General features: G+C 71.9%; 48 protein-coding genes, 2 tRNA genes and 5 pseudogenes (1 of these 55 running past the window's edge). 24 read left to right on the top strand and 31 right to left on the bottom strand.

What is annotated here, in order from left to right:
* Positions 1-2,213, bottom strand: partial view of a valine--tRNA ligase gene (locus ORI94_RS18025; RefSeq protein WP_266076626.1) — the 5' portion only. It extends 436 nt beyond the left edge of the window; 2,213 of the gene's 2,649 nt are visible here — the first part of the coding sequence; its start codon is at positions 2,211-2,213; its stop codon lies off the left edge, out of view.
* Positions 2,214-2,352: 139 nt separating this feature from the next.
* Here ORI94_RS18025 and ORI94_RS18020 point away from each other — a divergent pair, with 139 nt between their 5' ends.
* Positions 2,353-3,273 (top strand): hypothetical protein, encoded by a 921-nt coding sequence (locus ORI94_RS18020; RefSeq protein WP_266076623.1) that lies wholly within the window; start codon positions 2,353-2,355, stop codon positions 3,271-3,273.
* A gap of 210 nt (positions 3,274-3,483) precedes the next feature.
* Here ORI94_RS18020 and ORI94_RS18015 read toward each other — a convergent pair whose 3' ends face one another.
* Positions 3,484-3,753 carry a hypothetical protein gene (locus ORI94_RS18015; protein ID WP_266076621.1) on the bottom strand — a complete coding sequence of 90 codons (270 nt, stop codon included), beginning with the start codon at positions 3,751-3,753 and terminating at the stop codon, positions 3,484-3,486.
* Between the two features lie 434 nt (positions 3,754-4,187).
* Here ORI94_RS18015 and ORI94_RS35555 point away from each other — a divergent pair, with 434 nt between their 5' ends.
* From ORI94_RS35555 to ORI94_RS17985, 7 genes and pseudogenes are all read left to right on the top strand, one after another.
* Positions 4,188-4,571 (top strand): helix-turn-helix domain-containing protein, encoded by a 384-nt coding sequence (locus tag ORI94_RS35555; protein WP_266076618.1) that lies wholly within the window; start codon positions 4,188-4,190, stop codon positions 4,569-4,571.
* Positions 4,478-5,305 carry an IS630 family transposase gene (locus ORI94_RS18005; RefSeq protein ID WP_266076977.1) on the top strand — a complete coding sequence of 276 codons (828 nt, stop codon included), beginning with the start codon at positions 4,478-4,480 and terminating at the stop codon, positions 5,303-5,305. Before ORI94_RS35555 ends, ORI94_RS18005 begins: the two co-directional genes overlap by 94 nt.
* Before the next feature lie 44 nt (positions 5,306-5,349).
* Positions 5,350-5,511: pseudogene (locus ORI94_RS35550) on the top strand (DNA-binding protein); the annotation flags it as partial.
* Between the two features lie 253 nt (positions 5,512-5,764).
* Positions 5,765-5,980: a helix-turn-helix domain-containing protein gene (locus ORI94_RS35545; RefSeq protein WP_416237844.1), complete on the top strand. Its 216-nt coding sequence runs from the start codon at positions 5,765-5,767 to the stop codon at positions 5,978-5,980.
* Entirely contained in the window at positions 5,896-6,462 is a 567-nt protein-coding gene (locus tag ORI94_RS17995; RefSeq protein WP_266076975.1) for a transposase, read from the top strand. Before ORI94_RS35545 ends, ORI94_RS17995 begins: the two co-directional genes overlap by 85 nt.
* A gap of 148 nt (positions 6,463-6,610) precedes the next feature.
* On the top strand, positions 6,611-6,862 hold the full coding sequence (locus ORI94_RS17990) for a GntR family transcriptional regulator (protein ID WP_266076615.1): 252 nt from the start codon (positions 6,611-6,613) through the stop codon (positions 6,860-6,862).
* A gap of 52 nt (positions 6,863-6,914) precedes the next feature.
* Positions 6,915-7,121 (top strand): annotated as a pseudogene (locus tag ORI94_RS17985) (transposase); the annotation flags it as partial.
* A 126-nt stretch (positions 7,122-7,247) separates the two neighbouring features.
* Here ORI94_RS17985 and ORI94_RS17980 read toward each other — a convergent pair.
* From ORI94_RS17980 to ORI94_RS17945, 8 genes are all read right to left on the bottom strand, one after another.
* The gene (locus tag ORI94_RS17980) at positions 7,248-7,661 is read right to left on the bottom strand and encodes a transposase (protein ID WP_266076614.1); all 414 of its coding nucleotides are present in this window, start codon (positions 7,659-7,661) and stop codon (positions 7,248-7,250) included.
* A gap of 159 nt (positions 7,662-7,820) precedes the next feature.
* Positions 7,821-9,025, bottom strand: a protein-coding gene (locus ORI94_RS17975; RefSeq protein ID WP_266076612.1) for an IS3 family transposase whose coding sequence is annotated in 2 segments (ribosomal slippage) — positions 7,821-8,734 and positions 8,734-9,025 — 1,206 coding nt in all. Because the reading frame shifts where the segments join, the coding sequence is not laid out codon by codon here.
* Positions 9,026-9,082: 57 nt separating this feature from the next.
* Entirely contained in the window at positions 9,083-9,403 is a 321-nt protein-coding gene (locus ORI94_RS17970) for a transposase (protein WP_266076610.1), read from the bottom strand.
* Between the two features lie 641 nt (positions 9,404-10,044).
* Positions 10,045-11,331 (bottom strand): ATP-dependent Clp protease ATP-binding subunit ClpX, encoded by a 1,287-nt coding sequence (gene clpX / locus ORI94_RS17965; protein WP_266076608.1) that lies wholly within the window; start codon positions 11,329-11,331, stop codon positions 10,045-10,047.
* Positions 11,332-11,520: 189 nt separating this feature from the next.
* Entirely contained in the window at positions 11,521-12,201 is a 681-nt protein-coding gene (locus ORI94_RS17960; protein ID WP_323056068.1) for an ATP-dependent Clp protease proteolytic subunit, read from the bottom strand.
* A gap of 166 nt (positions 12,202-12,367) precedes the next feature.
* Positions 12,368-12,976 carry an ATP-dependent Clp protease proteolytic subunit gene (locus ORI94_RS17955; protein WP_266076971.1) on the bottom strand — a complete coding sequence of 203 codons (609 nt, stop codon included), beginning with the start codon at positions 12,974-12,976 and terminating at the stop codon, positions 12,368-12,370.
* Between the two features lie 498 nt (positions 12,977-13,474).
* Positions 13,475-14,926: a trigger factor gene (tig, locus tag ORI94_RS17950; protein ID WP_266076605.1), complete on the bottom strand. Its 1,452-nt coding sequence runs from the start codon at positions 14,924-14,926 to the stop codon at positions 13,475-13,477.
* Positions 14,927-15,094: 168 nt separating this feature from the next.
* Positions 15,095-15,171, bottom strand: a tRNA-Pro gene (locus ORI94_RS17945).
* A 178-nt stretch (positions 15,172-15,349) separates the two neighbouring features.
* On the opposite strand from ORI94_RS17945, the gene ORI94_RS17940 reads away from it, so the two are divergent.
* Positions 15,350-15,423 (top strand) — tRNA-Gly (locus tag ORI94_RS17940).
* A gap of 90 nt (positions 15,424-15,513) precedes the next feature.
* Here ORI94_RS17940 and ORI94_RS17935 read toward each other — a convergent pair.
* From ORI94_RS17935 to ORI94_RS17910, 6 genes are all read right to left on the bottom strand, one after another.
* Complete coding sequence (locus ORI94_RS17935; protein WP_266076603.1) at positions 15,514-15,708, bottom strand: hypothetical protein; 195 nt, start codon at positions 15,706-15,708, stop codon at positions 15,514-15,516.
* Positions 15,709-16,602: 894 nt separating this feature from the next.
* A complete protein-coding gene (locus tag ORI94_RS17930; RefSeq protein WP_266076600.1) occupies positions 16,603-17,088 on the bottom strand; it encodes an HD domain-containing protein in 486 nt (161 codons plus the stop codon).
* Between the two features lie 90 nt (positions 17,089-17,178).
* Positions 17,179-18,357 (bottom strand): PP2C family protein-serine/threonine phosphatase, encoded by a 1,179-nt coding sequence (locus ORI94_RS17925; RefSeq protein WP_266076597.1) that lies wholly within the window; start codon positions 18,355-18,357, stop codon positions 17,179-17,181.
* A 127-nt stretch (positions 18,358-18,484) separates the two neighbouring features.
* Positions 18,485-19,312 carry an Fpg/Nei family DNA glycosylase gene (locus ORI94_RS17920; RefSeq protein ID WP_266076594.1) on the bottom strand — a complete coding sequence of 276 codons (828 nt, stop codon included), beginning with the start codon at positions 19,310-19,312 and terminating at the stop codon, positions 18,485-18,487.
* A 157-nt stretch (positions 19,313-19,469) separates the two neighbouring features.
* Positions 19,470-19,955, bottom strand: a complete 486-nt coding sequence (locus tag ORI94_RS17915) for a ribose-5-phosphate isomerase (RefSeq protein WP_266076591.1) — start codon at positions 19,953-19,955, stop codon at positions 19,470-19,472.
* 392 nt (positions 19,956-20,347) lie between these two features.
* Entirely contained in the window at positions 20,348-20,953 is a 606-nt protein-coding gene (locus ORI94_RS17910; RefSeq protein ID WP_266076589.1) for a biotin transporter BioY, read from the bottom strand.
* A 473-nt stretch (positions 20,954-21,426) separates the two neighbouring features.
* On the opposite strand from ORI94_RS17910, the gene ORI94_RS17905 reads away from it, so the two are divergent.
* Positions 21,427-22,869, top strand: a complete 1,443-nt coding sequence (locus ORI94_RS17905; RefSeq protein ID WP_416237843.1) for an amino acid permease — start codon at positions 21,427-21,429, stop codon at positions 22,867-22,869.
* A gap of 177 nt (positions 22,870-23,046) precedes the next feature.
* A complete protein-coding gene (locus ORI94_RS17900; protein ID WP_266076584.1) occupies positions 23,047-23,289 on the top strand; it encodes a hypothetical protein in 243 nt (80 codons plus the stop codon).
* Positions 23,290-23,338: 49 nt separating this feature from the next.
* On the opposite strand, the gene ORI94_RS17895 is transcribed toward ORI94_RS17900, so the two are convergent.
* Complete coding sequence (locus ORI94_RS17895) at positions 23,339-23,992, bottom strand: DsbA family protein (protein WP_266076582.1); 654 nt, start codon at positions 23,990-23,992, stop codon at positions 23,339-23,341.
* 177 nt (positions 23,993-24,169) lie between these two features.
* Between ORI94_RS17895 and pepN (ORI94_RS17890) the strand changes: the two genes are divergently transcribed.
* Together pepN (ORI94_RS17890) and ORI94_RS17885 are read left to right on the top strand one after the other, a co-directional pair.
* A complete protein-coding gene (gene pepN, locus ORI94_RS17890) occupies positions 24,170-26,782 on the top strand; it encodes an aminopeptidase N (RefSeq protein ID WP_266076579.1) in 2,613 nt (870 codons plus the stop codon).
* Positions 26,783-27,008: 226 nt separating this feature from the next.
* Positions 27,009-28,061 (top strand): hypothetical protein, encoded by a 1,053-nt coding sequence (locus ORI94_RS17885; RefSeq protein WP_266076577.1) that lies wholly within the window; start codon positions 27,009-27,011, stop codon positions 28,059-28,061.
* 61 nt (positions 28,062-28,122) lie between these two features.
* Here ORI94_RS17885 and ORI94_RS17880 read toward each other — a convergent pair whose 3' ends face one another.
* Entirely contained in the window at positions 28,123-29,889 is a 1,767-nt protein-coding gene (locus tag ORI94_RS17880; protein ID WP_266076575.1) for a TIGR03767 family metallophosphoesterase, read from the bottom strand.
* A gap of 336 nt (positions 29,890-30,225) precedes the next feature.
* Complete coding sequence (locus ORI94_RS17875; protein WP_266076573.1) at positions 30,226-30,687, bottom strand: NUDIX hydrolase; 462 nt, start codon at positions 30,685-30,687, stop codon at positions 30,226-30,228.
* 251 nt (positions 30,688-30,938) lie between these two features.
* On the opposite strand from ORI94_RS17875, the gene ORI94_RS17870 reads away from it, so the two are divergent.
* Positions 30,939-34,253, top strand: a complete 3,315-nt coding sequence (locus ORI94_RS17870) for a S8 family serine peptidase (RefSeq protein ID WP_266076571.1) — start codon at positions 30,939-30,941, stop codon at positions 34,251-34,253.
* A 114-nt stretch (positions 34,254-34,367) separates the two neighbouring features.
* On the opposite strand, the gene ORI94_RS17865 is transcribed toward ORI94_RS17870, so the two are convergent.
* Together ORI94_RS17865 and ORI94_RS17860 are read right to left on the bottom strand one after the other, a co-directional pair.
* On the bottom strand, positions 34,368-35,291 hold the full coding sequence (locus ORI94_RS17865) for a hypothetical protein (protein WP_266076569.1): 924 nt from the start codon (positions 35,289-35,291) through the stop codon (positions 34,368-34,370).
* 1 nt (position 35,292) lies between these two features.
* A complete protein-coding gene (locus tag ORI94_RS17860) occupies positions 35,293-35,829 on the bottom strand; it encodes an RNA polymerase sigma factor (protein WP_266076968.1) in 537 nt (178 codons plus the stop codon).
* 388 nt (positions 35,830-36,217) lie between these two features.
* Here ORI94_RS17860 and ORI94_RS17855 point away from each other — a divergent pair, with 388 nt between their 5' ends.
* Positions 36,218-37,234 (top strand): aspartate-semialdehyde dehydrogenase, encoded by a 1,017-nt coding sequence (locus tag ORI94_RS17855; RefSeq protein WP_266076567.1) that lies wholly within the window; start codon positions 36,218-36,220, stop codon positions 37,232-37,234.
* 62 nt (positions 37,235-37,296) lie between these two features.
* On the opposite strand, the pseudogene ORI94_RS17850 reads toward ORI94_RS17855, so the two are convergent.
* Positions 37,297-37,593, bottom strand: a pseudogene (locus ORI94_RS17850) (type II toxin-antitoxin system PemK/MazF family toxin); the annotation flags it as partial.
* Between ORI94_RS17850 and ORI94_RS17845 the strand changes: the two are divergent.
* Positions 37,475-38,092 (top strand): TetR family transcriptional regulator C-terminal domain-containing protein, encoded by a 618-nt coding sequence (locus ORI94_RS17845; RefSeq protein WP_416237838.1) that lies wholly within the window; start codon positions 37,475-37,477, stop codon positions 38,090-38,092. The pseudogene ORI94_RS17850 and the gene ORI94_RS17845 sit on opposite strands and share 119 nt — an antisense overlap.
* 115 nt (positions 38,093-38,207) lie before the next feature.
* Here the strand turns inward: ORI94_RS17845 and ORI94_RS17840 are convergent.
* Positions 38,208-38,444, bottom strand: a pseudogene (locus ORI94_RS17840) (UTRA domain-containing protein); the annotation flags it as partial.
* 16 nt (positions 38,445-38,460) lie between these two features.
* On the opposite strand from ORI94_RS17840, the gene ORI94_RS17835 reads away from it, so the two are divergent.
* On the top strand, positions 38,461-38,688 hold the full coding sequence (locus ORI94_RS17835; protein WP_266076965.1) for an ATP-binding protein: 228 nt from the start codon (positions 38,461-38,463) through the stop codon (positions 38,686-38,688).
* A gap of 401 nt (positions 38,689-39,089) precedes the next feature.
* Here ORI94_RS17835 and ORI94_RS17830 read toward each other — a convergent pair.
* A pseudogene (locus ORI94_RS17830) lies at positions 39,090-39,563 on the bottom strand (DUF1203 domain-containing protein); the annotation flags it as partial.
* Positions 39,564-39,675: 112 nt separating this feature from the next.
* On the opposite strand from ORI94_RS17830, the gene pepN (ORI94_RS17825) reads away from it, so the two are divergent.
* Entirely contained in the window at positions 39,676-42,264 is a 2,589-nt protein-coding gene (gene pepN, locus ORI94_RS17825; protein ID WP_266076562.1) for an aminopeptidase N, read from the top strand.
* A gap of 685 nt (positions 42,265-42,949) precedes the next feature.
* Here pepN (ORI94_RS17825) and ORI94_RS17820 read toward each other — a convergent pair.
* Together ORI94_RS17820 and ORI94_RS17815 are read right to left on the bottom strand one after the other, a co-directional pair.
* A complete protein-coding gene (locus ORI94_RS17820) occupies positions 42,950-44,512 on the bottom strand; it encodes a PQQ-dependent sugar dehydrogenase (protein ID WP_266076559.1) in 1,563 nt (520 codons plus the stop codon).
* Between the two features lie 249 nt (positions 44,513-44,761).
* Positions 44,762-45,721 (bottom strand): EamA family transporter, encoded by a 960-nt coding sequence (locus ORI94_RS17815; RefSeq protein ID WP_266076556.1) that lies wholly within the window; start codon positions 45,719-45,721, stop codon positions 44,762-44,764.
* A 110-nt stretch (positions 45,722-45,831) separates the two neighbouring features.
* On the opposite strand from ORI94_RS17815, the gene ORI94_RS17810 reads away from it, so the two are divergent.
* The gene (locus ORI94_RS17810; RefSeq protein ID WP_266076553.1) at positions 45,832-46,395 is read left to right on the top strand and encodes a MarR family winged helix-turn-helix transcriptional regulator; all 564 of its coding nucleotides are present in this window, start codon (positions 45,832-45,834) and stop codon (positions 46,393-46,395) included.
* Positions 46,396-46,497: 102 nt separating this feature from the next.
* On the opposite strand, the gene ORI94_RS17805 is transcribed toward ORI94_RS17810, so the two are convergent.
* The 3 genes from ORI94_RS17805 to ORI94_RS17795 all read right to left on the bottom strand — a co-directional run bounded on the left by ORI94_RS17805 (position 46,498) and on the right by ORI94_RS17795 (position 49,530).
* Positions 46,498-46,773, bottom strand: a complete 276-nt coding sequence (locus ORI94_RS17805) for a hypothetical protein (RefSeq protein ID WP_266076550.1) — start codon at positions 46,771-46,773, stop codon at positions 46,498-46,500.
* Positions 46,774-46,939: 166 nt separating this feature from the next.
* On the bottom strand, positions 46,940-49,087 hold the full coding sequence (gene malQ / locus ORI94_RS17800) for a 4-alpha-glucanotransferase (protein WP_266076963.1): 2,148 nt from the start codon (positions 49,085-49,087) through the stop codon (positions 46,940-46,942).
* A 179-nt stretch (positions 49,088-49,266) separates the two neighbouring features.
* The gene (locus ORI94_RS17795) at positions 49,267-49,530 is read right to left on the bottom strand and encodes a hypothetical protein (protein ID WP_266076960.1); all 264 of its coding nucleotides are present in this window, start codon (positions 49,528-49,530) and stop codon (positions 49,267-49,269) included.
* A gap of 295 nt (positions 49,531-49,825) precedes the next feature.
* On the opposite strand from ORI94_RS17795, the gene ORI94_RS17790 reads away from it, so the two are divergent.
* From ORI94_RS17790 to ORI94_RS17775, 4 genes are all read left to right on the top strand, one after another.
* Positions 49,826-52,726: a beta-N-acetylglucosaminidase domain-containing protein gene (locus ORI94_RS17790; protein WP_266076547.1), complete on the top strand. Its 2,901-nt coding sequence runs from the start codon at positions 49,826-49,828 to the stop codon at positions 52,724-52,726.
* Positions 52,727-52,852: 126 nt separating this feature from the next.
* Positions 52,853-53,386 (top strand): PadR family transcriptional regulator, encoded by a 534-nt coding sequence (locus ORI94_RS17785; RefSeq protein WP_266076544.1) that lies wholly within the window; start codon positions 52,853-52,855, stop codon positions 53,384-53,386.
* The gene (locus ORI94_RS17780) at positions 53,383-54,114 is read left to right on the top strand and encodes an ABC transporter ATP-binding protein (protein WP_266076541.1); all 732 of its coding nucleotides are present in this window, start codon (positions 53,383-53,385) and stop codon (positions 54,112-54,114) included. The genes ORI94_RS17785 and ORI94_RS17780 overlap by 4 nt, the downstream gene beginning before the upstream one ends.
* A complete protein-coding gene (locus tag ORI94_RS17775) occupies positions 54,111-55,508 on the top strand; it encodes an FtsX-like permease family protein (RefSeq protein ID WP_266076538.1) in 1,398 nt (465 codons plus the stop codon). Before ORI94_RS17780 ends, ORI94_RS17775 begins: the two co-directional genes overlap by 4 nt.
* 286 nt (positions 55,509-55,794) lie before the next feature.
* Here the strand turns inward: ORI94_RS17775 and ORI94_RS17770 are convergent, their stop codons facing one another.
* A complete protein-coding gene (locus ORI94_RS17770; protein ID WP_266076534.1) occupies positions 55,795-56,019 on the bottom strand; it encodes a type II toxin-antitoxin system HicA family toxin in 225 nt (74 codons plus the stop codon).
* Entirely contained in the window at positions 56,016-56,234 is a 219-nt protein-coding gene (locus tag ORI94_RS17765; RefSeq protein WP_155071610.1) for a type II toxin-antitoxin system HicB family antitoxin, read from the bottom strand. Before ORI94_RS17765 ends, ORI94_RS17770 begins: the two co-directional genes overlap by 4 nt.
* A 294-nt stretch (positions 56,235-56,528) precedes the next feature.
* On the opposite strand from ORI94_RS17765, the gene ORI94_RS17760 reads away from it, so the two are divergent.
* The gene (locus ORI94_RS17760) at positions 56,529-57,095 is read left to right on the top strand and encodes a hypothetical protein (RefSeq protein WP_323056067.1); all 567 of its coding nucleotides are present in this window, start codon (positions 56,529-56,531) and stop codon (positions 57,093-57,095) included.
* Positions 57,096-57,155: the final 60 nt, after the last annotated feature.

Raw genomic sequence — 57,155 nt, 5'->3', positions numbered from 1 at the left:
GCGATCTCCCGCTCGGCGCCGGCGTCCCGGAAACCGCCCGGTGCGTCGGCACCGGGAACGGACACGGCCTGCGGCCAGTCGGCGACGACGACCGACTCGCCGCCGGTCAGCGTCGTCCACAGCGTCTCGGTGACGAACGGGACCACGGGGTGCAGCAGCCGCAGCGTGACGTCGAGGACCTCACCGAGGACGCGCTTGCCGACCTCGGCCGGCTCGCCGCCCGCCTGGAACGTCGTCTTGGACAGCTCGACGTACCAGTCGAAGACCTCGTCCCACGCGAAGTGGAACAGCGCGTCGGACAGCTTGGCGAACTGGAAGTCGTCGTAGAACGCGTCGACCTCGGCGACCACCGCGTTGAGCCGGGAGAGGATCCAGCGGTCGGTCGGCGACAGCTTCGACGCGTCCGGCAGCGGGCCGTCGACCGTGGCGCCGTTCATCAGCGCGAAGCGGGTCGCGTTCCAGATCTTGTTGGCGAAGTTGCGGGAGCCCTGGACCCAGTCCTCGCCGATCGGCACGTCGGTGCCCGGGTTGGCGCCGCGCGCGAGGGTGAAGCGGAGGGCGTCGGAGCCGTACTTGTCCATCCAGTCCAGCGGGTTGACCGTGTTGCCGAAGGACTTCGACATCTTCTTGCCGAACTGGTCGCGGACCATGCCGTGCAGGGCGATGGTGCGGAACGGCGGGGTGCCGTCCATCGCGTACAGGCCGAACATCATCATCCGGGCGACCCAGAAGAAGAGGATGTCGTAGCCGGTGACCAGGACGGAGTTCGGGTAGAACTTCGCGAGCGATTCGGTCTGTTCGGGCCAGCCCAGCGTCGAGAAGGGCCACAGGCCGGAGGAGAACCAGGTGTCGAGGACGTCGGTGTCCTGGTGCCAGCCCTCGCCGCTCGGTGCCTCGTCGTCGGGGCCGACGCAGACGACCTCGCCGTCGGGCCCGTACCAGACGGGGATCCGGTGGCCCCACCACAGCTGGCGCGAGATGCACCAGTCGTGGAGGTTGTCGACCCAGTCGAAGTACCGCTTCTCCATCTCCTGCGGGTGGATGGCGACCCGGCCGTCGCGGACGGCGTCGCCCGCCGCCTTGGCCAGCGGGCCGACCTTGACCCACCACTGCATGGACAGGCGCGGCTCGACGGTGGTCCTGCAGCGCGAGCAGTGGCCGACGCTGTGGACGTACGGCCGCTTCTCGGCGACGATCCGGCCCTCGGCGCGCAGCGCGGCGACGATGGCGGAGCGGGCCTCGAGCCGGTCCAGGCCCTGGAAGGGGCCGTGGACGGTGATGACGGCGTGCTCGTCCATCACGGTGAGGGACGGCAGGTCGTGGCGGCGGCCGATCTCGAAGTCGTTCGGGTCGTGCGCCGGGGTCACCTTGACGGCGCCGGTGCCGAACTCGGGGTCGACGTGCTCGTCGGCGACGACCGGGATGGAGCGGTCGGTCAGCGGCAGCCTGATGAGCTTGCCGATCAGGTGCCTGTACCGCTCGTCCTCGGGGTGGACGGCGACGGCCGTGTCGCCGAGCATCGTCTCGGCGCGGGTGGTGGCGACGACGATGGTGTCGTCCCCGTCGCCGTACGTCATGGAGACGAGTTCGCCGTCGTCGTCCTGGTACCCGACCTCGATGTCGGAGATCGCGGTCAGACAGCGCGGGCACCAGTTGATGATGCGCTCGGCGCGGTAGATCAGCTCGTCGTCGTAGAGCCGCTTGAAGATGGTCTGGACGGCCTGGGACAGCCCCTCGTCCATGGTGAAGCGCTCGCGCGACCAGGCGACGCCGTCGCCGAGGCGGCGCATCTGCCCGGAGATCTGGCCGCCGGACTCGCCCTTCCACTGCCAGACCCGCTCGACGAAGGCCTCCCGGCCGAGGTCGTGCCGGGACTTGCCCTCCTTGCCGAGTTCCCGCTCGACGACGTTCTGCGTGGCGATGCCGGCGTGGTCCATGCCGGGCTGCCACAGCGTCTCGAAGCCCTGCATGCGCTTGCGTCGGGTCAGGGCGTCGATGAGGGTGTGCTCGAAGGCGTGCCCGAGGTGCAGGCTGCCCGTGACGTTCGGCGGGGGGATGACGACGGTGTACGGGGGCTTGTCGCTCTTCGCGTCCGCCTCGAAGTAGCCCCGCTCCACCCAGCGCTCGTACAGCGGCCCCTCTACGTCGGCCGGCGCGTACTGGGTCGGCAGTTCGGAGGTGGGCGGCTGCGGCTGCTGAGAGTTCTCGGTCACGAGCCTCAGTTTAGAGGTGTCACGGGCCAGTCCCGAAACGCGTTTCCTTTGTAACGGTGCACCCCCCCGGCGGCCTGATCGCGCCGCAGCTGAGACAGGATGTCAGCGACACATAAGCATCTGGAGGGGAACCCAGAACATGAGCTACAACCAGCCGGGCCCGTACGGCGGGCAGCCCCAGCAGCCCGGACCGTACGGCCAGCCGGGTCCCTACGGCCAGCAGCCGCAGGCTCCGCAGCCCGGCTACGGCTACCCCCAGCAGGCTCCCTCGCCCGGCCGGCCCGGCTACGGCTACCCGCCCCAGCCCGGCCAGGGCGTCCCGCCGCAGCAGCCCCCGTACGGCCAGGCTCCGTACGGAGCGCCCCAGCCCCCGGCCCCGGGCGGCGGCGCCAAGAAGGCCGGCTGGATCATCGGCGCGGTGGCGGTCGTGGTGGCGATCGGTGTCGGCGCGTACTTCGTGATCGGCGGGGGCGGCGGCGCGGGCGGCCTGGAGGACGACGGCCCGCACAAGCTCTCCGCGCCGTCAACCCTTCTGTCGGACAAGTACGACCGCATGGGCGACTCAGAGGAAGAAGAAGCCAGTTCCAGCGACGCGGACGATCTCGCCAAGGCCGGAGTGAGCGATGCGACCTCGGTCGGCGCCATCTACTCCACTGTCGACCTCACAGCCCTTGACCCCAGCGACTCCTCCGATCTGTCGAAGGTGCAGACCGCTGAGAACGTCACCTTTTTCGGTGTCTACGGCAAGGTCGAAGACCCGGAGAAGACTCTCGATGCCACCTTCACCCAGATGCACAAGGACACAGACGAGAAGATCAAGCTGGTTGGTGACCCTCAGTCGGTTTCGCCCAATGGCTTGGACGGTGCCGTGATGAAATGCCAGCAGGCCGAGACAACGAATCAGGTCACTGAAAAGGTCCAGAAGACGTACCTGTGCATCTGGGCGGACTACAGCACGATGGGGGTTGTCGAGCCGACTGCAGGCGCCAAGACGTACTCATTGGACGAGTCCGCCGGCATCGCCTCCGACGTACGAAGCGAGGTGCGAGTCAAGAAGTAGCCGAGCCGAACCATGAGGTACCCGGAAAATCTCGCCGGGTACCTCATGCTGAACGTGGCCCCGCGCGGGCGACGCGGGTTCTTCAGCCCCTGCGCGAACCAGTGTCGCCTCTCTCGTTCTTCCAGTACTCACCGACGCACACGACCCCGCCCAGAAGAATGGAAGAGGCCGTTTCAATCGCGTCCTCCCTCTTTCCCTCAGTGAGTGCCCCTATTGCTGCGCCTCGCGCGGTTCATCACCCAAGGCAGGCTCAACGAAGGCGGGTTCGCGGGCGTTGAGCCTGTCAAGGGTGCGGGCGGCCACCTGCGTGACCTCTGCGAGGGAGGCATGCAACACGGTTACGAACGCGGCCAGTTCCTGCCTGTTGGCTTGGCCGGCTTCCAGGATGGAACCGATGACGGCGCAGAGCGCATCGGCCGTCTCAACCGCGAACACATCGGCGGCCTGCTCGAGAGCACCACCGGGCTCGGCCACAACCATGATGCGCTTGCCTCTGCCCGCCCCACCGCCGATCTCCCGAGGCTGCGTCGGGGCACTCCACTCGCCGTGCCAGGTCCTGGCGCAGTCGTTCTCGTGCGCCCCAGCGTGGTCCGCGGGCAGGGAGCAGGGCTGACGGTTGACCCCCACGCCAGGGCCAAACTCGGGGTGATGCGCGCAGCAACGCTCACTCACGTGCCAACACCTCCCCGCCTGACACATGGGCGAACCAAACGGGTGTCCCAGTCGGGGATCGGGGTGGAGTACAGCGGGGCCACGGGACGCATAGCGGGCGCCGAGGCAATTAATGCCCTGCGTTTGCCGCTGGGAGGCAGCAGCCACACAAGCAGCGCATCGATAAGGTTCCGCACAGGTCGACTCCTAATCAGTCGGCTTATTGATCCGAAACGCTTTGAGTTCAGGCTCGTTGATGGTGTGTGAGTGATCTGGTGGGGGACGCGCGGACGTGGTCGCCGAACGCGCAGGAAGCTGTGCGGTTGCTGGCGGTTTCCACGTTGATGGAGGGCCGGGACCGGGTGGAGGTCGCCGCCCTGTTCAAGGTGTCGGTCAAGGCCGTGGACAACTGGTGGGTGAGGTGGCGGGCCGACGGCCGGGACGCACTGCTGTCGCGCCCGCGAGGCCGCCGCGTGGGCGAGCACCAGGTCCTGTCCGAGGCCGAGCAGGCCGCTGTGCGGCAGGCTATCCTCGATCACATCCCCTCGATCACATCCCCTCGATCACATCCCCTCGATCACATCCCCTCGATCACATCCCCTCTGACCTGGGGCTTTCGGGTCAGCTGTGGACGCGGGGGCAAATAGGCGAGCTGATCTTCAAGCTGTACGGGGTCCGGTTCACCGAGCCCGGGGTGGGCAAGTACCTCAGGCGTTGGGGGCTGACCTTCCGGCGTCCGGACAAGCGAGCAGTCGAGCAGGATCCGGAAGCGGTCCGCGTCTGGCGCGAGGAGACCTGGCCGGCGATCCGGGCCAAGGCGAAGGCGGAGAACGCCGAGGTTCTCTTCGGTGACCAGGGCGGGACCCGCTCGGACCAGGTCACCGGCCGCACCTGGGGCGCCAAAGGCTCCACCTCCATCGTCCGCCGGACCGGGAACCGGTTCTCCGTGAACGCGATGTCCGCGATCAGCACCCGCGGCCGGACGCACTTCATGGTCTTCACCGAGTCGTTCGACGCGAAGGTGATGTGCCGCTTCCTCTCCCGGCTCGTCGGGCACTTCGACCACAAGGTCCACTTGATCGTCGACCGGCACTCGGCCCACCGCTCGAAGACCGTCCGGGCCTGGCTCGCCGACCACCAGGACCAGATCGAGCTGCACTTCCTGCCCTCGTACTCACCCGAACTGAACCCCGGCGAGCTGGTCAACGCCGACCTGAAACGCAGCCTGTCCCACACCCACCGGGCCAGGAACCAGGCCGAACTCGTCGCCGAAACCCGCAGGTTCTTCCACCGCCGACAACGTCAGCCACACATCGTCCGCGGCTACTTCGGCGGCCCGCACGTCCGCTACGTCCTGGACGAGAACCCCATGAGTTTCTGATCACTGACTTCAGCTCGTCGGGGTGAATCTTTGCGAAGCCCGTGATGGGTGTGGGTGGGCGGCTGTATCCGTGTGGTGTGAGATATGCGGATGGGGGCGGGCTGACTCCTGCGGGACGTCGGCGCCGGGAGTCGGTGCGGATGCAGGCGGCCGAGTTGTACGAGCAGGAGATCAAGCCGTCGGAGGTCGCACGGCGGTTGTGGGTGAGCGTGAAGTCGGCTTACCACTGGCACCAGTTGTGGCGGGACGGCGGTCGTGAGGCGCTGGCCTCCCGCGGCCCGAGCGGATCGCGATGCCAGCTGTCCCCGCGCTGTCTGGAGAAACTGGCCGGGTATCTCGAGGAGGGGCCGGCCGAGCATGGCTGGGTGGAGGATCAGGTGTGGACCGCGGCGAGGGTGGCCACGCTGATCGGCAGGAAGTTTCCACGTCTCCTACAGCGTCTCGGGTGCCACCAGGCTGATGCACCGGCTCGGCTTCAGCCCCCAGGTCCCCGCGCGGCGGGTCGCCGAGCGCGACGAGCAGGCTGTGACCGCCTGGAGGGAGGCGACCTGGGCGGAGGTGAAAGAGCCCAGGCGGCCTGCGGAGGTTACATCTGCTTCGAGGATGAAGCCGGGTTCACCCGCCGACCGCCCAAAGGACGTACCTGGGGCCGGCGCGGCCACACCCCGGTCGTGACCGTCAGCGGACGACGCTCAGGACGCCTGTCGGTGGCCGGACTGATCGCGATGCGGCCGGGCTCCCGCACGCGGCTGTGCCACCGCCTGCGTACCCACCCCGCTGGCAAAGGCGCACGCCGCAGCATGGGCGAGCGCGACTTCATCGCGCTGATCGACGGCACCCACCACCTCGTCCAGGCGCCGATCGTGCTGGTCTGGGACCGCCTGAACACCCACGTCTCCCACGCCATGCGTGAGTTGATCGCCCAGCGCGAATGGCTGACGGTGTTCCTGCTCCCCGCCTACTCACCCGATCTCAACCCCGTGGAATGGGTATGGGCACACGTCAAACGCAGCCTGGCCAACCTCGCAGTGGTCGCCCTCGACCGGCTCGAAACGCTGGTCCGCAACCGGCTCAAGCGCCTCCAGTACCGGTCCCACACCCTCGACGGCTTCATAGCCGGTACCGGCCTGACCCTCGTCGATCCAGCGTCACCTTGACGAGCCGAAGCCAGCAATAGCCCCAGGTAATGGCCCTGCATGGTTACCCTGGGGCGCTTTGTTCATCTTCCGTCTTACGGATTACGCGGTTACGCGGTTACGCGTAAGCGCGGTAGCGAATCTATGCAGTAACGCGCACGCTGACCGTATGCCTGATCTTGACCGCTCACGGAACCTCTGGCCGCAGATCCTCACCGACCTGCGCCGACGGTTGCATGCCGGGGAGTGGGCGCCGGGTGAACGCTTCCCTGGAGCCGTGACACTCGCAGCGGAGTACGGGACGGCTCAGGCTACGACGCAGAAAGCGGTTGTCGCGCTATGTGCGGAAGGTTGGCTGCGCCTGGAAGTCGGGCAGGGAAACTACGCCGCCGACCCACTCCCCGCCACTGGAGACACATGACCCACGGATCATGTCCCCTGTGATGGTGGAGCTGATCATTCGAGGGCGCCGAGCCTGCATACCCATGCTCACCCTGATCGACCAAGCCCGGCTCTGGGAGCCACGTCGCCTCCGATTCCGCCTATGCTCCGTGGCCGCCCAGCTCGTCACCACCGGCCGACGCCGGATCCTCCGTCTCGCCCGTCACTGGCCCTGGACGGTTGAGATCACCACAGCTCTCGAACGTCTCGCTCTCGCTCTTCTGCCAAAACCAGACTGACCAACGGATTCACCGGCCTTTACGAGAAGAGGACCCAGCCCGAAGCAGTGGAGCCCTGCGTCCACCCGAGACGACACTCGACCCCTCGGCCTGCCGGCCTCAACCACCGACAACTAAAAATTTTTCTCACGTGGCGAGTTTCGCGAGCTTCTTGTAGCAGGTCAATACTGCTGCGAGCCCGAGGATGACCAAGAAGTGGCTGCCTTTGCGCTCGTACCGGACGGTGAGGCGGCGGTAGCCGAGGAGCCAGGCAATCGACCGCTCGATCTTCCAGCGGTGCCAGCCGAGACGCTCGCCGGACTCGACGCCGGGCCGGGCGATGCGCGGGACGATGTTCCTTCCCCACAGCCACGTCAGGTGTCTGGCGGAGTAGTACGCCTTATCAGCCCGAAGCTTCGCGGGCCGACGCCGTCGCGGTCCGCATCGTAAACGGATCGCGGGTATGCCCAGGACCAGCGATAGCAGGGCCTGGCTGTCGTGGACGTTCGCGCCAGGCACACCGAGCGCGAGGGATAAGCCCTGGGCTGTCGGACAGGACATGCAGTTTGCTGCCCTTCTTGCTCCGGTCGACCGGATTGCGCCCGGTCAGCGATCCCACTTTTTTCGCGCGGACCGAGGCCGCGTCCACGATGGCCGAGGTCCAGTCCAACTCACCACGGGCACCGAGCTCGGGCCTTGACCCCGAATCCTGAACACGGGTTATGCGGCTTGTGCCAGCGTAGTTGGTGTGCGGTGGAGGGCGTTCTCGTAGGCGATCGGTGATCGTTGTCCGAGGCGGGAGTGTCGGCGTCGGGTGTTGTAGCGGTGGAGCCATCGGAAGGCGTCGAGTCGGGCCTGGCGGTCGTCGGGCCAGCTTTTCCGGCCCTGAAGCGTCTCGCGTTTGAAGGTCGCGTTGAAGGACTCGGCGAGTGCGTTGTCCGCGCTGGACCCGATTGCGCTCATGCTCCGCCGCACCCCTGCTGACCTGCAGGCTTCGGCGAAAATCCTGCTCGTGTACTGAGCTCCGTGGTCGGTGTGCATGATCGATCCGGCGAGGCTGCCGCGGGTGCGGATCGCCGCGGCCAGGGCGTCGGTGACGAGGTCCGCGCGCATGTGGTCGGCGATAGCCCAGCCGGCCAGACGGCGCGAGGCGAGGTCGATGACGGTCGCCAGGTAGCAGAACTTCCCGCCCTCGACGGGCAGGTAGGTGATGTCGCCGACGTACTTCGTGTTCGGCTTGTCCGCGGTGAAGTCGCGGCTGATCAGGTCCGGGGCCTTGGCGGCGGCCGGGTCGGGGACGGTGGTGCGGTGTCGGCGGCGCAACCGGACTCCTTCGATCCCGGACGCCCGCATGAGTCTGGCGACGCGCTTGTGGTTGACCGCGACACCGTTCTCCTCGCGGAGCTCGGCGGTGATCCTCGGGGCTCCGTAGGTGCCGTCCGATTCCTGGTGCACCGCCCGTATCCGGGTGGCGAGCTTCGCGTCGGCCGCCTGCCGGGCGGCCCGGTCGGCAGCCGTCCGGCGCCAGTAGTAGAAGCTCGAGCGGCTGACGCCGAGGATGCTGCAGAGCCGCTTCACGCCGTAACGGCGCTGGAGGTCGGCGACACACTGGAAGCGGTTCACCAGCGCGTCTCCCCGGCGAAATACTTCGCCGCTTTGCGCAGGATCTCCCGTTCCTCCTCCAGCTCACGGACCTTCTTCCGCAGAGCCGCATTCTCCGCCTCCAGCGGGGCCGGCGGCAGGGCTGGTTCCTGCGTCCGCCGTCCTCGGGGACGGCTCACCCCGGCTGCCCGAACCCAGTTCCGCAGCGTCTCCGGGTTGATCCCCAGATCGGCTGCGACCGACCTGATCGTCGCTTCCGGCCGCGATTCGTACAGCGCGACCGCATCCGCCTTGAACTGCGGCGGATAATTCTTCATGACCACGAGATGTCCGTTCTCAGATCCTCAGGATCCAGTGTCTCGTGTGTCCAACATCCGGGGTCAAGGCCCCTCGTCCAGCACGGCCCGGTGCAGGCGCCGCCACAACCCGTCCTTCGTACACGCGGAGAACCGGCGGTGCGCGGTGGCCGACGAGAGGCCGAACGTCTCCGGTAGATGCCGCCACGCACACTCGCTGGTCAGCACGTACACCACAGCGGTGAGCACCGCCCGCTCATCCACCAACGCAGTCCCTCCACCCTGCGGGCACGAGGTGAACGAAGGAAACAACGGCGCGACGAGCGACCAGAGTTCGTCAGGAACCAGCCGGTGCGAAAGATCGAGACTAGACGGGCTTGGCTTGATCAGATCGCAGATCAGCAAGAATCAATCGGCTAATGCCACCTCCATAGAGAGGGCACGGAGAGGATCACCCAGTTCCCCCTGAGTGCACCATTTACACAAGGCCACTATTAAGCCAACGGCCAGCAGTAAAAACCGCGGTCTTTGCGGCGAGGAATCGACCCCACTCAACACTCTCTCTCGAAAATGCGATAGAACAGACCTGTCATGATCATGACTTTCAGACCGTAGCCAGACAAGGGGATTTCACATGCTCAAGAGAGCGTTCACCATAGCCGGGCTTGTGGTTGCGGGGACGATCGTCCCGCTGGCCACAGCGGCGCCCGCATCCGCCACAGTTGCCCAATGCACGGGCGTCTTGCAAAATCTCGGGTACACGGTAGGAGCCAGGGCAACCACGGCTTGCACCTTCCCTGCCACGAAACAGCTCGGCCAGACCGTGCCTCACTGGAATTGCATAATTCAACTCCAGGCCATCCGTGTGAGCAACAGCGACGCGAACACAGCTTGTTCGTGGGCGTAAGTAAGCATCGCTCACACCTGTAGATAAGGAGGCTGCCCGTGGAACATTGCCCGGGCAGCCTCCTTCTTTATGTGCCGTAAGGTGGTGGGACGCTCCGCGAGCGTGCAGAACGCACCACCGAACCATTCAACTACTTGACCTACGCCGTCTTCTGCTCCCCCGACCCACGCCCCCGCGAATCCCGCGGGATCAGGGTCGGGTTGACGTTGGAGAGGACCACGTCCGCGGTGATCACCACGCGGGCGACGTCCTTGCGGGACGGGACCTCGTACATGACGCCCTGGAGGACTTCCTCCATGATGGCGCGCAGGCCGCGGGCACCGGTCTGACGGAGGATCGCCTGGTCGGCGATGGCCTCGAGGGCCTCGCGCTCGAAGTCCAGCTCCACGCCGTCGAGTTCGAAGAGGCGCTGGTACTGCTTGACGAGCGCGTTGCGCGGCTCGACGAGGATCTGGAGCAGGGCCTCGCGGTCGAGGTTGTGGACCGAGGTGATGACCGGGAGCCGGCCGATGAACTCGGGGATCATGCCGAACTTGACCAGGTCCTCCGGCATGACCTGCTCGAACCGGTCCTTGTCCTCCAGCTCCCGCTTGGAGCGGATGGTGGCGCCGAAGCCGATGCCCTTGGCCCCCGCACGGCCCTCGATGATCTTCTCCAGCCCGGAGAAGGCACCGCCCACGATGAACAGCACGTTCGTCGTGTCGATCTGGATGAACTCCTGGTGCGGGTGCTTGCGGCCGCCCTGCGGCGGGACGGACGCCGTGGTGCCCTCGAGGATCTTCAGCAGGGCCTGCTGGACGCCCTCGCCGCTCACGTCACGCGTGATCGACGGGTTCTCGCTCTTGCGCGCGACCTTGTCGATCTCGTCGATGTAGATGATGCCGGTCTCGGCCTTCTTGACGTCGTAGTCGGCGGCCTGGATCAGCTTCAGCAGGATGTTCTCGACGTCCTCGCCGACGTACCCGGCCTCGGTGAGGGCGGTGGCGTCCGCGATCGCGAACGGGACGTTCAGCATGCGGGCCAGGGTCTGGGCGAGGAGGGTCTTGCCGGAGCCGGTGGGGCCCAGCAGCAGGATGTTGGACTTCGCCAGCTCGATGGCGTCCTCGCGGCCCTGCGCGCCGCCGTTCTCCCCCGCCTGGACCCGCTTGTAGTGGTTGTAGACGGCGACGGAGAGGGCCTTCTTGGCCGATTCCTGGCCGACCACGTATCCCTCGAGGAACTCGTAGATCTCGCGGGGCTTGGGCAGTTCCTCCCAGCGGACCTCACTGGTCTCGGCGAGCTCTTCCTCGATGATCTCGTTGCAGAGGTCGATGCACTCGTCGCAGATGTACACACCGGGCCCTGCGATGAGCTTCTTGACCTGCTTCTGGCTCTTGCCGCAGAACGAGCACTTGAGCAGATCGCCGCCGTCACCGATGCGTGCCACGGTGTGCTTCCCCTTCGCCTGGGAGCCGCCTGGACGTCAACGCCCAACGACTCCTGGTGCTGCCTTATGTCCGACGGTACCTTGCCGGGCCCCCCGTTCGGGCCCCCCTCGGCACGGTTCGCTTCGACGCGGACCGTCATGAACCATGCCAAGGGGCGGCAGACAATACAGCCTCCCGGGCCCCACGCGTCAGCGCAGGCTGGAGTTGTCCATTTTCCGGGTGGTGATGATCTGGTCGATCAGACCGTAGTTCAGCGCGTCCTCGGCCGTGAGGATCTTGTCGCGCTCGATGTCCTCGCGGATCTTCTCGACCGGCGTGGTGGAGTGCTTGGCCAGCATGTCCTCGAGCTGCGAACGCATCCGGAGGATCTCGTTGGCGGCGATCTCCAGGTCGGAGACCTGGCCGCGGCCGGTCTCGCTGTACGGCTGGTGGATCAGCACGCGGGCGTTCGGAAGCGCCATGCGCTTGCCGGGCGTACCGGCGGCGAGCAGGACCGCGGCGGCGGAGGCCGCCTGGCCCATGCAGACCGTCTGCACGTCGGGCTTCACGTACTGCATGGTGTCGTAGATCGCCGTGAGGGCGGTGAAGGAGCCGCCGGGGCTGTTGATGTAGACGGAGATGTCCCGGTCGGGGTCCATCGACTCCAGGCACAGCAGCTGCGCCATGACGTCGTTGGCGGAGGCGTCGTCGATCTGCACGCCGAGGAAGATCACGCGCTCCTCGAAGAGCTTCGCGTACGGGTCGTACTCGCGGATGCCCTGGGAGGTGCGCTCGACGAAGCGCGGGATGACGTAGCGGGACTCGGCCGCGGGGCCGGTGTACTCGGCACGGGTGCGGTCGTACAGGCCGCTGCCGGGGAAGTCGTTCACAGTGTCTCCTGGAAAGGGGCTGAGGCGGTGGGCCGGGGCTGCTGGGGCTGCCACCGGGCCCTCGGAGCCGGTCCGGGCCGGTCCGGGCGGGTCTGCTCGGAGCCGGTCCCGTCCGGGTCGGGGTCCGGTGGGGGTCCTACGGGGCCGTGTGGCTCCCGTGGGCCGCTCAGGCCGCCCCGGTGCCGCCGCCGCCCGGCATGCCCGCGGCCGTGGGAATGACGTCGTCGATGAGGCCGTACTCCTTGGCCTCGAAGGCGTCGAACCAGCGGTCGCGGTCCGAGTCGCGGGTGATCTGCTCGATCGTCTGGCCCGTGTGCTGCGAGGTGAGCTCGGCCATGCGCTTCTTGGTGTGCAGCAGCCGCTCGGCGTGGATCTTGATGTCCGAGGCCGAGCCGGCCAGGCCGGCCGACGGCTGGTGGATCAGGATCTCCGCGTTCGGCAGCGCGAAGCGCTTGCCGGGCGTGCCCGCGCTGAGCAGGAACTGCCCCATCGAGGCCGCGAGGCCCATGGCGATGGTCACCACGTCGTTCTTGATGAACTGCATGGTGTCGTAGATCGCCATGCCGGCGGTGATCGAGCCGCCGGGGCTGTTGATGTAGAGGAAGATGTCCTTGTCCGGGTCGGCGGCAAGGAGCAGCAGCTGTGCGGTGATCTTGTTGGCGATGTCGTCGTCGACCGGCTGGCCGAGGAAGATGATCCGCTCGCCGAGCAGCCGGTTGTAGACCTGGTCGCCGAGGCCACCACCGATGGAAGGCTCGCCGGCGGCTGAAGGCATCAGATTCGTCACGTATCCACCTGCTCGTCTTACGACGGCGCCGGGCCGTCTCACGTGTTCTGCCGGGGCGTGGGGCCGTCCGGCCGTGCTCGCGGACTCCCCTGCCCTCGTACTCATGGACCCTAACGCGCGGGCTCCTTCGGGGAATCCCGGAGCGGGGGGTGTTCGCTGTGAGCGCAGGGTGCTCCGCCGGGTGCGCCGGGTCCCCGCATCGTGGGCGTATCCACCGGTGGAGATCCGGCAGGGCGCTTCCGACGGATCTCCGGGGAGGTAGGAGCGGCGTGTTCGGCGGGCCGGGAGCGCGTCGCCGGGCGTCGCGACGCCACGGGGGCCCGGCAGGGAGCGCCTCGGGCCGGGGCGGCCGGTGGCGCCCACGCGGCGGATCCGCACACCGGTACGGCCCCCGCGCCCCTGGGGCGGCTGCCCTGCCGTACGGCAGACGGGCCCCGGCATGAATGCCCGGGGCCCGTCGTGTGTCCGTCAGAGGCGACGCGAGGGTCAGCCCTCGGTCTTCTCCTCGGCCTTGTCGGCCTTGGCGTCGGCGTCGTCGGCCTTGGCGTCGGCCTTGTCGGCCTTGGCGTCGGCGGGGGCCTCGTCGGCGTCCGCGGCGGGGGCCTCGGTGCCCTCGCCCTCTTCCTCCTCGTCGTCGAGGTCGACGATCTCGCCGTTGGTGTCCTTGACCACGGCCTTCTCGACCACGGAGGCCAGGGCCTTGCCGCGGGCGACCTCACCGACCAGGAGCGGAACCTGGCCGCCCTCGACGACCGCCTGGGCGAACTGGTCGGGGGACATGCCGGAGGAGGCCGCACGCCGCATGAGGTGCTCGGTGAGCTCCTCCTGGTTGACGTTGTGCTTCTCCTGGTTGACCAGCTGGTCGAGGACGAACTGGGTCTTGATGCCCTTGACCGCGGCCTCGCGGGTCTCGGCGTCGAACTCCTCGGCGGTCTTGCCCTGGATCTCGAGGTACTTCTCGAGGTCGAGGCCCATCTGGCCGAGCTGGTGGTGCTCGAGGTTGTGCTTACGGGTGTTGACCTCGTCCTCGAGCAGCTTCTCGGGGACGGGGACCTCGACCAGCTCGAGCAGCTTGTCCAGGACGCGCTCCTGGGCCTGCGTGGCCTGGTCGTACTGCTTCATGTTCTCCAGGCGCTTGCGGCTGTCCGCGCGCAGTTCCTCGAGGGTGTCGAACTCGGAGGCCAGCTGCGCGAACTCGTCGTCCAGCTCGGGCAGTTCGCGCTTGGCGACCTGGGTGACCTTCACGGTGACCTCGGCCTCCTTGCCCGCCGCGGAGCCGCCCTTGAGCTCGGAGGTGAAGGTGGCCTCCTGGTCGGCCGACAGGCCCGTCACCGCGGCGTCGACGCCGTCCAGCAGCTCGCCGGAGCCGATGGTGTAGGAGACGCCGCTGGCGATGCCGTCCTCGAGGACCTCGCCGTCGACCTTGGCCTCGAGGTCGATCGTGACGACGTCGCCGTCCTCGGCGGCGCGCTCGACCGGGGCGGTGGAGGCGAAGCGCTCACGCAGCTCCTCGACGGCCTTGTCGACGTCCTCCTCGCTGACCTCGACGGCGTCGACCTCGACCTCGATGCCGGAGTAGTCCGGGATCTCGATGGTCGGGCGGATGTCGACCTCGGCGGTGAAGTTCAGCGTCTCGCCGTCCTTCAGCTCCGTGATGTCGACCTCGGGCTGGCCCAGCGGGTTCAGCTCGGCCTCGTTGACCGCGTCGGTGTAGAACTTCGGGAGCGCGTCGTTGACCGCCTCCTCCAGCACCGCACCGCGGCCGAACCGCTGGTCGATGACCCGGGCCGGGACCTTGCCCTTGCGGAAGCCCTTCACCGTGACCTGCTGGTTGATCTTCTTGTACGCCGCGTCGAGGCTGTCCTTGAGCTCCTCGAAGGGCACCTCGACAGTGAGCCGAACCCGAGTCGGGTTCAGGGTCTCCACGGCGCTCTTCACGGTTCGGTCTCCTTGGTGGCTGACTTCTGGATTTCTGCCGGGACCAGAACGGTCCGGCCGATTCGCAGCCCGGAGACTTCAGACGCTGAGCACACGGGCGTGCAGCTTGCATAGTAACGGCAGCGACTACAGCGACCCAAAGCCGATCACTGGCGGTGATCAGGTGACTGGTCGGGGTGGCGGGATTTGAACCCACGGCCTTCCGCTCCCAAAGCGGACGCGCTACCAAGCTGCGCCACACCCCGTCTGGTGCGACACGTAGGGTACATGCCGGCGCCCGGTCGGGGCGCCGCATTCACCGGGCGTGGCGCACGGCCCGGCGCGGCGCCGGGACCGGGACGGGCACCGGGTGTGCGACGAGGGCGCACCACCCGCTACGATGCCTGTCAGTACCGCGGCCCCAGGGCCCGCGGTGCGTGATGTGCGGGCGTAGCTCAATGGTAGAGCCCTAGTCTTCCAAACTAGCTACGCGGGTTCGATTCCCGTCGCCCGCTCCACACGGCACAGGGCCGGCCGGGGGTTCACTCCTCCGGCCGGCCCTGTGCGCGTTCTCGGACAGCGGCAGGGCCGGGCACCGGCGGAGGGCCTCAGAAGCTGATCGAGTTGACCATGTCCGCCAGCGAGTTCATGAAGCGGTTGATGGACGGCGCCATGCCGGTGGAGGCGAGGAAGAAACCGAAGAGGATCGCGACGATCGCAGGGCCGGCCTTGATGGAGCCGCCTCTGATCAGCACCACGAGGATGACCGCCAACAGCACCACCACAGACAGTGAAATGGCCACAACTGATCACACCCCTGGTCGGTCCGCTCGTCCGGTCCGGGTGACGCATCCCCGCGCGCCCCGCCAGAACCATCGTGCCACCAACAGGGCCGGGCTATGCGGCCAGTGACGCATCATCCGCCTCACATCGGCCGCGCCGCGCGTGCGCGCGCCGGCCCGGGAGGGAAACGGACCGGGCGCGACCGGGCACCGGGCGCGCCCCGTACGAAGCCAACGGCAGGATCTCGCACGGCAATTCGACTCACCACCCGCAGGCGGAATTCGACCGGGCCCGTGCCGTATCCACGCAACGCGTCCGCGGCTCTTCCCTTTTGCCGCCTCCGCACCCCGGCATATCACCGGGCAGGCCGCGGAGAGGAAGGGAGCCGACATCCCGCGGGCTCGCACGATGAGGCATATGCACCGTTCACCCTGGGGCCGATCGACGCATAACAGGCACACCGGATGCTCTGGAACCCTGCTCGTGCAGTGCGTTGGGCGTGCGCCGGCCGTCACGGCGACAGGGCCGTCGATATCCGCCGATCGCGGGTATCCGGAAGGGAGAACCGGAACCACGTGGGATTTTCACGCCTTTCACGGCGAACTCCAGAATGCCTCACATGTTCCGCGCCGCCCCGTCCCCCAGAAGCGCGGCGAGTGCGCCGGTCTCCTCCCGAGCTCCCGGCGGGTGGCCCGTGACCGACTCGCCTCGACCGGACGGCGGCCGCGGAGCGTCCGGAGCGCCGGGCTCCGGCGAGCGGCGGGACGCGTTCTCCGGCAGCGCCGAGGACCCGGCGGTCGTGCTGGTGGCCACAGGCCACTCCCGGGAGCCCGTCACGGGTGGCAGCCGGCCCCCGGAGGCCGCGTACACGGTCGTGTACGCGTGGCACGTGCCGGCCGTCGCTCCGCGTCCGGTCAGGCCGGCCGGTCCGGCCGGTCGCCCGCCACGAGGCCGAGGAGAGTGCGCATCCGCGCGTACTTCTCGGTCAGCCGGGTGCGGGTCTGCCCGTCGAGCACCGCCAGCCGCACCGGATCGGCGTTGTGCGCCAGGTCCGCCTCCTTCACGAGGAGCGCGCCGGGCGTCGCGAGGATGCGGGCCGCGTACACCTCGGGCGGCTCCCCGGACCGTTTGGTGACCGCGAGGACGATGTCCTTGGTCCGCCGGGACAGTGCCGCTTCCCGGAGCCACTCCTGCGACAGCTTGCCGTCCTCGACGGCGTCGTGCAGCCAGGCCGCCGCGACCTGCTCCTCGTCGCCGCCGCGCGCCGCGACGCCCTCGGCGACGGCCCTCAGGTGCTCGGCGTACGGCACGCCCGCCTTGTCGGTCTGGCCCTCGTGCACGGCGCGAGCGGTGGCCTCGATCTGGGCGGGGGTCAGCAGGTTGCGCGGTGTCCCGTTCACCCTTCCAGTGTCCCTCGCCTGCGACGACGAACAGACCGGAGGACGGCAGAAGAGTGGTGGCGCCGAGCCGTGGGGCCTCCGGTCGGCGGGTCAGCGGGTCGCGGCGGCCGTCGGGCCCTCGCGGCAGATCAGCAGGAGCGCCCGGTCGTCGTTGACGTCCTTGGCGACCGCTTCGATGAGGTGCCAGGCCGCTCCGTGGAAGCCGCCGGCGACATAGCGGTCGGCCTCGCCGGTGAGGCGGTCGATGCCTTCGACGATGTCCCGCTCCGACGTCTCCACCAGGCCGTCGGTGAACAGCATCAGCACGTCGCCGGCGCGCAGTGAGCCCTTCACCGGGTCGAACTGGGCGCCGTCGTAGACACCGAGGAGCGGGCCGTCGGCCGTCTTCTCCTCCCATTTGCCGCTGCCCGCGCTGAGTTGGAGGCCCGGCGGATGTCCGGCGGAGTACAGCTCGTAGTCGCCGGAGTCCAGGTCGAGGACGAGGTGGATGGAGGTGGCGAAGCCCTCCTCCCATTCCTGGCGGAGGAGGTAGCCGTTGGCGGCCGGCAGGAAGGCGTGCGGCGGGAGGCTGCCGAGCAGGCCGCCGAAGGCGCCGGACAGCAGCAGGGCACGCGATCCGGCGTCCATGCCCTTGCCGGACACGTCGGTCAGGACGACTTCCAGCGTGCGCCCGCCGTTGGTGCGGGCGGCGACCACGAAGTCGCCCGAGAAGGACTGGCCGCCCGCGGGGCGCAGGGACATCTCCCGGTGCCATCCGCTGGGCAGGGTCGGCAACTGGCTCTGGACGCGGATGCGTTCACGCAGGTCGAACAGCATGGTGCCGCCCCGCCGCCAGGGCACGCCGACCCGGCTGCGGAACTGGGCGACGACCAGGCCGAAGAAGCCTCCGGCGGCCACCACGAGGACGACGCCGGGGGTGACCCGGGAGGCGCCCTCGGTGTACGGGCCGAGGCGGACGGCCTCCACGATCAGCGCGGTTGCCGCCGCCGCGTACAGGCCGAGCAGGCTCGCCGGGCGCAGCAGCAGCCCGCCGGCGACGATCGGCAGGACCAGGGCGGAGGGCGCGAACCACACGGAGTTGGCGAGGGTCGCCGCCGCGATGAGCGGGATCGTCAGCAGCAGCCCCGCGAGGGCTATCCAGTCGGAGCCGTCCCCACGGAAGTAGTCGACGGCGGCCCGGCGCATGCCGACGCGGGCCCGGTGCCACTGCTTCTTCACCCGGGCCGTCAACGTGTCGGCTTCTGCGCGCCTCTCTCGTCCTGCTGCCATCAGTTCGGGACCCTATCCATCGGACCGGCCACTTGGCACGGGAGGTCCTGGTTGTCCCTCGTTGGGGGACCGACTTCACAGTCAACTTCACCGGGGGCCCTCGCGGGGGGCGTCCGGCGGAAAATCTCTAACGGTGTTGGCAGGCGGGGCACCAGAAGAGGTTACGGGCGGCGAGAGGGGCGGTGCGGATCTCGCCGCCGCAGAGGTGGCAGGGCTGATGGGCCCGGCGGTAGACGTACACCTCGCCGCCGTGGTCGTCGACGCGCGGCGGGCGGCCCATCGCCTCCGGGGTGTGCTGCGGACTGACGGTGTCGATGCGGTTGTTGCGGACGCCCTCGCGCATCAGTCCGACCAGATCGGTCCAGAGCGCGTCCCACTCGGCGGGGGTGATGTCCCGGCCCGCGCGGTAGGGGTCGATGCGGTGCCGGAAGAGGACCTCGGCGCGGTAGACGTTTCCGACGCCGGCGATGACCTTCTGGTCCATGAGGAGCGCGGCGATCGTCGTACGGCTGCGGCTGATCCTGCGGTAGGCGGCGTCCGGTTCGGCGTCCGGGCGCAGAGGGTCGGGGCCCAGGCGGTCGTGTGCCGCCCGCTTCTCGGGGCCGGTGATCAGGGCGCAGGTGGCGGGTCCGCGGAGGTCGGCGTACGCCGTGGGGTGCGCGAGGCGCAGGCGGACGGTGTCCGTGGGCGGGGGCACGGGGGCCGGGCCCAGGGTGACCTTGCCGAAGAGGCCGAGGTGGATGTGGACCCAGGCGGTGTGCTCGGGGTCGGGGTCACGGAAGCCGAGGAAGAGGTGCTTGCCGTGGGCGTCGGCGGTGTGCAGGGGGGTGCGGTCGAGGAGGGCGGCGGCGTCGCTGAACTTGCCCTGGGGGCTGGTGACGCGCAGGGGGCTGCCGTCGGCGAAGGCGGCGGCGTAGTCCTCGGCCAGCCGGTGGATGGTGTGGCCCTCCGGCACGGGTCCGGTCCCTTCCTTCTCTGCTCTCTTCCGCTCTCGTCCGCCGTCGCCGGCCACGGCCTGCCGGGGCCGGCGCGTCCGTCCGCCCCGCCGTGGTGGGAGCTGCTGCTCCCCGGCGGGGCGCGGACGGGCCGGGCGCGGACGGGCCGGGCGCCGGCTACTGCTGGGGGTGGTGGGGCGGGATCGGGGGAAGGTCGCCGGTGGTCTCGTAGTCCGCGAGCATGTCGATGCGGCGGCTGTGGCGCTCGTCGCCCGAGAACGGGGTGCCCAGGAAGATCTCGACGAACTTCGTCGCCTCGTCCGTGGTGTGCATGCGCGCACCCACCGCGACCACGTTGGCGTCGTTGTGCGTGCGGCCCAGCGCCGCGGTCTCCTCGCTCCACGCCAGGGCCGCCCGTACGCCCTTGACCTTGTTCGCGGCGATCTGCTCACCGTTGCCGGAGCCGCCGATCACGATGCCGAGGCTGCCGGGGTCGGCGGCGGTCCGCTCGGCCGCGCGCAGGCAGAAGGGCGGGTAGTCGTCCTGGGCGTCGTAGAGGTGGGGCCCGCAGTCGACGGGCTCGTGCCCCGCCTCCTCGAGCCACGCGGCGAGGTGGTTCTTGAGTTCGTATCCGGCATGGTCGGAACCGAGGTACACGCGCATGCTCCGAGTGTGCCACGGCGGATCGCGCGCGGGAGCGGCGGGGCGGGGGCACGGGCACGGGACGCGAGGGGTGGGAGCGGGGGCACCGTGCGCCGGCCACCGCGGGCGCGGAGCGGCGACGCGCGCCGCCCCGCCCTGCCCCGCCCCGAGCCGGCGCGGAGCGACCGGCACGACGGGGCCGCGTTCCTCGCGGCCGGGACGGCCGGGTCGTGGTGGTCACGGCGGCCACGGCGGCGGGAGGGCCGGCCGGCCCCGCCGGCAGGCCCCGCCGGTGGCACCGCCCCATGAGCCCCGGGAACACGGAAGGAGGCCGGCCGGGCGCTGTACGCGCGCCCGGCCGGCCTCCTTCCTGCTTGTCCGTCCGTGCCGGATCGGCCCGAGGAATCCTGCCGTCAGCGCTTGTTGACGAACCGCCAGGCGGTGGGGAGCACTCCCATGGCCAGGGCCGCCTTCAGGGCGTCGCCGATGAGGAACGGGGTGAGGCCGGCCGCGACCGCGGCGGAGGCGGACATGCCGGTGGCCAGCGCCAGGTAGGGCACGCCGACGGCGTAGATGACCGCCGAGCCGAGCAGCATGGTGCCCGCCGTCCGCCAGGCGGAGCGGTCGGCGCCGCGGCGGGCGAGGGAGCCCACCACGACCGCGGCCAGCAGCATGCCGAGGACGTAGCCGAACGACGGCATCCCGATGCCGGACCCGCCCTCGGCGAACCACGGCACGCCGGCGGCGCCCGCCATCGCGTACAGCGCGAGGGCGAACAGACCGCGCCGGGCACCGAGGGCGGTGCCGACGAGGAGCGCGGCGAAGGTCTGGCCGGTCACCGGGACCGGGGAGCCCGGGACGGGGACGGCGAGCTGGGCGGCGACGCCGGTGAGCGCGGCACCCCCGACGACGAGGGCGACGTCCCGTACGCGGGACGCCGGGACGAGGTCGGCGAGGACCAGGCCGACTCGGATTCCGCCCTGCTGGGGCAGAGCGGATGGGGCGGCTGCGGTGCTCATGGGGACTCCGCGGAGGTGAGGGCGGTTCGGGACACCGCGACGCTATCCCAGCGTCCTCGCGCCGATCACCGTCAGCGCTCGACAAAGGCTCCGGCACGCCCGTGGTGGGCTCCGGACAAAGAACTCCCGCCAACCCGGGTACGGGGTGATGCCGGTCACTGAGGCGACGTGGCCTCTCCTACAGGACCCGGTCGGTCGGCGTCTGTAGGGTCCCGCCAAAGCGGCCGGCTCCGGTTTCCCTCCGCCGGCAGGCAGAGGCGGAGCCGGCCGACGAGCCCGCGGCCGCAGTCGCAGTCGCAGTCGCAGTCGCAGCCACAGCCACAGCCACAGCCACAGCCACAGCCATCAGGTAACCGGAACGCTACCCTCCGCACCGAGCGCGTCCACATGCTGGACACCCCTCTCCGGCGCCCGGGAGGGACACCCAGACTGACCTGGTTTTTGCCGTCTCCCGTATTGGACGAGCCGTGTCCGTGCCCAGCCCCTCCACCGAGACACCCGAGCCACCCGAGGCCCCCCGCACACCCGACACGTCACCGCAGGAAGGCGTCCCGCTCTCCCACGGCCTCAAGCAGCGTCATCTGTCGATGATCGCCCTGGGCGGGGTGATCGGGGCCGGGCTGTTCGTCGGCTCCGGCGCGGGCATCGCCGCCGCGGGACCGTCGATCGTCGTCGCCTACGCCCTCTCCGGCCTGCTGGTGATGCTGGTGATGCGGATGCTCGGCGAGATGTCGGCCGCGTACCCGTCGTCGGGTTCGTTCTCGGCGCACGCCGAGCGGGCGATCGGGCCCTGGGCGGGCTTCGCCTCGGGCTGGGCGTTCTGGGTGCTGCTGTGCACGGCGGTCGGCCTGGAGGGCATCGGCGCCGCGAAGATCGTCACCGGCTGGCTCCCGGGCACGCCCGAGTGGGCGTGGGTGGCGCTGTTCATGGTGATGTTCTGCGCCACGAACCTCGCGGCCGTGGGGAAGTTCGGCGAGTTCGAGTTCTGGTTCGCGGCACTGAAGGTCGGCGCGATCTCGCTGTTCCTGGTGCTCGGCGCACTGGCCGTCGCGGGCGTCCTGCCGGGCACCGACTCCCCGGGCGCCTCGAACCTCACCCCGCTGTTCCCGAACGGCGGCGAGGGGCTGGTGATCGGCCTGCTCGCGTCCGTCTTCGCGTACGGAGGCCTGGAGACGGTCACCATCGCCGCGGCGGAGTCGGAGAACCCGGTCAAGGGTGTCGCGCGCGCGGTCCGTACGGCGATGTGGCGGATCGCGCTGTTCTACGTCGGCTCGATGGCGGTCGTCGTCGCCCTGGTCCCGTGGGACTCGCCGGCGGTCGTCGAGCAGGGCCCGTACGTCGCCGCCCTGGACCGGCTCGGCATCCCGGGCGCCGGGCAGCTGATGAACGTCGTGGTGCTGGTGGCGCTGCTGTCCGCGATGAACGCCAACATCTACGGCGCCTCGCGCATCGGCTACTCCCTGGTGCGGCGCGGTCAGGGGCCGAAGGTGCTGGGCCTGGTGTCGGCCGGGGTGCCGCGGGTCGCCGTGCTGGCCTCGTCGGCCTTCGGGTTCCTGTGCGTGCTGCTCAGCTACTGGCGGCCCGACGACGTCTTCCCCTGGCTGCTGAACATGATCGGCGCGGTGATCCTCGTCGTCTGGATCTTCATCGCCGCCTCCCAGCTGCGGCTGCGCCGCGTCCTGGAACGGGAGGCGCCCCAGAGGCTGGTGGTCCGGATGTGGGCGTTCCCGTGGCTGACGTGGATCGCGCTGGCCGGGATGGGCGCCGTCTTCGTCCTGATGGCCCGGGAGCCGGACACGCGTGTACAGCTGTACTCGACGGGCGGCATGACCCTCCTCCTGGCGGCCGCGGGCTACGTCCGGCAGCGGGCCGGGGCATGCTCCTCCCAGGGCTCGCGCACGGACACGGGGAACTGAACCCCGCGCACACCACTCCTCCTGCTGTTAGCCTGCAGTTGCAAGCATCCTGCAATAAGCATCCTGCCCCGTGATCGTCTTCTCACCGTTCACCCGGCAGGCGGAAAGACGGAAGCCCCCGCGAGGACTCGACTCGCGGGGGCTTCCGGTATGCGGCGTTCCGGGTCAAAGTGCCTCATGACGACACCCAGGACCAAGAAGTATCCCTGCTCGACGTGCGACGCGGAGCAACTGCATCGTCAGCTGGACAGGGCGGAGCAGGAGAAGCTGAAGGAGAGGCTGGGGCGGGCGGGGGTCAGTGAGTTCTGGATCTGTGTGAACGTACTGGACCCGGACTCCGGCAGGCAGTGCCGCAACCTGCGCACGGGGTGGACGATGAAGCCGTTCCCCAAGCCCATCCGCCTGCCCGAACCGGAGTGACGGGCCCGGTGCCGCCTCCGGCCGAGGCGGCCGGCCCCGAAGCGTCCCGTCACAGGTTGCCGAAGTCCGGGCCCTTCGTCCGCGTGCGCTTGATCTCGTAGAAGCCGGGGACGGAGGCCACGGCGAGGGTGCCGTCCCAGAGCCGGGCGGCCTCCTCGCCCTTGGGGGCGGGGGTGACGACCGGGCCGAAGAAGGCGATCTGCTCGCCGTCGGCGCCGGGCACGGCGATGACCGGGGTGCCGACGTCCTGGCCGACCTTGTCGATGCCCTCCTTGTGGGAGGCGCGCAGCTGGGGCTCGTAGGGGGTGTCGTCCCAGTGGTCCATGAGGGAGTCGGGCAGCCCGACCTCCTTCAGGGCGGCGGCCACGGCCTCCTTCTCCGGCCCCTCACCCTGGTTGTGGATACGGGTGCCGAGCGCGGTGTAGAGGTCGCCGAGCACCTCGGCGCCGTGCTCCTCCCGGGCCGCGGCGACGACGCGGACGGGGCCCCACGCCTTGGTCGCGAGCATCTCGGCGTACTCCTCGGGCAGCTCGTCGAGCTTGTCCTCGTTGAGCACGGCGAGACTCATCAGGTGCCAGCGGACCTTGATGTCCCGCACCTTCTCCACCTCCAGCACCCAGCGGGAGGTCATCCAGGCCCAGGGGCACAGCGGGTCGAACCAGAAGTCGACGGGAGTGGGGGTGGACGTGGACGTGTCCGGCATGTCGCTCCTCGAAAGGGAAGTGAAGTACGGGGAACCGCTTCCCACGCGAACACCCGCGCTTCCCCCTCCATTCCCGTCCCTCCGGTTCCCGGCTGCCCCGCGTCAGGGGCGCATGGCAGGATCGGTGCTGTACAGACCTGTCGACGACGCACGAGACGACGCATGAGGAGTCCGCCTGTGCCCGGTGAGAACCTGACCCGCGACGAGGCCCGGGAGCGGGCCGCACTGCTGTCGGTGGACGGGTACGAGGTGTCCCTCGACCTGCGCTCCGCGATCGGCGCGGCCGACGCGGCCGGCACGACCGGTGGGGAGGGTGGGGGCGGCGCGGACGGGCCGCGCACGTTCCGCTCCGTGACGACCGTCCGGTTCCGCTGTGCGGAGCCCGGCGCGAGCAGCTTCGCGGACCTGATCGCGCCGGGCGTGACGGCCGTCTCGCTCAACGGGCGGGACCTCGACCCCGGAGAGGTGTTCGACGGCTCCCGGCTGCTCCTCGACGACCTGGCCGCCGACAACGAGCTGATCGTCGACGCGCGGTGCGCGTACTCCCGTACCGGTGAGGGCCTGCACCGCTTCGTCGACCCCGAGGACGGCGAGGTCTACCTCTACACCCAGTACGAGCCGGCCGACGCCCGCCGGGTGTACGCCACCTTCGAGCAGCCCGACCTCAAGGCGCCCCACCGCTTCGAGGTGCGGGCCCCCGAGGGCTGGACGGTGTGGAGCAACGGGGTCGGTGAACTCACCGACGGCGTGTGGCGGTTCGCGGAGACCAAGCCGATCTCGACGTACATCACCTGCGTGGTCGCCGGGCCGTACCACTACGTCACCGACTCCTACGAGCGTGAGCTGCCCGACGGCACACGGCTGGAGATCCCGCTCGGCGCGATGTGCCGCAAGGGTCTCGCGCCGCACTTCGACGCCGACGACATCTTCCTGGTGACCAAGCAGGGCCTGGACTTCTTCCACGACCACGTCGACTACCCGTACCCCTTCGGGAAGTACGACCAGGCGTTCGTGCCCGAGTACAACCTGGGCGCGATGGAGAACCCGGGTCTGGTGACCTTCCGGGAGGAGTACATCTTCCGCGGCAAGGTCACCCGGGCCTCCTACGAGGGCCGCGCCAACACGATCCTGCACGAGATGGCGCACATGTGGTTCGGCGACCTGGTCACCATGGAGTGGTGGGACGACCTGTGGCTGAAGGAGTCCTTCGCCGACTTCATGGGCGCCTTCTCGCTCGTGGGCGCCACCCGGTTCACCGACGGCTGGGTCACCTTCGCCAACCGTCGCAAGGCCTGGGCGTACCGCGCGGACCAGCTGCCGTCCACGCACCCGGTCACCGCGGACATCCGCGACCTGCAGGACGCCAAGCTGAACTTCGACGGCATCACGTACGCCAAGGGCGCCTCGGTGCTCAAGCAGCTGGTGGCGTACGTCGGCCAGGACGCTTTCCTGGAGGGCGCCCGGCGCTACTTCAAGCGGCACGCGTACGGCAACACCCGGCTCGGTGATCTGCTGTCGGTCCTCGAGGAGACCAGCGGGCGCGACATGACGGCGTGGTCGCGGGCCTGGCTCCAGACGGCCGGGGTCAACTCCCTGACGCCGCAGGTGCTGTTGACCGCGGAGGGCAGGATCGACGAGCTGGCGGTGGTGCAGGAGGCCGCCGAGTCGCTCCCGGAACTGCGCCCGCACCGGGTCGCGGTGGGCCTGTACCGGCGGACGGACGGCGGCGCGCTGGAGCGGTACGCGCGCGCCGAGGCGGACGTCGACGGGGCCCGTACGGTCGTCGCGGAACTCGCCGGGGCCGAGGCGCCCGAGCTGGTGCTGGTCAACGACGACGACCTCACGTACTGCAAGATCCGCTTCGACGAGACCTCGCTGGCCACGCTCCGCGAACACCTGGGCGCGCTGACCGACCCCCTGGCCCGCGCCCTGTGCTGGTCGGCGCTGTGGAACCTCACCCGGGACGCGCTGCTGCCCGCGCGGGAGTTCGTGGACCTGGTCCTGCGGTTCGGCGGGCGCGAGTCCGACATCGGCGTGCTCCAGATGCTGCACGCCTGGGCCGAGTCGGCGATCGTCCACTACGCGGCGCCCGCCTGGCGAAGGACCGGCGGCCGGCTGCTCGCCGAGGGTGCCCGGCGCGAGCTGGAGGCCGCCGCGCCGGGCAGCGAGCAGCAGCTGGCCTGGGCCCGCTTCTTCGCCCGGTCGGCCGGCGCGCCGGGCGACTTCCAGCTGCTCCAGGAGCTGCTGTCGGGCACGGTGACGGTCGAGGGGCTCGACGTCGACCAGGAACTGCGCTGGGTGTTCCTGGAGCCGCTGGCAGCGCACGGGCTCGCCGACGAGAAGGCGCTGGCCGGGGAGCTGGCCCGGGACGACACCGCCTCCGGCAGGCGCCACCAGGTCCGCTGCCTGGCCGCCCGCCCGTCGGCGGAGGTCAAGGCGGCGGACTGGGACCGGGTCGTGGAGTCGCGGGAGCTGTCCAACGCGCTGGTGGAGGCGACCATCGCCGGTTTCGCCCAGCCCTCGCAGCGGGAGCTGCTCGCCCCGTACGCGGAGAAGTACTTCGCGGTGATCGAGCGGGTGTGGGAGGAGCGGTCGATCCAGATCGGCATGCACGTGGTGCGGGGTCTGTTCCCCGAGCTGCTGGACTCGCCCGGGACGCTGGACGCGACGGACGCGTGGCTCGCGGCCCACGAGGACGCGCCCCCGGCGCTGCGCCGCCTGGTGCTGGAGGCCCGGGACGATCTGGCCCGTGCGCTGCGCGGCCAGGCGTGCGACGCGGCGGCGGGGTGACTGCGGGCGCGTCCCGCAGGACAGGCCCGCGGTCACCCCGCCGGGACGCGCGCTCCGCGACCGTTACGGAATTCGGTCGACAACAACCGTGGCCCCTGGTCCCACCCGAGCGGACCAGGGGTTTCCGGCACCCGAACACGCGTCCCCCGGGGCAGGCTTGTACCGGGTTGCCGACGGGCGTGTAACAGGGCTTCGGGAGCGGCCCCGGTGCGGGAGATTGCCGGACATGAACCACGATTTCCCGCTTCCCCCGCTCTCCCCGCGCCCTCTCGGCGCCGGGCCGCGGCGCGTGCTCACGACCGCCCGTCTGCGCTCGCACGGCGTCCCGGCCGCGCAGGCCGACGACCGGTGCCGCCCCGGCGGAGCCTGGCAGCTGCTCCTGCCCGGCGTCGTCCTGCTCCACCCCGGTCCGCCGACCAGCGAGGAGCGGCTGCACGCGGTGCTGCTGTACACGGCGCGGGAGCGGCCCCCCGGCAGGTCCGGGCACGTCCCCGGCCGGCCCGGCCCGGCGGACTCGACGGCCCCCCGCTACGAGGACGCGATGATCACCGGTCTTGCCGCGCTGGCCCTGCACGGCTTCTCCTCCGCTCCCCCGCTGCCCTCCCTGGGCACCATCGACGTACTGGTCCCGCGGCTGCGCCGGCTGCGCTCCACGGGCTGTGCGCGCGTCGTCCGCGCCCCGGTGCTGCCGGCCCCCGAGCGGGTGGCGGGCGTACCGGTGGCACCGGTCCCGCGGGCACTGGCCGACGCGGTGGCGGGCCTGGCCGACGCGGGCACGGTACGCAGGCTGCTCACGGAGGCGGTGACCGGCGGCCACTGCGACGCGGCCGCGCTGGTACGGGAACTGACCGCCGCGGGGCTGCTGGACCGGCCGCAGGTGGAGCACGCGGTGAACTCCCTGGTGGCCGAGGGCCGCGCGCACGCGGAGGACCGCCTGTACCGGATGGTGCGCGAGTACGGTCTGCCCGACCCGCTGTGGAACGTGGACCTGAGCCTGCCGGGCGGCCCCCGCCTCGGCGGCCTGGACGCGTACTGGCCGCAGCAGGCCGTGGCACTCGACCTGGACACCCGCCGGGAGAGCCGCCGGGACGACGGCATCCCGCGGGCCGAGTACTCCCGCAAGCGGGAGCACCTGGAGCGGCTCGGCATCACGGTCGTGCGGATCGCCCCGCGCAGGCTGCGGGACGCGGCGGAGCAGCAGGCGGCGGTGATCCGTACGGCCCTGGTGGCGGCGGCCGACCGCGAGCCCGCGGCCTGCGTCGTGGTGCTGCCGCGTTGAACCGGCCCCGGGGCGAAGCCCCCGGGCCGTTCGTCCCGACGCGCCCCGCCCCGCCCCGGCCCTACGCCTTGAGCAGGAGCTCCGTGTTGCGGTCCTGGGGGGTGCCGCCGAGGTCGGTGCGGGCGCCGGGGGCGTTGTAGGACAGCTCGCGGTAGAGGGCGGCGAGGCCGGTCTGGGTGAGGTCGCTGTAGTCCGTGCGGGCCGGGGCCGCGGACTCGACCAGGGTGGTGAACAGGGAGAGGGTTCCGTCCTTGTTGTCCACCAGCTCGATGACGCGGGCGAGTTGGGGGAAGTCGACGTGGGAGGCGGTGGAGATCTCCCAGAAGGAACCGGCCGAACCGGTGTGCGGGGTGACGGCGTTGCGGTGGATGTGGCCGTTGACCCAGGCCACCACGTTGGGGTGGCTGCCGAGGAGTTCGACGAGTTCCCCGCCGTCGTGGCGCCGCTCGTCGGGGCGGGCCGGGTCGCGGTGCGTGTTCGTCATCGACTTGCTGGTGTGGTGGCTGAAGACGATCGCGCGGGCATTCCTGTTGATGCGCAGTGTCCTTTTCAGCCACAGCAGTTGGGCCGTGCCGAGGGAGCCCGTGTAGTGGCCGCCGGGGTCGGTGGTGTCGAGGCTGATGCCGATGACGTCCTCGGAGATGCGGAACGCGTAGTACTGGGTGCCCGCGTCGAGGTTGGCGGCGGAGTAGCCGTGCCCCACCGGCCCGAGCCCGCGGTACGCGGGGTCCAGGTGGGCCTCGACGTACTCGGCGGGCGTGAAGGGGGCGCGCGCCTCGTCGGGGGTCACCGGCCGCATGGCGCGGGCCTGGGACCTGAGGAACGCGCCGTACTGGACGCCCCGCGGGTCGGTGGCCTTCTTGATGGTCTGCCGGAGCTTCTTCGCCTCGGCCGCCCCGAGCTCCATCAGCTTGCGGCCGCCGACGGCGAGTTCGGTGAGGTACGGGTCGCCGTGGGAGGCGTAGCAGCCGAGGGGCATCGCGTCGTGGTTGCCGACGGTGGAGTACCAGGGGAGGTTGAGGCCGGGGCTGTTCACCTCCCGGACGGCCGCGGCGAGGAAGCCGTCGAGGTGCGGGAAACCGAGTTGCTTGTCGGCGTCGCGGGTGGCGGCGTCCGGCTGCCAGTACTGGCGCAGACCGCTGTTCTGGACGCCCTCGTACTGGCGCGGGTCCCCGCTGTTGGGGGCGATGCGGCCGCCGCTGAGCGCGGTCAGGTACCAGTCCAGTTCGGAGCGGGTGTTGTTGTCGGTGTTGTCGCCGGTGGTCATCGCGAAGTGCAGCGGGGAACCGGTGACGGGGGCGCCGCGCAGGGAGTTGATCCGCTCGACGAGGGAGACCGCGCCGTGCACGGTGAGCGCCTCGTGCGGCCGCCAGGCACGCACCTCGGTGGAGCGCAGGTACTCCAGGCGCAGCGGGTGCTGCGCGTCGATCACATGCAGGTCGGTGAGCTGCACGAAGGCGGCCAGTGTGGTGCGGCGGTCGTCCCGGCCGGGCCGGGCACCGGCCAGCTCCCCGCGCACCACCCGCCCCCAGCCCGGACCCTCGTCGAGGCGCCGGTAGCCGGCATCACCGCCGCCGCGCGGTGCGGACACCCCGGCGACGGTGGTGCCGCGCGTGTACGGGGCGAGCGGGGCGGCCGGCGCCTGCCGGGAGGAGGCCGGTACGGCCTCCTCCGCGACGGCGTCGGCACTGCCGGCGGCCGCGGCCCGGTCGCCGCCGGGCAGCAGGGCGTATCCGGCACCGGCGCAGAGGGCGAGGGCGCCGGTGGCGGTGAGGAGGGAACGGCGGTGGAGTGCGGTGGAGCCGGCTACTGGGCGTGTGCGCGACATAGCGCTTGTCTCCCCGGGTGCGAACGCATCGGCAGTGACCGCGGGGCGTTCGCCGGTGGTTCGCCGGGTGGACGTCCCGCTCTTACTGGATGCTTGGCAGCGGGAATGGCCTGCGTGTGAACGCGGCGGCAACGCGCGACGCCGATCGCCGTACGTGGATCTTGGACCACCCGGGCCGTCGGCCCCCGCTTCCGCGCCGGTCCGGGACCGGTCACGCCGCGTTCACCTCACGGGGGATCCCCGCGACGCCACCACTTCACATGGGGGGCATCATGCCCGTGGGGGGCATCATGCCCGATCGACCGACCGGGCCCAGAAGTTCACGCGCCCCCCGAGTCAGCCGTCCACCCGTTCCGTCCGTCCCGCCGCCGGGCGTTCCCGCCACAGCCGCAGCCCGGTGTCGACCAGGCCGACCCTGACCAGGTCCGTGACGGCGTCCAGGGGCTGCCAGGCGGCCAGTTCGGTGGAGCCGCCGATCTCGTCGCGCAGCTCGCCGCCGACGATCCGCCCCTCGTAGACCAGTCGTACGGCGTGGTGGTCGACGGCGCGCCGGAGCGGGCGACGGGGAAGGGCGCGCCGGACGGAGTCCACGCCGAGCAGTCCGGTGACCTCGACGCGGTACCCGGTCTCCTCCTCGACCTCCCGCCGCACGGTGTCGTACGGATCCTCGCCGTGCTCCATGCCACCGCCCGGCAGCACCCACTCCGGATCACCTCCGGGCACCGGGGACCGGGCCAGCAGGAGCCGTCCGTCGCGCACCACCACGGCGTAGGCCGCCACCCTCAGGGTCTGCCGCATTCCGGGACGTTACCCCGCGAGCGCCCACGGGCCCCACCCCACGGGCGACTTGCCCGCTTCGCCCTCCGACACCCCATAAACGCATCGCGGGTTTTCCCCATACATTCATCTCGATTCAGCCAACCCTCGCCAAACACACACCCCTTGCGTAAGGCTCAACGATCGTCCGGGATCGCATTCCGGACGATCGCGGCCAGGGTCGATCGGCTCCGGTCGCTCCACGATGGTGCCTTTACTTACAAGGGATGCCGATGACCCAGTCCTCCCAGCGCGAACCGCTGTCGGGCGCGAGACGCGCGGCCCGTATCTCCCTGGCCGCCGGCCTCGTCGCCGCGCTCTGTGCGGTCGGGCCGATACCCCTGGCGGCCGCCGCCGACGCGCCGGCCGCCGCACCCGTCGACGGTGACGTCAAGTCCGCTCACGACAAGCTCGGTTCGGGCGACGCGGACCTCCTCGCCGAGGCCAAGGCCGACGGCGAGAAGAACGTCACGATGATGATCGCCACCGCCCCCGGCAGGACCGAGCAGGTCGCCGAGGAGCTGAACGCGGTCAAGGGCGGCTCGGTCGGCCGGACCCACGACAGGCTCGGCTACGTCCGCGCCACCGTCCCCACCGCCAGGGCGGACTCGGCCATCGCCGCCGCCGCCAAGCTCTCCAGCGTGCACGGCATCGACCTGCGCGACGAGATACCGCTCGACGACCCCACCCCGGCCGCGGACACCACCGCCAAGGCCAGGGGCAAGGGCGGCTCCGCCACCTACGCGGGCCCCGACAGGCGGACCCCTGCGAAGAACCCGTACAACCCGTCCTTCGAGACGGGCGCCGTCGACTTCGTGAAGAAGAACCGCACGGCGGACGGCCGCGGCGTCACCATCGGCATCCTCGACTCGGGCGTGGACCTGGCCCACCCGGCGCTGCAGGAGACCACCACCGGCGAGCGCAAGATCGTCGACTGGGTGACGGCGACCGACCCGGTCGTCGACGACGACCGGACCTGGCGCCCGATGACCTCCTCGGTCTCCGGCCCGACCTTCACGTACAACGGCAGGACCTGGCAGGCCCCCGCCGGTTCGTACCGGGTCAGCACCTTCCTGGAGTCGTACACCACCGGCGGCGACGCGGGCGGCGACGCCAACCGCGACGGCGACACCACCGACTCCTGGGGCGTGCTGTACGACGCCGGGGCGGGCACCGTCCGGGTCGACCTGAACGACAACCAGGACTTCTCCGACGACACCCCGATGAAGCCCTACAAGGACGGCTTCCAGATCGGGTACTTCGGCACCGACGACCCGGCCACCGACGTCGCCGAGCGCCAGCCGTTCGTCGTGGAGATCCGCGAGGACGTCCCGATGGACCCGTACGGCGGGGACTGGGTCGGCAAGACGGCCGACTTCGTCAACATCGGTGTCATCGAGGGCTCGCACGGCTCGCACGTCGCCGGCATCACCGCCGCCAACGGCCTGTTCGGCGGGCGGATGGACGGCGCGGCGCCCGGCGCGAAGCTCGTCTCCTCCCGTGCCTGCACCTGGTCCGGCGGCTGCACCAACGTGGCGCTGACCGAGGGCATGATCGACCTCGTCACCGAGCGCGGTGTCGACATCGTCAACATGTCCATCGGCGGCCTGCCCGCCCTCAACGACGGCAACAACGCCCGCGCCGAGCTGTACACCCGCCTCATCGACACCTACGGCGTCCAGCTGGTGATCTCCGCGGGCAACTCCGGTCCCGGCGCCAACACCATCGGCGACCCGGCCCTGGCCGACAAGGTCATCTCGGTCGGCGCGTCCGTCTCCAGGGAGACCTGGGCCGCCAACTACGGCTCCTTCGTGAAGACGAAGTACGCCATGATGCCGTTCTCCTCCCGCGGCCCGCGTGAGGACGGCGGCTTCACGCCGACGCTGATCGCGCCCGGCGCGGCGATCAACACCATCCAGACCTGGGCGGCGGGCCAGCCGGTCGCCGAGGCGGGCTACGGCCTGCCGGCCGGTTACGGCATGCTCCAGGGCACCTCGATGGCGTCCCCGCAGGCCGCGGGCTCCGCCGCGCTGCTGCTGTCGGCCGCGAAGCAGAAGCGCATCGACCTGACGCCCGCCGAGCTGCGCACCGCCCTCACCTCCACCGCCCGGCACGTCAGGGGCCTGCAGGCCTACGAGGAGGGCGCCGGCCTCATCGACGTCGAGGAGGCCTGGGACTCGATCCGCGACGGGGCCACCGCACACGAGTACAGCGTGAAGGCGCCGGTCGACACCGCGATCGAGCAGTTCCTGGAGACCCCCGGCTTCGGCACCGGCCTCTACGACCGCGAGGGCGGCCTGAAGACGGGCCAGAAGAAGACGTACGACATCACCATCACCCGTACGTCCGGTCCCGACCGCGCGATCCGGCACGAGCTCGACCTCGAGAACAACACCGACCGCGTCTTCCGCATCGTCGGCGACGACGACGTGCGGCTGCCGCTGAACGAGCCGGTGACCGTCACGGTCCAGGCCTCGCCCCGGTCGGCCGGCCTCAAGAGCGCCATCCTCGAGGTCGACGACCCGCGCACCGAGGGCGTGGACCGGCAGATCCTGAGCACCGTGGTCGTCTCGGCCCCGCTGGCGCACACCTTCTCCGCCTCCGGGACCGCCCAGCGCAACGCCACGACCTCCTACTTCGTCACCGTGCCCGAGGGCGCGAAGACGCTGGAGATCGCGATGAGCGGGCTGAGGGCCACGAGCCAGACCCGGTTCGTCGCCATCCACCCGTACGGCGTCCCGGCCGACCCGACGTCGACCGTCAACTGCTACCCGAACTACAGCAACCCGGCCAACACCTGCCGTCCCGACCTGCGTTCGTACGTGAACCCGCAGCCGGGCGTCTGGGAGATCGAGGTCGAGGCACGCCGCACCTCGCCGCTGCTGAAGAACCCGTACAAGCTGGACGTCGCCGTGCTCGGCGCGGTCTTCGACCCCGAGACCGTGACCGTGCCGGAGGCCAGGGTCGGCACCCCGGCGGACGTCTCCTGGAGCGTGACCAACGAGGCCGCCGACCTGGACGGCAAGCTGGTCGGCGGCCCGCTGGGCTCCGCCCTGTCGGACCGTCCGGCCATCGGCACGGGTGACGTCCGCACCACCACGGTCGAGGTGCCCGAGGGCGCGGCGTCGCTCGACGTCGCCATCGGCAACGTCTCCGACGCCTCCGCCGACCTGGACCTCGCGGTCTACGACGCGGCCGGCGCCCTGGTCGGCCAGTCCGCCGACGGCGACTCGGAGGAGTCGGTGTCCGTCGCCGACCCGGCGGCCGGTACGTACACCGTCGAGGTCGTGGGCTACTCCGTCCCGGCCGGTTCCACCGACTACGACTACCGGGACGTGTTCTTCTCCGCCACGCTCGGCGAGGTCACGGTCGACGGTTCCACGCCGGTGCGGATCGGCACGGGCGAGTCGGCCACCGTCTCCGGCACCGTCACGGCCGCCGCGGCGGCCCCCGAGGGCCGCGAGTTCTTCGGCCAGGTCCAGCTGGTCAACGCGCGCGGCACGGTCGCGGGCACGGGCAGCGTGACGATCGAGAAGGTCGTGCCGTAACCGACGGCCACAAGCGACAGGGGCGGGCGTCCACGAGGACGCCCGCCCCTTTCGGCGTACGCGCCCCTTCGGCGTACGCGCCCCTTCGGCGTACGCGCCCCGCGCCCGCGTCGATCACTCGCAGGTCAGGGTGCGGGAGGCGGGCAGGGCTGCGGTGATGCGCGCCCGCTCGGGGGCGATGTCCTCCTCACCGACGATCACGGCGTCCGGGACGGTCCCCTCGCGGGGCAGGCCGACCAGGACCCGGTCTCCGGTGTGCAGCCGGGGCAGGCCGGTGGCCCCGGTCAGGAAGGTGACCGCGTCCCGGTCCCCCGCGTTCGTGCCGGGCTCCGGCTCCGGCTTGTAGCCGCGGGTCACCTCCAGCGTGACGCGGTCCCCTCCGGCGCCCGGTACCGGCTCCACCCCGGTCACCGTGCCCTCGGCGACGAGCCGGGCGCAGGCGAGGTGGCGGGGACTGCCGAACAGGTCACCGGCCGGGTCCCCGGCACCCGTGGACCGCTCGTCGCCGGCCGCCTTGTCGGCGGACTCGGCTGCCGACGAGGCGGTGTCGCCCTGCCCGGGCTGCGCCACGAGCCAGCCCGCACCGAGGACCACCGAGGCAGCCGCCGCGGCGGCGAGCGCGCCGAGGGCGACCCGCAGCGGGCGACGGGGCGCGCGGCGCGAGGGCAGGGGCGTCACCGGCGCGCGGGGGCCCGTCGTGGGCCTGCCACCGGGGCTGGTCGAAGTCCCGGTCACGGCCGCCGGAGCCGCTTCCGGCCCCGCGGCCTCCTCTCGCGCTGCCGGTGTCCCCACGGCTGCCAGCGTCTCCCCGATCAGGCCCAGCTGCTCCCTGAGTACGGCGACGTCGGCGGCGGCCGCGTCCCGCGCGGCCGTGAACGCCGGGTCCCGCCGGGCCGCGGCGGGCAGCGGCTCGTCGAGGATCGCGGCCATGAGGGCGTCGACGCCTTCGTACTCGGTGCCGTCGTACTCGGTGCCGTCGTACTCGGTGCCGCGCTCGTGGCCGGTGTCGTTCCGGTCGTCGTCGTCGTGGACGGTCACGTCACACCACCTCGTCCTCGTGCAGGCGGGCGCGCAGGGCCCGTACGGCCGTGTGCAGCCGGCTCTTGACCGTGCCTTCGGGCACACCGAGCTGCTCGGCGATCGAGCGCACCGGCAGGTCGGCGTAGAAGCGCAGCACGACGACCTGGCGCTGGGCGTCGGGCAGCCCGTCCAGGCCGCGGGCGACGGCGAGGGAGAGCAGACGGGCCTCCTCGTCGCCCGGGGGTCCGGCGGGGCGCAGCGCGGCGAGGCGTTCGCCGAGCCGTTCCTGGCGCCGTTTGGCCCGGTGCCAGTCCACGGCGAGGTGGGAGGCGACGACGGCGGCCCAGGCCGAGACGTCCCGGGGCGCCTCCTGCCCGCTCGCGGCACGCTCCAGCAGCCGCAGCCGGACCTGCTGCACCCCGTCCGGCAGGTCGGTCTGCGGCACCCCGCCGAGCGCGAGCACCGCCCGTACCCGGCGTTCCTGCGCCGCGTCCAGCGGGTCGTCGTCCACGGCGCCGGACGCCTGCCGGCCGTGCCGGATCCTTCCGCGCAGCACTGCCCACCCCCTCACTCTGTTTCTCCTACGACGCCGGTGCGGCCCGGAACGTTCGCCCGCCGCGCGAATCGGGTGCGAACCGGGGGCGAGCCGGGTGCGAACCGGGCAGAGGCGTACGTCACACCTCCGTGTGAGGGGAGCGGGCCGGGGCAGGGAACCTTGCGGCTGCCGACCCCCGACGACTGAATTCCTGCAGCTCAAGGGGGTGGCGACCGCAGGTCCGCGACCGGCGGGGACGCCGGTGCGTCCCACTGTGCGGGCAGGGGGCGCAAAGAACTGGACAGGCGGGCCGTGGTCGGCCGCATGATGGAAACGCCCCGGCCGGCAGGCAAAGGGCACATGTACGCCGTATGCGTCGTATGACGCAGAACGCAGTGAGGGAGACGCAGTGAGGGTCGGAATCGTCGGAGCCACCGGTCAGGTGGGCACGGTCATGCGCAGCATCCTCAAGGAGCGGAACTTCCCGGTCACGGAGCTGCGCCTGTTCGCCTCGGCCCGCTCGGCGGGGACGGAGCTGGACGGCGTGACGGTGGAGGACGCGTCCACCGCCGACTACACCGGTCTGGACATCGTGCTGTTCTCGGCGGGCGGTACGACCTCGAAGGCGCTGGCCGAGAAGGTCGCCTCGCAGGGCGCGGTCGTGATCGACAACTCGTCCGCGTGGCGCAAGGACCCCGAGGTCCCGCTGGTCGTCTCCGAGGTGAACCCGGACGCGATCGCGAACCGCCCCAAGGGCATCATCGCCAACCCGAACTGCACCACGATGGCCGCGATGCCGGTGCTGCGTCCGCTGCACGACGAGGCGGGCCTGGACGCGCTGGTGGTCGCCACGTACCAGGCGGTGTCCGGCTCCGGCCTCGCGGGTGTGGCGGAGCTGCACGGCCAGACCCAGAAGGTCGTCGCCGACGCCGACAGGCTGACCCACGACGGCGGCGCGGTCGACTTCCCGGAGCCGGCCGTCTACAAGCGCCCCATCGCCTTCAACGTGCTGCCCCTCGCCGGCAACGTCGTGGACGACGGCCTCAACGAGACCGACGAGGAGCAGAAGCTGCGCAACGAGTCCCGCAAGATCCTGGACATCCCCGGGCTGAAGGTCTCCGGCACCTGCGTACGCGTCCCGGTCTTCTCCGGGCACTCCCTCCAGATCAACGCCCGCTTCACCCGCCCGATCAGCCCGGAGCGCGCGACCGAGCTGCTGGCCGACGCCCCCGGTGTCGTCGTCACCGACATCCCCACCCCGCTGCAGGCGGCGGGCCAGGACCCGTCCTACGTCGGCCGCATCCGCCGCGACGAGACGGTCGACAACGGCCTGGCCCTCTTCGTCTCCAACGACAACCTCCGCAAGGGCGCGGCCCTGAACGCGGTCCAGATCGCGGAACTGGTGGCGGCCGAGCTCAAGCGGTAGCCGACAGTCCGTCACGCGGGGGCGCCGGCGGGTTGACCGGCGGGCGCCCCCTCTCCGCGTCCTCACAGCGCCGGATGCCGCCGCAGCGCCACACCGATCCCGATCATGCGCTGCCGCGGCACGGCGCCGGCCCTGTGCAGCAGACGTTTTGGCGCAATGGCGCGGACCTGCCCGCACCGCACTTCGGAGTCCTTCGGCAGACGGCTCTCCTCGGAGCGCAGGAGAACCTGGAACATCAGGATGCGAGAGGTGTCGGACGTCAGCGGTGCCACGGTCACAACCCCCCGGTCGTTCCGCACGACGGACTCGTTGGCAGCGTTGTCGGAGGCAATCACCGCGGGGCGGACCTTGTCGGTCTCACTGCCCCGCACCGGCTCCAGGTCCAGGTCCAGGTCCACCCTGTGGATGTCACCACGTCTCATAGGCGATCCCGTCTCCGCTCGCCCGGCCCAGTCGGCCGGCGCCGCCCTGGGCCATGCGGCCGCCGAGGTCTCACTGCTCCGGGAGGAGCACCGCGCCGAGGCCAGGGTCTGGCTCGCCTTCGTCGCGCAGACGGCCGTCAGCAAGACGCTCGCCAGCACGTTGAAGGCGAACTACGCAACCCTGCAGGAGGCGTTCACCCGCCTCATCTCGGAAGCCGGCGAGGACGCCGAGCGCGCCGTACCCCTCGATCCGCGACGCGAGGCCCGCACCCTCCTCGCCCTCGCGGACGGCCTCACCACCCACGTCCTCATCGGCCACCTCGCCCCGCACGAGGCACACGACGTCCTCCACGCACACCTGACCGGCCTCTGGGAGCAACCGGCCCGGCCTCCTCACACCACCGCGAACCCTTCGAACCAACCGGCCGCGCTCTGAGCCGGCGGCGCCTGCCCGGGGCCGGGCCGGCCGGGCCCGGGCACAGCGACCGCGCGACACGCCTTCGGCCTCGTGTCCGGCCCGCACCACTCCGGCCCGCACCCTGCGGGCGGAATCACTCGGCCGTGAACTCGTACTGCAGCTCGTACAGATGCCCCGCCTTGACCATGACAGTGGCTTCGACGGGGCACTCGTCGTCGCTGTACACGACACGCAGCGTACGAAGCACCGGCAGGACGCTGGGCAGGTTCAACGCCTGGTACTGCTCCTGCGTGGGCACCCGGGCGGAGACCCGGTCGACGCTCAGCCGGGGCGGATGACCCAGGGCGGCGAGGAGTGCCGGAGTCCCGCCAGGGCGCGAGTTCTCTGTGGCACTCGCCGCCGACGGTCCTTCGATCCGAATCGAGGTGCGTGACAGCGGTGACGGGCAGCCGAGGATCGTCCGGGCGAGCCCCGGGGAGTGCGGAGGCAGAGGTCTCCACCTCGTGAATGCCCTCGTCGACGACTTCGGCGTCACCACCCATCACCCTGGCAAGACCGTGTGGGTGGTGTTCAAGACCGCCTCTCCGGAGGCAGAGGGAGCCGACGGCCCCTGATGAGTGCCCTCGGCCGCGTGCTCCACTTCGGCTGCCTTGCCTCGAATTCCCGGCTCCTGTCCGATGAACAGGTCGCGGGGAGTGCCGCGCCGAGGACACCGGCGCGGCTGCGGGTCACGTCGTGGCCGTCGGAGCGGGCCGCTCCGGCTCGGTGACCGGAGGCCGACGACGGCCCCCGGAAGTGACACACCCACCCGAAAAGCGTGAGCACTACGGCCATCACTGTCCACACATCACTCACTTGAGCGCATACCTGTCACCTTCCTGCCGACTGCGTCATTCCTTTCGGCAAGGCCTCCGCCTCCGAGCCGGGCGCACGCCCTGGACGAGATCGGGAGAAGCTTCCGCACAGTCGGTCCAGGATTCGCGTCACGCGCGGCCGGGCGACCACGGTCGTCGCACCGCACCTCGTAGAGGAAGCAGCCGTACTCCACCGCGCGGACGTGGACGAGGGCGACGGCCGGGTCGGTGAAGGCCTCCGTGAGGGCGGGTCCGAAGCCGTCCGGGGTGTCCACCAGGCGGCCTCCCAGGATGGTGCCGTCGGAGGCGTAGCGGCGGAGGACACGGTGGGCGGCCGTGAAGGGGAGGCCGTCGTCGCCCTGCGGTCCCGCGCACTCCTCGGCGTGGATGAAGACCGGCCCCTGCTCGTCGTACGGGCCCGGGTCGGCGCCCGTGTGTGCCGCCCAGCGTCGCAGGGGGGCGTAGGTGACCAGGGTGATCAGCTCGCCCGGTTCGCCGCGGCGCAGGCAGCAGCGGAGCGGGGCGCCGCCCTCGTCGTCGGTGCGGGGAACCGGGGAGCGGCCCGCGTCGTCCATGGTGCGCAGTTCTTTCAGGGCCTGTGCAGGGATGGGGTGGGGGGTATGGGCCGCTGTCATGGGTTCAGACTCGTGCCCGACCGGGCACGCCACCGGCGGTAAACGGACATCGCGTTCCGAGCCGGTGGCGTGGAAGGATGACGCAACCCACACATAACGAGGAGATGACCGCGTGCCTGGCACAAACCTGACTCGCGAAGAGGCGCAGCAGCGGGCGAAACTGCTGACCGTTGACTCGTACGAGGTCGATCTCGACCTCTCCGGCGCGCAGGAGGGCGGCACCTACCGGTCCGTGACCACGGTGCGCTTCGACGTCTCCGGGGACGGAGGGGACTCCTTCATCGACCTGGTGGCCCCCACCGTCCACGAGGTGACCCTCAACGGGGACCCCCTCGACCCCGCCGAGGTCTTCACGGACTCCCGCATCGCCCTGCCCGGTCTGCTCCCGGGCCGCAACGTCCTGCGGGTGAGCGCCGACTGCGCGTACACCAACACCGGTGAGGGACTGCACCGGTTCGTGGACCCGGTGGACGACCAGGCCTATCTCTACACCCAGTTCGAGGTGCCGGACGCCCGCCGGGTGTTCGCGAGCTTCGAGCAGCCCGACCTCAAGGCGACCTTCCGGTTCACCGTGAAGGCGCCGGACGGCTGGACCGTCGTCTCCAACTCGCCCACCCCCGAACCCCGTGACAACGTCTGGGAGTTCGAGCCGACCCCGCGGATGTCGACGTACGTCACGGCGCTCATCGTCGGCCCGTACCACTCCGTGCACAGCGTGTACGAGAAGGACGGCCAGTCGGTGCCGCTCGGCATCTACTGCCGGCCCTCGCTCGCCGAGTACCTCGACGCGGACGCGATCTTCGAGGTCACCCGGCAGGGCTTCGAGTGGTTCCAGGAGAAGTTCGACTACCCGTACCCCTTCGGGAAGTACGACCAGCTGTTCGTGCCGGAGTTCAACGCGGGCGCGATGGAGAACGCGGGCGCGGTCACCATCCGCGACCAGTACGTCTTCCGGTCGAAGGTGACGGACGCGGCGTACGAGGGGCGGGCCGCGACGATCCTGCACGAGCTGGCCCACATGTGGTTCGGCGACCTGGTCACCATGGAGTGGTGGAACGACCTGTGGCTGAACGAGTCGTTCGCCACCTACGCCGAGGCCGCCTGCCAGGCGGAGGCGCCGGGCTCGAAGTGGCCGCACTCGTGGACGACGTTCGCGAACTCCATGAAGACCTGGGCCTACCGCCAGGACCAGCTGCCGTCCACGCACCCGATCATGGCCGACATCCGTGACCTGGACGACGTGCTGGTCAACTTCGACGGCATCACGTACGCCAAGGGCGCCTCGGTCCTCAAGCAGCTGGTGGCCTACGTCGGCAAGGACGCGTTCTTCAGCGGCGTGCAGGCGTACTTCAAGCGCCACGCGTACGGCAACACGCGCCTGCCCGACCTGCTGGGCGCCCTGGAGGAGACCTCCGGCCGCGACCTGAGCACCTGGTCGAGGAAGTGGCTCGAGACGGCCGGCATCAACGTGCTGCGCCCGGAGATCGAGACGGACGGCCCGGACGGTACGGGGACCATCACCTCCTTCGCCATCCGCCAGGAGGCGCCCGCGCTGCCCGCCGGCGCCAAGGGCGAGCCGGTCCTGCGCCCGCACCGGATCGCGGTCGGCCTGTACGACCTGGACGGGGCGAGCGGCAGGCTGGTGCGCGTCGACCGGGTCGAGCTGGACGTCGACGGCGAGCTGACCGCCGTACCGGAGCTCGTCGGCAGGGCGCGCCCGGACGTCGTGCTGCTCAACGACGACGACCTGTCGTACGCCAAGGTGCGGCTGGACGAGCGGTCGCTGGCCTTCGTCACCGGGCACCTGGGCGACTTCGAGGCGTCCCTGCCGCGTGCGCTGAGCTGGGCGTCGGCCTGGGACATGACCCGCGACGGCGAGCTGGCCACCCGCGACTACCTGTCGCTGGTGCTCTCGGGCATCGGCAAGGAGTCGGACATCGGCGTGGTGCAGTCGCTGCACCGCCAGGTGAAGCTGGCGATCGACCTGTACGCCGCCCCGTCCTCCCGCGAGGCGCTGCTCACTCACTGGACGGAGGCCACACTGGCCCATCTGCGGGCCGCCGGGGCGGGCAGCGACCACCAGCTGGCGTGGGCGCGCGCGTTCGCCGCGACGGCGCGCAAGCCGGAGCAGCTGGACCTCCTGGAGAACCTGCTGGACGGCACCCGGACGATCGAGGGTCTGGCCGTCGACACCGAGCTGCGCTGGGCGTTCGTGCAGCGGCTCGCGGCGGTGGGCCGGTTCGACGAGGCGGAGATCGCCTCGGAGTACGAGCGGGACCGTACGGCCGCCGGCGAGCGCCACGCCGCCACCGCGCGCGCCGCCCGGCCGACCGAGGAGGCCAAGGCGGAGGCGTGGGCGTCGGTCGTGGAGTCCGACAAGCTGCCGAACGCGGTCCAGGAGGCGGTCATCGCCGGCTTCGTCCAGACCGACCAGCGCGAGCTGCTGGAGCCGTACACGGACCGGTACTTCGAGGCGCTGGCCGGCGTCTGGGAGTCCCGCTCGCACGAGATGGCCCAGCAGATCGCGGTCGGCCTCTACCCGGCGGTCCAGGTCTTTGACGAGACCCTGGAGAAGACGGACGCCTGGCTGGCCTCCGCCGAACCGACCCCGGCCCTGCGCCGCCTGGTCTCCGAGTCCCGCGCGGGCGTGGAACGCGCCCTGCGCGCCCAGGCCGCGGACGCGGCGGCCGAACGGGCGTAACCCGTACGAGTGCCAGGGGCGCCCGGTGCCGCGCCGGGCGCCCCTGGTGTTCCCTCAGCCCTTCGCCTTCGAGGCGGCTGGGCCGGGCTCCAGCGCCGCACGCCGCACGAGGAGCCCGACGGCACCGCGGGTGCACCGGCCGGGGCCCGGCGCACCGCGCACCGCGCACCGCGCACCGGAGCGCGGGACGCGGCCCCGTCACCGCCGGGGCCAGCCCCGGACCTTCGGCCCGGCTCCGGAGCGGGAGCACGGCGGACGCCCGGCATCGGAGCCGGAGGCACGAGCACCTGGCTCGATGCCGGCCCGCACCGGCGTACGGCCTTCGGCCTCCGGCCTCCGGAGCCGACCGCCACTGGCAGGGCACGGGCGGCCGGGGCCCGGCGCACCGCGCACCGCGCACCGCGCACCGGAGCGCGGGACGCGAGCCCGTCGCCACCGGCGCCGCCCCGGGCCTTCGCCCGGCCCTTCGCCCCGGCTCCTGGGCGGGAGGACGGCAGGGGCCCGGCACGGGTACGGGCCCGCGCCGGCGTCCGGGGCCGGCAGCCACTGGCGAGGCACGGCCACCAAGGCAACTGCGTGGGGTGCTGTCCGCGAGCCGCTCGGACCGTCGGAGGCACAGCCGTGGGCCACCGGCGCCACGCCGGCCGGGTGAACGCCGGGGCCACGCGGGCGCCGCGCCGGTGGTTCAGCGGCCGACGGCGCAGGCGTCCCCGTTGAGCGTGAACCGTGGCGGCGGTGACGCGTCGCCGGTATGGCCGGCGAGGTAGCCGAGGGTGATGCTCGCGCCCGGAGCGATCGTGGCGTTGTGCGAGGCGTCGGTCGCCGTGATCACGTTGCTTCCCTGGGTCAGGTCCGTGTTCCAGTCGGAGACGACGGTCTGCCCGAGGGCCAGGGGGAACTCCAGCGTCCAGCCGTTCACCGGGGTGCCGCCGGTGTTGGTGACGGTGAGGTCGACCGTCGTGCCGGTACCCCAGGTCGTCACCGTACGGTCCACCCGGCAGGCGGGTTCCTCCCGTGCGAACGACACCCGGTGCAGACCGCCGGGCAGATCGTTGACCACGTAGAACTCCCCGTCGGCGGTCGTACCGATCGAGGTCACCTGGGTGGGCATCTCCCCGATCTCGGCCTGCTCGTAGCCGCCGCTGCCGTCGGGGCGCAGCGCCCAGACCGTGGACGAGCAGTAGTCGGTGGCGATGTACGTGCCGCCGACCAGGTCGGCGTACTTCTGGCCGCGGTAGACGTGGCCGCCGATGACCGAACAGCCGCCGGTGTACGGGGAGTACGTGAAGACCGGCTCGGTGTACGTCTCACCGGGCGCGCAGGCGCCGTCCTCGAATCTCTCCAGCCCCTCGTAGCAGGACCAGCCGAGGTTCAGCCCGCCCTGTCCCGGGGCGAGGTGGTCGATCTCCTCCCACCGGCCCTGGCCGACGTCGCCGATCCACATCGAGCCGTCGGCGTCGTCGAAGGAGAACCGCCACGGGTTGCGCAGCCCGTACAGCCAGATCTCCTCGCGGGCGCCGTCCGTGTCCACGAAGGGGTTGTCGGCGGGGACGCAGTAGGGAAGCGGGTCGCAGCCACGGCTCACGTCGATCCGCAGGATCTTGCCCAGCAGGGTGTCCAGCCGCTGGCCGGAGCGGAAGGGATCCCCGGAGCCGCCGCCGTCGCCGATGCTCCAGTACAGGTTGCCGTCGGGGCCGAACGCGAGCTGGCCGCCGTTGTGGTTGTTGTACTCGGCGTGTTCCTGGGAGAGCAGGACCTCCAGGCGGGACTCGTCGAGCCGGTAACGGGCGAGGGTGACCGCGCCGTCGGGCCGTGCCGTGTACGCCAGGTACAGGTTCCGGCTGGCGGCGAAGTCGGGCGGGAGGGCGATGCCGAGCAGGCCGCGCTCGTTGCCCGATTCGTCCACGGCCGAGGTGATGTCGACGAGCGGAGCCGCAGCCAGGCCGGTGTCCGGGTGGTAGACCCGGACGGTGCCGGACTTCTCGGTGATGAACAGCCGGTCCGTGCCGTCGTCGGGGCCGACGAGGGCGGTGGGCCGTCTCAGCCCGCGGGCGACCTGGGTGGTGGTCGCGCCGAGCGACGGCAGGGGCACGGTCGGGGCGCCCTTGGCCGTGTCCGTCCGGAGTGGCACGGGATCCGCGGCTGCGGAGGCGGCCGCCCCGGCGGGCCGGGCCGCGGCGGGCAAGGGGGCCAGGACGGTCAGCAGGAGGGCCAGCAGAAGGGGCCCGGTCCAGCGGCGTCGTAGCATGTCGGCTCCAGAAACGAGGACGTGTGCACGGCGGTGGTGCTTCTGACGCATCTGGTGCTTCTGGTGCTTCTCCGGGCAGCGGGCGCGACCGGTCTCCTGCGGGGTCCGACGCGTGGGAGCGCTCCCGTGGACTCCCAGGCTGCGCGTCGCGGAACAGGGGGGCAACGTTCGTTCACGCCACTTTCGCCCCGCGTGGCGCGAACGACGCGCTGCTGCTCGCAACCGGGAGGCCCGGGCCGCCGCGGTTCTTCACGCCGACACCGGCGCGTCGCGTTCACGCCCTGCGGGGTCCGACGCCGTCCCCGTGCGCCAGGAGGCCTTCCGCCGGGGCGCCGGCGCGAGCTGGCCCGCCACCGTCGCGCCGAACGCCAGCACCATGCCTGCCAGTTGAAGCGGGGTGAGGGTCTCGCCCAGGGCTGCCCAGCCGAGTACGGCCGCGGTCAGGGGGGAGAGGGGGCCCAGGAAGGTGACCTGGGTGGCGGTGAGGTGGCCCATGCCCCGGAACCAGAGGCAGTACGCGAGGGCCGTGTTCACGAGGGCCAGGTAGAGGTAGCCGCCGACCGCCGGGGCGTCCAGGGCCGGCGGGGCGCCCTCGACGAGCAGGGCGAGCGGGGCGATGAGCAGGCCGCCCGCGGTCAGTTGCCAGCCGGTCAGGGCGAGGGGGCCCACGCCCTCCGGGCGTCCCCAGCGTTTCGTCAGCACCGTGCCGGTGGACATGGACGCCGTGGAGGCGAGCGCCGCCGCCACCCCGAGGGGGTCGAGCGCCCCCGCCGCCTTCAGGACGACCAGGCTCACCCCGAGCGCGGCCACCATCCCCGTGAGCAGCGTGCGCGCGGTCGGGCGCTGGCCCAGCAGCGGCCCCGCGAGGCCGGCCACGAACAGCGGGCCCACCGAGCCGACCACCGCCGCCAGGCCGCCGGGCAGGCGGTACGCGGAGAGGAACAGCAGCGGGAAGAACGCCCCGATGTTCAGCGCTCCGAGCACCGCCGCCTTCCACCACCACGCGCCCTTCGGCAGCACCCCGGCCGACGCGAGCAGCAGCAGTCCGGCGGGCAGGGCGCGCATCAGGCCGGTGAAGAGGGGGCGGTCCGGCGGGAGGAGTTCGGTGGTGACGGCGTACGTGGTGCCCCAGGAGACGGGGGCCAGGGCGGTGAGCAGGATCGCCCTCGTCGCCCGTCCTCCCGTCGGCGCGGATCGGGTCGCGGTCATGGTCGGGCGCACCTCTCTCATCAGGTCGGCAACAAGTAGCTTAGCAACAAGCCACTTACCTTCGAGCTTCTTTCTTGCGGGTGAGTGAGGAGCGGCCGATACTCGACGCCATGAACGCACGCCCCGAGCAGCGCACGGACGGCAGAGGCGACAGAGGCGGCGGAGGCGGCGGAGACCGCAAGGATCCCGTGGACGCGATCGCCGAGCAGTGGGCCGGCGTCCGGCCCGATCTCGACACCACCGCCATGGAGGTCTTCGGCCGCGTCCACCGGCTCTCGCGCGCCATGGGCGACCGCGTCGAGAAGGCGTACGCGCGGTACGGGATCGCCCGGGGCGAGTTCGACGTCCTCGCCACACTGCGCCGCGCCGGTGAGCCCTACACGCTCTCGCCCCGCCAGCTCTCCGGCACCCTGATGCTCACCACCGGCGGGATGACCGGCCGCCTCGACAAGCTGGAGCGCGCGGGGCTGCTGCGCCGCTCCCCCGACCCCCACGACCGCCGGGGCCTGCGGGTGACCCTCACCGAACAGGGGCTCGCCGTCGTCGACCGGGCGGTCGGCGCGGGGCTCGCCGTCCAGACCGAGGCCCTGGCCGCCCTCCCCCCGGACCGCGCCCGGCAGCTCACCGGCCTGCTCCGCGAGCTGCTCCTCGCGACCGAGCGTTCACAGCCGTAGGAGGGCCCGCGCACGCCGAAGGCGCCGCCCTCGCCCTACCGCGGAACGCGGGTACGGGTGGTGGGGCGGCGCCTTCGGGAAGGGTGCGGGACGACGGCCGGGTCAGACCTTGGCGTCGGCCGTGGTGCTGATGTTGGAGCTGGTCGTGTCCTTCTTCTTGTGCGACTTGTCGAGGACCATCACCAGGCCCGTGATGGCCAGGAAGAGCACGATCGGGGCCACGACGTACAGCCCCAGCGTCTCGATCACGCTCAGACCCGCGCCGGGGTCGTCGCCGTCGTCGCGGGTGAGCGCGAGCGCGGGGGACGTCATGAGCAGCATCATCAGCGTCGTACCGGCTGCCAGGGCGCCGGCGCGCAGGGCGTTCGTCTTGTCCACGGTGCCAACGTAGCGAACAGCCGCGGGGCCCGCGCGTCCGGGGTGGCCCACACACCCCCGGCCGACTGGGGTATGTCCGGTTGCATCCCGTTTCGCCCCCGCGCCTTTCACTCGTCCGGCCCCCGGCCTCACCCGTCCGGCGGCCCCAGGCCTGGTCCGTCCCGGCTCAGGGCTCGACCGCCCCTCCGGCCGGCCGGCCGGTGCGGGTGCGGGTGCGGGTGCGGGTGCGGACCACGTCGAGCAGCGCGTGCAGCCTCGGGGACGCCGTCAGGTCCTCCAGGGCCATCGGGCGGCCCCGCGCGTCGGCGATCGGCAGGCGCCAGTTCGGGTACTCGTCCCAGGTCCCGGGGAGGTTCTGCGGGCGCCGGTCGCCGACACCGTCGGGGAGCCAGACGCCGATCATCCGGGCGGGGGTGCGCAGCAGGTAGCGGTGGACGGCCTGGACGCGCGCCTCCTCCTCGGTGGTGACGGCGCCACCCGTGCCGGGGCCGCCGGGGCTCACCGGGCCGCCGGGACCGTGCAGCAGACCCAGTTCGGTCAGCAGGTCCAGCCACTCCGCCGTGTCGGCGGCGGCCTCCGCCCGCTCCTCCGCCAGGGGGCGGGTGAGCAGGCCGAGGCCGTCGCGGAGCTCGACGTGCTCGCCGGTGAGGCGGGACGCGGTGGGCGGCAGGTCGTGGGTGGTGACGGTGGCCAGGCAGTCGGCGCGCCAGGTCTCCGGAGGCAGCGGCCGGCGGTCGCCCTCCCAGTCCCGTTCGAACCAGAGCACCGACGTCCCGCACACCCCGCGTGCGCGCAGCGCCTCGCGTACGCCGGGCTCGACCGTGCCCAGGTCCTCGCCGATCACCACCGCCCCGGCGCGGGAGGCCTCCAGGACGAGGACGGCGAGCATCGCCTCGGCGTCGTAGCGGACGTACGTGCCCTCGGTGGGCGGCTGCCCCAGGGGCACCCACCAGAGCCGGAACAGACCCATGACGTGGTCGATGCGCAGGGCTCCCGCGTACCGGAACAGGGCCCGGAGCAGGGCGCGGAACGGCGCGTAGCCGCAGGCGGCGAGCCGGTCGGGGCGCCAGGGCGGCAGGCCCCAGTCCTGGCCGCGCGCGTTGAAGGCGTCCGGGGGCGCGCCGACCGACATGCCGGCGGCGAGGGTGTCCTGCTGGGCCCAGGCGTCGGAGCCCCCGGGGTGCACGCCGACCGCGAGGTCGTGGACGATCCCGAGCGGCATCCCGGCCTCGCGCGCGGCGTGCTGGGCCGCCCTGAGCTGGGTGTCGGTGAGCCAGGCCAGCCGGGAGTGGAAGTCGACGCGGGCCATCAGCTCGCGGCGGGCCCGCGCGGTCTCCGGCGAGCGCGGGTCGCGCAGTTTGGCCGGCCAGCCGTGCCAGTCGGGGCCGTGCACCTCGGCGAGCGCGCACCAGGTGGCGTGGTCCTCCAGGGCCTGGCCCTGCTCGGCGAGGAAGTCGCAGTAGGCTGCGTGGCGGCCGGGGCCGAGCGGTACCCCGTCCACCACTGCTTCGAGTGCGGCCTTCTTGGTCGCCCAGACGGCGTCGCGGTCGATCAGCGCGCCCCCGTCCAGCACCGCCTCGCGCAGTTCCGCGGCCCGCCGGAGCAGGCCCGGCATCAGGTCCCCCGGCCGGGCCCCGCCCTCGGCCGCCTCCCCGGCCCCCTCGCCGACCGGCACGTACGCGAACTCCGGAACGTCCTCGATCCGCAGATGGACCGGGTCCGGGAAGCGCCGGGAGGACGGACGGTACGGGGACGGGTCGGTCGGAGTGCCGGGGACGGCCGCGTGCAGCGGGTTGATCTGGACGAATCCGGCGCCGAGGGCGCGGCCGGCCCAGGCGGCGAGTTCGCCGAGGTCGGCGAGGTCGCCCATGCCCCAGGAGCGGCGGGAGAGGAGCGAGTACAGCTGGACGAGAAGGCCGTACGAGCGGGCCGGGGGCGCGGGCAGCCGGGGCGGGGCGACGATCAGGTGGGCCTCGCCGGTGCGGCCGTCGGGCGCGGTGGCTCTCACCCGGTGCACGCCGGGCGGGAGGTCGGCGGCCGAGACGCGGGTCTCTCCCCGTTCGGTGCGCACGAGCAGCCGGGTGCCCTCGGGGAGCGCGCCCAGGGCGGGCGGCGTGCCGGTGCCCCAGCCGACCACGGTGGGCGGCAGCAGCCGCCCGGCCAGCTCCCGCTCGCGGGCGGCGAGCGCGTCGCGGACGGCCCCGGGGGTTTCCGCGTCCACCCCGAGGGCGGCCAGGGCGAGGGTGACGGCGGTGGCCGAGGCGGCGACCGTACGGTCCGGCGACGGGTTGTAGGAGGTGGCGACGCCGTACAGGGCGGCGAGCCGGGAGAGGTCGTCCGGGAGTGCGGAAGTCGGCCCGGAGAACCACCCGGACGGCGGCTCGCAGGACGGCCCGGACGGCGGTGCGAAAGGCGGCGCGGACGGCTGCGCGGGAAGCTCGGAAGGGTCGGAGGGCGACTCGGAAGGCGGCTCGGCCGGTCCGGGCGCGGCCACTAGGGCTCCGGGACGTACTGCGCCGGGAAGGAGTCGAGTCCGGTGGCGTCCATGGCGGCGTCGGACTCACTGGTCAGGGGGGCGGCGTCGGCCAGCGGGGGCTCGCTGGTGAGGGGTTCGGCGTCGAGCAGCGGGGGCTCGCTGGTGAGCGGGACCCCCGCGCACGGACCCTCCGCGCTGAAGACACAGGCCCGCAGGCCCTCGGCTTCCGCGCTGTGCAGGTCTTCGAAGGCGGCGGACGGCTCCGCCCCGGGTTTGGACATGGGCGGGGCCAGAAGGAACGCGGGTGCAGCAGCCACAGAGGGCCTCCTCGTCGTTACGGCTCGTGTACGGACGCGCCGTTCGGCGCGTTCCTCGCAGCCCCTACCCAGCGGACGCGAAGGCAGGCCTCCCAATCCGTACAACGTGCTCCTGCTCACATGGTGTTCCCGTTCCCACGTCCCACATGCGGACAAACCTTCCACAACGGCCACTGCCGTTGACACACCCGGAGCACAATGGTGGGCTCCGGGCGTGCCAACGGATGATCGGGACGGTTCTGTCTCCTCGGGAGGGGCCTTGCAGCTACGGCGTGGGAAGAGCGCGGCCGCTCTCGCGTTCGCGGTCGTCGCCGGAACTCTGGGCGTCGCGCCCGTGTCGGTGGCGGCGCCGTCCGCTCCCGGGACGACCACGTCCCCCGTTCCCGACCGGGCCGAGACGGGCCTGGCCGTCTGGCCCCGCCCCCAGTCCCTGCGGGCCAACGGCGCCCCGGTCGCGGTGACCGCCGAGGTCGCGCTGACCGCCGGCCCGTCGGCCGACCCCCGTGCCGTCGCCGCCCTGCGGGAGCTGCTGCGGGAAGCCGGCGCACGCCGGTTCACCGCCCCCGGCGGCAAGGCGCCCGCAGGGGCGCTCGTGGTGCGGATGGGCGCGGACCGGCCGGCGGGCTCCCCCCAGCAGGACCTCCGCTCCCTTCCCTCCGGCGGCTACACGCTGACCGTCGGCGAGGAAGCGGTCGCCCTCACCGGGGCGGGCGAGGACGGCCTGTTCCACGCCGTCCAGACGCTGCGTCAGCTCCTGCGCCCCGACGGCACCTTCACCGCCGCCGTCGTACGCGACTGGCCGGGCACCGTCGTGCGCGGGATCACCGAGGGCTTCTACGGCACGCCGTGGACGCACCGGCAGCGGCTGGACCAGCTGGACTTCATGGGCCGCACCAAGCAGAACCGGTACCTGTACGCGCCCGGCGACGACCTCCACCGGCAGGCCCGCTGGCGCGAGCCGTACCCGGACCGGCAGCGCGCGGAGTTCCGGGAGCTGGCGGAGCGGGCCCGGAGCAACCACGTCACGCTCGGCTGGGCGGTGTCGCCGGGCCAGGCGATGTGCTTCGCCTCGGACAACGACCTGCGGGCGCTGACCCGCAAGCTGGACGCGATGTGGGCGCTGGGTTTCCGCGCCTTCCAGCTGCAGTTCCAGGACGTCAGCTACAGCGAGTGGCACTGCGGCGCGGACGCGGACCTCTTCGGCTCCGGCCCGGACGCCGCCGCACGCGCCCAGGCGTACGTGACGAACGCGGTGGCCCGCCACCTGACGGCCCGCCACCCCGGTTCCGCCGCACTGTCGTTGATGCCGACCGAGTACTACGAGGAGGGGTCGACCGAGTACCGGCGGGCCCTCTCGGACGCCCTGGACTCCGGGGTGGAGGTGGCGTGGACCGGGGTCGGGGTGGTGCCGAGCACCATCACCGGCGGCGACCTGGCCGAGGCGCGGCAGGTGTTCGCGCGCCCGCTGGTGACCATGGACAACTACCCGGTCAACGACTTCGCCCCCGGCCGGATCTTCCTCGGCCCCTACCAGGGCCGCGAGCCCGCCGTGGCCGCCGGTTCGGCCGCCCTCCTCTCGAACGCGATGGAGCAGCCCGAGGCGTCCCGCATCCCCCTGTTCACGGCCGCCGACTTCGCCTGGAACCCGCGCGACTACCGCCCCCAGGAGTCCTGGCGGGCCGCGATCGCGGATCTCGCGGGCGGCGACCCCGAGCTGGACGAGGCGCTGTCCGCGCTGGCGGGCAACGACGCGTCCTCGGTCCTCGGTGCCCAGGAGTCGGCGTACCTGCGGCCGCTGCTGAAGGAGTTCTGGCGGACCCGCGCGGACGCCGGCGGCGACGACGGCCGCGCGGCCCGGAAGCGGCTGCGCGCGGCCTTCACGGTGCTGCGTGAACTGCCCGGAACCCTGGCCGGCCACCCGCGCACCGCCTCCCTCGCCACCGAGGTCGCCCCCTGGACCGGGCAGCTGGCCCGGTACGGGGAGGCCGGCGTGACCGCGCTGGACATGCTGCGCGCGCAGGAGTCCGACGACGCGGGCGCCGCCTGGACCGCGTACCGGAAGCTGGCCGGGCAGCGGGCGGGACTGAAGCCGGCCCGGGTGACGGTCGGCAAGGGCGTCCTGGACCCGTTCCTGGACCGGGCGCGGAACGCGTACGAGACCTGGGCGGGCATCGGCCGCGAGGCGACCGCCGGGTCCGGCGGCCGGACGGACGACGGCGTGCTCCAGCTGCCCCGGGTCCGGGACCTGAGCACGGTGACGGTCCTGGCCGAGCCAGGCACCACGGGGACCGTCGAGATCCACGCCCCGGGCGCGGGCTGGCGCAGCCTGGGCACGCTGGCCGCGTCCGGCGCCACCGAGCTGCGGGTGGACGGCCCGGCCGGCGCCGTCCGCGTCACCGGCGCGGACGCCTCCCGGATACGGCACGTCGTGCCGTGGTTCACGGACGAGCCCGGCGCCTCGCTGAAGCTGCCGGACCTCGCGGACGGAACCCTGGACACCGACATCGGCGGCACCCGCCGGCTGACGGCCACGCTGGGCTCGCTGCTGCCCGGGGAGGTGCGCGGCAAGGTGACCGTCGAGGCGCCGAAGGGCGTGAAGGTGGGCGTACCGAAGGCCACCCTGACCGTCCCGCGCGGCACGCCCCTGGAGGTGCCGGTCGAGGTGACGGTGGCGCCGGGGACGCCGACCCGCTCGTACGAGGTGCGGCTCGGCTTCGGCGGGGCGACCCGGACCCTGACGGTCAACGCCGTCCCGCGCACCGCCGGCCCCGACCTGGCCCGCACCGGCACGGCGACCTCCTCGGCCGACGAGACGCCCGACTTCCCCGCCTCGGCGGCGAACGACGGGGACCCCGCGACGCGCTGGTCGTCCCCGGTCGAGGACGACTCCTGGTGGCAGGTCGAGCTGGAGAGCCCGGTACGGTTGGGCCGGGTCGACCTGCACTGGCAGGACGCCCACCCGTCGGCGTACCGCGTCGAGGTCTCGGCCGACGGCCACAGCTGGCGCACGGCGGCATCGGTGACGGACAGCGCCGGCGGCCGGGAGACGCTCCGCATGGACGAACCCGCCGTCCGCCACATCCGCGTCCAGGGCGAGAGCCGCGCGACGCGGTACGGCTACTCGCTGTGGTCGGCGGAGGCGTACGCGGTCGCGGACTGACGGGCGGGGCCGGGGCGCCGGAACACCGCATCACCGGGGCCCCGGAGCCCCGGGCGTCGGAGCACCCGGGATCTCTTCGGCGCCCACTATTCACTCAGTACATGTACTCAGTGCATAATGATCGCCATGAGCTCCCGTCACGTCCTGCTGGGCCTGCTCGCCTCGGGGCCGAGCCATGGTTACGACCTCAAGCGACGCCACGACGAACGATTCCCCGAGGCCCGCCCGCTGGCCTACGGGCAGGTCTACACGACCCTGCAACGCCTGGTCCGCGACGGCCTCGCCGAGGTCGACGGCACCGGGTCCGACGGTGGCCCGGAGCGGACCGCGTACCGCGTGACGGACGAGGGGGCGCGTGAACTGGCCCGCTGGGCCGGGGAGACCGCCCCGCCCGCGCCCTTCGTGACGAACGAGATCTTCGCCAAGGTCGTGGTGTCGATCCTGTCCGGAGGCGACCCGGCCGCGTACCTGCGCGCCCAACGCGCCGCCCACATGGCGCGGATGCGGGAGCTCACCGCGGTGAAGTCCGCGGCCGGGGCCGGCCCGGCGACCGTGCTCTCGGCGGACTACGCCCTCAACCACCTGGACGCCGACCTCCGTTGGATGACCACCACGGCGGCACGGCTCACCACTCTGACCGCGGAGGTCGACGCAGCATGAGCAACCCGAGCGGCACCACGGGCGACGGCGCCGCCCACGACAAGGGCACCGTGCAACCGCTCCTCGCGGCCTGCGGCCTCGTCAAGGCGCACGGAAAGACGCTCGCCCTGCGCGGCGCCTCTGTCGAACTGCGCGCCGGGGAGATCCTCGCGGTGACCGGCGCCAGCGGCAGCGGCAAGTCGACGCTGCTGCACTGCCTGGCCGGGATCGTCCGCCCCGACGCCGGCTCGGTGGCGTACGACGGACAGCGGCTGGAGGAGCTGCCGGAGAAGCGGCTGAGCGAGCTGCGCCGCACCGACTTCGGGGTGGTGTTCCAGTTCGGGCAGCTCGTTCCGGAGCTGACCGCGCTCGACAACGTGGCGCTGCCGCTGATGCTGGCGGGGGCCGGACGGGCCGAGGCGCGGGAGCGGGCCGGGGAGTGGCTGGAGCGGTTCGGGGTGCGCGGACAGGGGGAGTCGCGGCCGGGTGAGATGAGCGGCGGGCAGGCACAGCGGGCCGCGCTGGCGCGGGCCCTGGTCACCGACCCGAGGGTGGTCTTCGCGGACGAGCCGACCGGCGCCCTGGACTCGCTGGCGGGCGAGCAGGTGATGACGGCCCTGGCACGCACGGCCCGGGAGGCCGGCACGGCCGTGCTGCTGATCACGCACGACGCCCAGGTGGCGGCGTACGCGGACCGCGAGGCGCAGTTGCGCGACGGGACGCTCGCACCGCTGGAGGTGACCGCGTGAACGCCGCCCGCTCCTCGCATCCGCGCTTCTCGCACACCCTGCGGTCCGATCTGCGGCTGGCCTGGCTGCTCACCCACGGTTCGGACCGGCGGGAGTGGTGGCGGATCACGCTCACCGCGACCGGCGCGGCGCTCGCGACCGGGTTCGCGCTCGCGGCCGGCATCCTGCTGTCGCTGGGTGGCCGCAGCACCGGCACGTCCGTCGCCGAGGGCCTGCTCGACCAGCCGGGGACACGCGCCGGGGTGATCCTCGGTCTGCTGCTCCTGCTGGTCCCGGTGCTCGGGTTCCTCGGACAGTGCGCCCGCGTCGGCGCCGTGCACCGGGACCGGCGGCTGGCCGGACTGCGGCTGGCCGGGGCGACGCCCTGGCAGGTGCGGCGGGTCGCCGCACTGGAGACGGGCCTCGCCTGCCTGCTCGGCTCGGCGGTCGCGACCGTCTTCTCGGTACTGCTCCTGATGAGCCTGGAGGCGCGGCCGGACACCCTCGCCTGGGTGGCAGTCGTCCTGGTCGCCGTGACCGTACCGGTGCTGGGCGCGGCGTCGGGCGCGCTGGCGCTGCGCCGGGTGGTGGCCTCGCCGCTCGGCCGGGTACGCCGGGTGACGGAGATCCGTTCGGCACGCGGCCCCGGCCGGCTGTTCCTGGGGGGAGCGGCGCTGGTGGTGGCGGTGGGCGTGGTGTCCGCCCTGGCGGGCCGCACCTCGGCCGGCGGGGCGGACTGGGGGTTCCTGGTGACGGTGTTCGCCGCGCTGCTCACGGTCGGCGCGGGCGCGGTGTGGCTGGCCGGGGCCTCCTCCCGGCTGATCGGGCGGGCTCTCGCGGGCCGGGCCCGGTCGGCGGCGGTACTGATCGCGGCGGAGCGGCTGCGCGCCGACCCGTGGGCGGCGGCCCGTACGCATGCGGCGATGCTGCTGGTGACGGTCGTCGGCACCGGCTTCATGGGCGTGCGCCACGCGTTCCTCGCGGCACTGCACCGGGACGGGCCGTCCCTGGCCGGTTCCACGTCGTACTACACGACGGGACTGAACCTGACCGCCGCCGCGATCACGGTGGCGGTACTGATCACCCTGACCGCCCTCGCCGTCGGCACCGCAGAATCGCCGTCCACCCGTCGGCGAGGACTGGCCGCACAGACGGCCGCCGGTGTACCGCGCCCGGTACTGCACCGGGCACTGCTCCTGGAAACCGCGCTGCCCCTGGCACCGGCCCTGCTCCTCGCAGGCATCGGCGGCCTGGCGTTCGGCACCGGTTACGGCACGCTGACAGCGGCCCCCTCCCTGCCATGGTCCGCCCTGCTGGTCCCCCCGGCGGCCTACACCGCCTGCCTCCTGGCCTCGGCAACAGCACTCCCCCTGCTGAGCCGCTCGGCCGCCCCGTCCCAACTGCGGTACACCTGAAGGCCGGCACGACGGCCATACCCCGGCACCGGGGAACGGAGGTCCGCCAGGGACCGGGGCCAACGAGAAGCGGATCTCATGGATCGCCGACGTCAGCGTGCGGGATGTGCTGTCGTGAACGAGAACCGGCATCTGCCCAGCCAGCACATAGTGTGTGGTGAGCACCCGCTCCCTACCTGCGCTTTCGCAGGCCACCGCCGGTCTGTGGCGCAGTGGGGGTCCGCTGGTTTCCGCCGTTGGCCGGTCCGGTTGCCGTCAACGTTGCCGCCAGAACCGGTGGGCGGCGCTACTTCAGGTGCTCCCCGAGGTCGTCAACGGTCCAGTCCGCCTGGCGGAGGATCGAGCGGAGGGTGCCGGGTGCGAGGCTGCGGTGGAGGGGAACGATGACGGTCCGCTCTCCGCTGCGGTATTTGGCGTGGCTGCCACGGGTGGTGATGTGCTCGAACCCGCCCCGCTCCAGGGCCTTGGCCACCGCGGCTCCGGAGAGGCCCGTGGGGACAGCGGGGCTCACGCGGCGCGCCGCACTTCGACGGGGGCCGTGATCACGTCGGTGACCTCGGGGGCGGGGGCGTCCTCGAAGTAGAGCTCCAGCGCTTCGCGGAGGTTCTCCAGAGACTCCTCGATGGTCTCGCCCTGGGAGGTGACCTCGACCTGGAGGCAGCGTGCCACGTACCACTCGCCCTCGTGGGTGATCGCGGCGGTCAGGTGCAGTGCGTCAGTGGTCATGTCGTCAGTCTGGCACGCACTCCCCCCGCCGGTCAGCGGCTTTACCCGCTGTCACCCGCGCCCGTTACCGCGTTGACCTGGCGCAAGCCGTCCGTCCTGGCCCGCGCCGGCATCGGCATCGGCTCGCGGGCAGCCGGCCCGGTCGGCCGGACGAGGGAACGTCTACGTCTTTCCGCGGCCTGCCGGTTGTTCCGGAGTGCCGTTCTGCGCGACCGGGGCCGGGGCCGGACTCGGGTCAGCGGGACGGCACCGCAGCGGCCGTCCCGCGCACCTTGGAGCAGTCTCCTGGTCCCCTTGACCGTGCCGGTGCCGGGCGCGGCGGAGCGGCTGCGCGCCGACCCGTGGGCGGCGGCCCGTACGCATGCGGCGATGCTGCTGGTGACGGTCGTCGGCACCGGCTTCATGGGCGTGCGCCACGCGTTCCTCGCGGCACTGCACCGGGACGGGCCGTCCCTGGCCGGTTCCACGTCGTACTACACGACGGGACTGAACCTGACCGCCGCCGCGATCACGGTGGCGGTACTGATCACCCTGACCGCCCTCGCCGTCGGCACCGCAGAATCGCCGTCCACCCGTCGGCGAGGACTGGCCGCACAGACGGCCGCCGGTGTACCGCGCCCGGTACTGCACCGGGCACTGCTCCTGGAAACCGCGCTGCCCCTGGCACCGGCCCTGCTCCTCGCAGGCATCGGCGGCCTGGCGTTCGGCACCGGTTACGGCACGCTGACAGCGGCCCCCTCCCTGCCATGGTCCGCCCTGCTGGTCCCCCCGGCGGCCTACACCGCCTGCCTCCTGGCCTCGGCAACAGCACTCCCCCTGCTGAGCCGCTCGGCCGCCCCGTCCCAACTGCGGTACACCTGAAGGCCGGCACGACGGCCATACCCCGGCACCGGGGAACGGAGGTCCGCCAGGGACCGGGGC

Source organism: Streptomyces sp. NEAU-W12, assembly GCF_026242095.1.
In the GTDB taxonomy this organism is placed as follows: domain Bacteria; phylum Actinomycetota; class Actinomycetes; order Streptomycetales; family Streptomycetaceae; genus Streptomyces.
The sequence above is the reverse complement of the archived record's forward strand: the minus strand, read 5'-3'. Positions and strand labels throughout refer to the sequence as shown.

Bases quoted from the DNA above. Each gene is read 5' to 3' on its own strand.
- ORI94_RS18020 (WP_266076623.1), top strand. From the start codon at position 2,353: ATGAGCTACAACCAGCCGGGCCCGTACGGCGGGCAGCCCCAGCAGCCC.
- ORI94_RS18015 (WP_266076621.1), bottom strand. From the start codon at position 3,753: ATGGTTGTGGCCGAGCCCGGTGGTGCTCTCGAGCAGGCCGCCGATGTG.
- ORI94_RS35545 (WP_416237844.1), top strand. From the start codon at position 5,765: ATGCACCGGCTCGGCTTCAGCCCCCAGGTCCCCGCGCGGCGGGTCGCC.
- ORI94_RS17990 (WP_266076615.1), top strand. From the start codon at position 6,611: ATGCCTGATCTTGACCGCTCACGGAACCTCTGGCCGCAGATCCTCACC.
- ORI94_RS17980 (WP_266076614.1), bottom strand. From the start codon at position 7,661: ATGTCCTGTCCGACAGCCCAGGGCTTATCCCTCGCGCTCGGTGTGCCT.
- ORI94_RS17955 (WP_266076971.1), bottom strand. From the start codon at position 12,976: ATGCCTTCAGCCGCCGGCGAGCCTTCCATCGGTGGTGGCCTCGGCGAC.
- ORI94_RS17925 (WP_266076597.1), bottom strand. From the start codon at position 18,357: ATGGCAGCAGGACGAGAGAGGCGCGCAGAAGCCGACACGTTGACGGCC.
- ORI94_RS17915 (WP_266076591.1), bottom strand. From the start codon at position 19,955: ATGCGCGTGTACCTCGGTTCCGACCATGCCGGATACGAACTCAAGAAC.
- ORI94_RS17910 (WP_266076589.1), bottom strand. From the start codon at position 20,953: ATGAGCACCGCAGCCGCCCCATCCGCTCTGCCCCAGCAGGGCGGAATC.
- ORI94_RS17900 (WP_266076584.1), top strand. From the start codon at position 23,047: ATGACGACACCCAGGACCAAGAAGTATCCCTGCTCGACGTGCGACGCG.
- ORI94_RS17895 (WP_266076582.1), bottom strand. From the start codon at position 23,992: ATGCCGGACACGTCCACGTCCACCCCCACTCCCGTCGACTTCTGGTTC.
- ORI94_RS17885 (WP_266076577.1), top strand. From the start codon at position 27,009: ATGAACCACGATTTCCCGCTTCCCCCGCTCTCCCCGCGCCCTCTCGGC.
- ORI94_RS17880 (WP_266076575.1), bottom strand. From the start codon at position 29,889: ATGTCGCGCACACGCCCAGTAGCCGGCTCCACCGCACTCCACCGCCGT.
- ORI94_RS17875 (WP_266076573.1), bottom strand. From the start codon at position 30,687: ATGCGGCAGACCCTGAGGGTGGCGGCCTACGCCGTGGTGGTGCGCGAC.
- ORI94_RS17870 (WP_266076571.1), top strand. From the start codon at position 30,939: ATGACCCAGTCCTCCCAGCGCGAACCGCTGTCGGGCGCGAGACGCGCG.
- ORI94_RS17845 (WP_416237838.1), top strand. From the start codon at position 37,475: ATGCGAGAGGTGTCGGACGTCAGCGGTGCCACGGTCACAACCCCCCGG.
- ORI94_RS17820 (WP_266076559.1), bottom strand. From the start codon at position 44,512: ATGCTACGACGCCGCTGGACCGGGCCCCTTCTGCTGGCCCTCCTGCTG.
- ORI94_RS17815 (WP_266076556.1), bottom strand. From the start codon at position 45,721: ATGACCGCGACCCGATCCGCGCCGACGGGAGGACGGGCGACGAGGGCG.
- ORI94_RS17810 (WP_266076553.1), top strand. From the start codon at position 45,832: ATGAACGCACGCCCCGAGCAGCGCACGGACGGCAGAGGCGACAGAGGC.
- ORI94_RS17795 (WP_266076960.1), bottom strand. From the start codon at position 49,530: ATGTCCAAACCCGGGGCGGAGCCGTCCGCCGCCTTCGAAGACCTGCAC.
- ORI94_RS17785 (WP_266076544.1), top strand. From the start codon at position 52,853: ATGAGCTCCCGTCACGTCCTGCTGGGCCTGCTCGCCTCGGGGCCGAGC.
- ORI94_RS17780 (WP_266076541.1), top strand. From the start codon at position 53,383: ATGAGCAACCCGAGCGGCACCACGGGCGACGGCGCCGCCCACGACAAG.
- ORI94_RS17765 (WP_155071610.1), bottom strand. From the start codon at position 56,234: ATGACCACTGACGCACTGCACCTGACCGCCGCGATCACCCACGAGGGC.